The organism is Kitasatospora sp. NPDC097605 (genome assembly GCF_040302725.1).
GTDB lineage: Bacteria > Actinomycetota > Actinomycetes > Streptomycetales > Streptomycetaceae > Kitasatospora.
Genome location: NZ_JBEOSF010000031.1, coordinates 55,514 through 103,327 on the forward strand (window position 1 = coordinate 55,514; position 47,814 = coordinate 103,327).

Sequence of the window (47,814 nt, forward strand, 5' to 3'; positions counted from 1 at the left end):
GAGCTCGCCGCCGGGCTCGACGCGTACGCCGGGCTCGTCACCCGGTACGAGGCGCGCGGCGGCTACCGGGCCGACGCCCGGGTGGACGTCGCCCTGCACGGGCTCGGCCTGCCGGGGCTGGAGCGGAACCGTCCGCTGGGCACGCTCTCCGGCGGCGAGCGCTCCCGGCTGGCGCTGGCCGCGACCCTGGCGGCCGGCCCGGAGCTGCTGCTCCTCGACGAGCCGACCAACGACCTGGACGACCGGGCCGTGGCCTGGCTGGAGACGCACCTGAGGGCGCACCGGGGCACCGTGCTCGCGGTCACCCACGACCGGGTCTTCCTGGAGCGCGTCGCCACCACCGTGCTGGAGGTCGGCGAGGGCCGGGTGACCCGCCACGGCGACGGCTACGACGGCTACCTCGCCGCCAAGGCCGCCGAACGGCGCCGCCGGCTCCAGGAGTACGAGGAGTGGCGGGCGGAGCTGGAGCGCAACCGCCGGCTGGCCGAGACGAACGTGGTGCGGCTGGGGGCGATCCCGCGCAAGCTGCCGTTCGCGGTGTTCGGGCACGGCGGCTTCCGGTCGCGCGGCCGCGGACACGGCGCGATGGGCCGGATCCGCAACGCCAAGGAGCGGGTGGCCCGGCTGACGGGCGATCCGGTGGCGCCGCCGGCCGATCCGCTGGTGTTCACCGCCCGCCTGTCCACCGCCGTCGAAGCGTCCACGACCGCCGACGCGACCACCGCCGACGCGACCACCGCCGGCGCGCCCACCGCCACCGGCCGCACGGCGCCACCGGCGGCCGACCTCGCCGGTGTCCGCGTCGGACGGCGCCTCGCCCTGCCGGAGCTGCGCCTCGGCGGCGACGAGCGCCTGCTCGTCACCGGCCCCAACGGGGCGGGCAAGACGACGCTGATGCGCGTCCTGGCCGGCGAGCTGACGCCCGACGAGGGAACCGTCCGCACCCGGGGCCGGATCGGGTACCTCCGCCAGGAGGAGTCCCCGTGGCCGTCCGGTCTGACCCTGCCGCAGGCCTTCGCCCACGGGCGCGGGGGCGACCCGGAGGAGCACGCCGACCACCTGCTGTCGCTCGGCCTGTTCCGCCCGGCCGACCTGCGGCTGAGGGTGGGCGAGCTGTCCTACGGCCAGCGGCGCCGGCTCGAACTGGCCCGGCTGGTCGCCGAGCCGGTCGACCTGCTGCTGCTCGACGAGCCCACCAACCACCTCTCCCCCGCCCTCGTGGAGGAGGTGGAGGCGGCCCTCGCGGACTTCCGGGGCGCGGTCGTGGTCGTCAGCCACGACCGCCGGCTGCGCGGCCGCTTCACCGGACGGCGCCTGGAGCTGGCGGCGGGCCGCGTCGTCCGGCGGCCGGAGGCGGCCGCCTGAGGAACGGCCGCGGCCCGGCGGGTCCGTCCCCGCCGGGCCGCGGCCGCAGCCGTCGCGGAGAAAGGGCGCGTCAGCCGTTGGCCGGACCGGCGAGCACTCCGTTGACCAGGGTGCGCGCCTCCTCCTGGACCCGGGCCAGGTGCTCGGGGCCGTGGAAGGACTCGGCGTAGATCTTGTAGACGTCCTCGGTGCCGGACGGGCGGGCGGCGAACCAGGCGTTCTCGGTGCACACCTTGATGCCGCCGATGGCCGCGCCGTTGCCCGGGGCCTCGGTGAGCACGGCGGTGACCGGCTCGCCGGCGAGATCGCCGGCCGTGACCTGCTCGGCCGACAGGCGCGACAGCAGCGCCTTCTGCTCGCGGTCCGCCGGGGCGTCCACCCGGGCGTAGGCGGGTGCGCCGAAGCGGTCGGTGAGGTCGCGGTAGTACTCGCTGGGGGTGCGGCCGGTCACGGCGGTGATCTCGGCGGCGAGCAGGGCCAGCAGGATGCCGTCCTTGTCGGTGGTCCACACCCCGCCGTCGCGGCGCAGGAACGACGCGCCGGCCGACTCCTCGCCGCCGAAGGCGATCGAGCCCTCCAGCAGGCCGTCGACGAACCACTTGAAGCCGACCGGCACCTCGACCAGCTCGCGCTTGAGGTCGGCGGCGACCCGGTCGAGCATCGAGGAGGAGACCAGCGTCTTGCCGACCGCCGCGTCGGCGGGCCACTCGGCGCGGTGGCGGTAGAGGTAGTCGACGGCGACCGCGAGGTAGTGGTTGGGGTTCATCAGGCCGCCGTCCGGGGTGACGATGCCGTGCCGGTCGGCGTCGGCGTCGTTGCCGGTGGCGATGGCGTACTCGTCGCGGCGGGCGATCAGCGAGGCCATCGCGGCGGGCGAGGAGCAGTCCATCCGGATCTTGCCGTCCCAGTCCAGCGTCATGAAGCGCCAGGTCGGGTCGGTGACCGGGTTGACCACGGTCAGGTCGAGGCGGTGGGTCTCGGCGATCCGGCCCCAGTAGGCGACGGAGGCGCCGCCCAGCGGGTCGGCGCCGATCCGCAGGCCGGCCGCGCGCACCGCGTCCAGGTCCAGGACGGAGACCAGGTCCTCGGTGTAGGTGGTCAGGTAGTCGTACCGGCCGGTGGTGGCCGCGGCCAGGGCGCGCGCGTACGGGACCCGCTTGACGCCGCGCAGGCCCTCGCGGATCAGGGCGTTGGCGCGGTCCTGGATCCAGCCGGTGGCCTCCGAGCCGGCCGGGCCGCCGCTCGGCGGGTTGTACTTGAAGCCGCCGTCGCGGGGCGGGTTGTGCGACGGGGTGACGACGATGCCGTCCGCCAGTGACTGCGGGCTGCGCCGGTTGTGGGTCAGGATCGCGTGCGAGACGGCCGGGGTCGGGGTGTAGCCGTCGGCGCTGTCCAGCAGGACGGTCACGCCGTTGGCCGCCAGCACCTCGACGGCGGTGGCCCGGGCGGGCTCGGACAGCGCGTGGGTGTCGGCGCCGAGGAACAGCGGACCGGTGATGCCCTGGGCGGCGCGGTACTCGCAGATCGCCTGGGTGGTGGCGGCGATGTGGTCCTCGTTGAACGCGGCGTCCAGCGAGGAGCCGCGGTGGCCCGAGGTGCCGAACGCCACCCGCTGGCCCGGCTCCTCCGGGTCCGGGTGCAGCGTGTAGTACGCCGTCACCAGCCGCGCCACGTCCACCAGGTCGCCCGGCTGCGCCGGCTGCCCGGCCCGTGCGTGTGCCATCGTCTACTCCCACTGGATTTCTCGCCGTGCGCCGGCCCGCGGCCCGACGCGTCCTTGCCCCGTGCTCACCGATCGTAGCCAGTGCACGACCGGTCGCCGAACCGGGGCGGGCGAACGCGCGGCCGAGCCCGTCCGGGGCTTGTCCGGTACCCGTGCGGCAGCCGTGCGGTGCCCGCGCGGTACCGGAGCGATGCCGGCCGGGCCGGTGCGATGCTGCGGGGGGCCGGACGCACGCCGCCCCGGGCCGTGGCACGGCCCGGGGCGGTCTCCGAGGTGGGCGAGGATGGATTCGAACCATCACAGCCGAAGCGGGGGCTTTACAGGCCCTTGGGCTCTCCCAGGCCCAGCTCGCCCTCGGTGTTCTTGCTTGATCCCGACACCTCCACCCTCTCCCGATCACCACCTCCGGACAACCGGATTTCCGGCCACCGCGCCCGCCCGACGGCGCCCGGCCGGCCCGACGTCGGCGCTGGTCAGCGCCTCGGACCGGGGCCCCGGGGCTGTCCGGATCTTGTCCCCGGCCACCCCAGTGGTGTAGACCGCTCACCACCCCGAGGCGGCGGTGACCCGGACGGACCGTCACCGAAGTGTTCAGGTCGGGCCTATTGCGCGTGTACGTGCCGCCTGCGATACAACACTGCTCATATGACGATTGATCGGAGATTTCTGTAATGAGCAACTCAGCGCTGCCCCGCCGCAGTGTGATCGTCGGCGCGGCGGCCACCGTCATCGGGTGGAACACCGTCGGCCGCTCCTGGGCCGTGGAGGCTCCCGCCGGAACGGGCGACGCCACCGCCGGAGCCACCGGTGACGCCGGCGCCGACGCCTCGCTCGCCGCGCTGCCCCGGCTGGACGGGAGCCTGGTGGCCGACGCCGAGACGCTGGCCCGGTTCGGCGGGGACTTCGGGCACCTGGTGACGGCCGCGCCGCGCGCCGTCCTGCACCCGGGCTCGGTGCGCGACATCGCCACCCTGGTCGCCTTCGCCCGCCGCCACCGCATCCCGGTCGCGATGAACGGCCAGAGCGGCACCGGCGGCCCGGCCCAGCTGGAGTCGCACTCCAGCTACGGCCAGGCCGCCGTCCGCGGCGGCGTGGCGATCGACTCCCGCGGCCTGAACCGGATCGTCCGGATCGCCCACGGCCGCGCCGTCGTCGAGGCGGGCGTCACCTGGGCGCAGCTGACCGACGCCGCGCTCGCCCAGGGCTGGATGCCGCCCAGCCTGACCGACTACCTCCACCTGTCGGTCGGCGGCACGCTGAGCGTCGGCGGCATCGGCGGCGGCGTGCAGCGGCACGGCTTCCAGGTGGACACCGTCGAGTCGGTGGACGTGGTCACCGGCACCGGCGAGCTGGTGACCGCCTCGGCGAGCGCCAACCGCGAGCTGTTCGAGGCCGTGCTCGGCGGCGGCGGGCAGGCCGGCCTCATCGTCCGGGCCACCGTGCGCCTGGAGCGGGCCCGCGAGCGGGCGCTGGTGGCCGGCCTGTACTACGACGACCTGGCCGACTACCTCGCGGACCACAAGAAGCTGATGCTGGAACGGCGCTTCGACCTGCACGTCGGCGACGTCTCGCGCAACGCCGCCGGCACCGGCTGGAAGTACAAGGTGGAGGGCGTCGTCCTCTACGACGGCACTGCCGCCCCGGACCGCGCGACGCTGGTACGCGGCCTGCGCTGCCTGCCCGCCGAGACGACGTTCCTGGACCAGACGGCGCGCGAGTACGCGTTCCGGGTGGACGCCTTCGCCGGGTACCTGCAGTCGGCCGGGCTCTGGTCGCAGCCCAAGCCGTGGATGAGCCTGTTCCTGCCGGCCTCGACCACCGAGGCGTTCATGCGCGAGGCCACCGCGCTGCTGACGCCGGAGGACCTGGGCGCCGGCCTGCTGCTCTTCTACCCGTTCCGCACCGACGTGATCACCCGCCCGATGACCGTGATGCCGAAGGAGCCGGTCGGTTTCCACTTCGACCTGCTCTCCTTCCCGTTCCCGGGCGCCGACCACGCCGCCGCGCTGCGCCGCAACCGCCGGCTGTACGACCTGGCGGTGGCGATGGGCGGCAAGCGGTACCTGATCGGCGCGATCCCGGACGTGACGCGCGAGGAGTGGCGCCGCCACTACGGCGCCCAGTGGGGGCGCGCGGTGGCCGCCAAGCACCGCTTCGACCCGGCCGGGATCCTCACCCCGGGCCAGGGCATCCACTCCTGACCCCCGGGCGCCCGCCTGCCGTACCCCCTGGTCCCGGGGGTGCGGCAGGCGGGCGTCACACCGGCCGGTGCATGCCGGCCGAGTCCGGGGCCGTCCCGACGAACCCGTACGTGGCGTGGAGCCGGTGGGCCTCCCCGTCGGCGATCAGCGGGACATGGGCGCCCTCGGGATCGCGCTCCTCCAGCTCGCCGGTCAACCGTGCCATGATCCGCCCGCCCGGGCCGCGTCCCTGCTGGGCGGGGAGCACGCAGACGTCGGCGCTCCGGAACACCACCCCGCCGTCCAGCGGACCGCTCCCGCCAACCCTCGCGTTACGGTGGGGCAATGAGCTACCGCCACCCCGCCCGCGAGCAGATCCGGATCGAGCACGTCCTGACCGCCCTCGGCAACCCGGTCCGCCTCTCCGCCGTCCGCGTCCTCGACGGCGGCGGGTCGCACAACTGCGGAAGCGTGCTCACCGCGATCGGCGTCACCGCCAAGTCCACGATGACGCACCACTGGCGGGTGCTGCGCGACAGCGGCGTCATCCACCAGCAGCCCTCCGGCCGGGAGAACCTGCTGCGGCTGCGCCGCGAGGACCTCGACGCCCGCTACCCGGGCCTGCTCGACGCCGTCCTGTCCGGCGCCCGCGAGGACGAGCGGCAGGACCCCGCCGGCGGGTGACGCCGAACGGGTCCGGGGCCAACGGGTCCGGGGCCAACAGGTCCGGGGCGAACGGCGTGTCCACCGTCCGCTCCGGACCCGTTCCACCCGTGTCAGTACCGGGTGGTGATGGTGACGCCGCTGAAGGCGGTCTTGCCGTAGAGGCTGATGAAGCGGTAGCCCTCGGTGGTGTTGGTGACGGTCAGGGTCTGGGTGGTGCCGCTGCTGGTGGAGGCGGCCGTGTAGGAGGTGTTGGTGGCCCAGCGGTCGGCGTTGTAGTAGAGGTGGGCCGTGCCGGTGCCGCCGGAGGTGGAGACGGTGAGGGTGGTGGTGCCGGCCGGGAGGTAGATGTAGAGCTGGTCGAGGCTGCCGGCCTCGGCGGAGCGGCCGGTGCGGTAGCAGTTGTAGTCCATCGCCCGGGCGTCGGAGTTGGTGCAGGCCGCGGGCGCGGCGGGCGCGGTGACGGTGACGGACTTGCTCGCGGTGGCGGTCTTGCCGTTGCTGTCCGTGACGGTCAGCGTGACCGTGTAGGTGCCGGGGGCGCGGTACGACTTGGACGGGGAGGCCGTCGTGGAGGTGGTGCCGTCGCCGAAGTTCCAGGACCGGGCGGTGATGCTGCCCTTGCCGTCGATCTCGGTGGAACGGTCGGTCAGCTGGACGTTGAGGTCGCGGACCGTGGCGTCGAACGCAGCCTTCGGGGTTCCCGCGCTCAGGCAGAGGTCGGTGGCGCAGGCGTCGAGCCAACTGGTGAAGCCGGCGTCGTAGCGGGTGCCGATGGAATTGTAGTAGGCGTAGCCCTGCGCGTAGTTGCCGGTGCGGAAGTAATAGAGCATGGCCTGGATGACGCTCGGGTACCGCTCGATCATGTAGCGGGTGGCGAGGTAGCCCCAGTGGTAGGTGCGGACGACGTCGCTGTTGAGGTAGGTGCTCTGGAAGAGGGTGCTGAGCGCGTAGGTGTGCTTGGGGGCCTGGGCCACCGCGCCGTTGTCGGTGATGCCGCGGTAGGTGTAGGAGACGTACTCGGCGACGCCCTCCAGCCACCACAGGTTGGGCACGCTGATCTGGTCGTAGAAGTCGCCCTTGAAGTCGTAGCGGGCGTCCAGGGCGTGGGCGTACTCGTGGTTGAGGTTCCAGATCCGGGCGGTGAAGCCGTTCTCCTGCGGGTGCCGGTACATGATCGAGAGGGGCAGGTTGGCGGGGTCCTTCGGGTCGCCGGTGAGGGTGATGCCGCCGTTGCTGGTGTTCGCGCCGTAGATCGGGCCGGCGTACGTCCGGTAGTCGGCCTGGCTCGCGAAGACCACGAGTTGCACGGACGACTGGTACTGGCCGGGGACGGGGCCGTTGTCGCGGACCAGGTTGTGGAAGAACGCGTCCTCGCCCTTGAGATCGGCGCAGACGGCGGCGAGTTCGGCCGCGGTGAGGTCCTGGGCCCGGAGGGTGAGGGTGGGGCCGCAGACGTGGGTGGTCGGCAGGACCGCCTCGGTCAGGCGGCGGGGCAGGTCGCAGACGCCGTAGAAGGAGCACTGGCCCTCGTCGAAGTACGAGGCCGTGTAGGCGGCACCGACCCACAGCGGGGAGGTGGGGCCGGTCATCGACGAACTGTCGAGCAGGCCCTTGACCAGCGGGCGGACCTTGGCCTGGAGGGCCGGGTACTTGACGAAACGGGCCAGTTCGATGCCGGCGCCGGACTCCAGGTAGTAGCTGTCCGTGCCGAGCAGGTCCCGGTGGTCGCGGGCGAACGCGGCGAGGGTGTCGATGATGCCCGGGTCCGCGGCGACGGCGGCGCCGAAGGCCTTGTTCTGGTGGCCGCGGTCCAACGGGACGAAGGCGCTGTTGACGAAGTTGAGCAGCTTCTTGGAGGTGTTGTACGAGCTGTTGTAGCCGGCCAGCACCTGCCGGTAGGTGTTCAGGTAACGGTGCTGCAGGTCGGCGCTGTCGGTGAGGATGAGGACCTCGGCCGCTACCGGGGCGTTCGCGTCGGTGGCGTCCGCGAAGTGCGGGCCGGCCACGAACGTGTCGATGCCGCGCGCCACCGCGTCGGTGAGCGAGGAGTCGTAGGTGCCGACGCGGGTGGGGTCCTTCTCGTGCACGTAGTAGCCCGCGCGCAGGTACAGGACGACCTGCCAGGTACCGGCGGAGTTGTCGCCGGGGTAGGAGGCGGCGGCGCTCTGGAAGGCCTCGGCCATCGTGGTCATCTGGCTCTGGCGGAACACGCCCGAGGCGTACGGGCTTCCGGCGATCAGGAACAGCGAGCCGATGCACTCGGGCGTCGAGGCCTTGACGTAGGAGACCAGGGCGGCCCCGGACCGGCCGGCGAAGTCGGCCGGGGTGCACGACGCGGCGGCGGCCGAATCCGCCGCCGGAGAGCGCTGTGCGGCCAGGGACGCGCCGGTCCCCGACGGCGCCGTCCCGGACGCGCTCGGCGGGGCGATCGGTGACAGCTGCTCGGCCGGGAGCCGGCGGGACTGCGGCACCCCGGGGCTCTCGGGGTCGGTGAACGGACTGCCCGTCACCCCCCGTGAACCGTCGGGCGCCTGGTACGGGCTCGCGGCGACCGGCACCGCAGTGGGGGCGGGAGTGGCGGCCTGGCTCGGTCCGGCGGATATGCCGAGCAGGGCGGTGCCTGCCGCGGCGACTGCGGCCAGCAGCCTGGGCATGCGTGAGAGCGGACGCATCGTCATTCCTTCGTGGGGGAAGTGGAAACGAATGGGATCGGATGTGGGGGCGGGGGAGGCATCCGAAGCGCGAGACGCACCGTCTCACAAGACAGACCGCACATCAATAGCCTGTGACATGTCACAGGCATATCGATTGCGGGCCCCGGACGGCGCGAATGGTCCGGGCCCGGACCGGCCGGACCGGGCCCGGACCGGCCCCGGCAAGACGCGTCGGAAAAAGTTGACGCGTCGGAAATCTCCGACGTACGGTCGTGGCATGCCGACCGACGTGTTCGGCGTGCTGGCGAACCCGGTACGCCGCAGACTGCTGGAGTCCCTGCGCGACGGCCCCCGCCCCACGGGCGAGCTGGCCGGGATGTTCGAGCTGAGCAGACCGGCGGTCTCCGAGCACCTGGCGGTGCTGAAGGCCGCCGGTCTGGTCCGCGAGGAGGCGCGCGGGCGACACCGCTTCTACCACCTCGAACCCGCCCCGCTCGCCGAGGTCGGACGGTGGCTGCACCCGTTCGAGCACTACTGGAACCAGCGACTGAAGGCGCTGGCCGACCACCTGGACCGTCAGGACCATCAGGACCAGCCGGCCGACCCGCACCCCCCGGACCGCCCGGACCGTCCCGACAAGGAGAAGAGCCCATGACCGAGAACGCCGTGATCCGCTGCGAACGGTTCCTGCCCCACCCGCCCGCCGAGGTCTGGACCGCCCTCACCGACCCCGACGCGCTCGCCCGCTGGTGGGCGCCCGGCGACATCGCGCCCGTCGTCGGCCACCGCTTCACCCTCGACATGGGCAACTGGGGCAAGCAGCCGTGCGAGGTCACCGCCATGGAGCCGGGACGCCTGCTGAGCTACCGCTTCGCCGAAGGCTCGCTGGACACCGTGATCACCTGGCGCCTCGCACCCGAGGGCACCGGCACCCGCCTCTTCCTGGAGCACGCCGGCTTCGACCTCGACTCCCCCCTCGGCCGGCAGGCCTACGACGGCATGGGCGAGGGCTGGCCGCACGTCCTGGCGCGCCTCGACGCCGTACTGTCCGGAGAATGACCGCGCCGGGCCCGGGTCAAGCCCCTCCGCGATGATTCGACCTGCCGCCGTCTCCGCCGCCGGCGCCCGGCGATGACCCCCGAAGGAGGAGGCGCGGGGCGTGCGGCGGCTGCGATCGTGGTGCCGACGGCCCGGGCCGCCGGGCCGGAAGGGGCGGGCACCATGACCATCGTTCAGGCTCGGACACCGCACCGGCGCGGCCGGCTGGGCACGCGGCTCGCCGCCGTCGCCCTGGCCGGGGCCACCGTCGTCGCGCTCGCCCCGACGGCGGCGGTGGCCGCGGACACCTCGGCCCTCGGGACCGGGTCCGCGGCCGACCGCCGCCCCCGCGTCGACGGCCGGCAGGAGCTGCGGGACCTCGTGGAGCACGGCGGGATGACCGCCGCACTCGCGGAGATCCGCATCGCCGGCCGCTCCCCCTGGCGGGGCGCCGCCGGGACCGCCGACCTGGCCACCGGGCAGCCGGCCAGGCCGGACGGCCGGTTCCGGATCGGCAGCGTCACCAAGACCTTCGTCTCGACGACCCTCCTGCAGCTGGTCGGCGAGGGGCGGGTACGGCTGGACGACCCCGTCGAGCAGTACCTGCCGGGGGTCGTCCCGAACGGCGCGGCGATCACCGTCCGGCAGCTGCTGAACCACACCAGCGGCCTGTTCAACCACACCGAGGACGAGCGGTTCCTGATCACGGACGAGGCCGACCTCCAGGACTACGCGTACGGGACGTGGCGGTACCGGGACTACCGCCCGCAGCAGTTGGTCGCGGTCTCCGCCGAGCACCCGCCGTACTTCGCCCCCGGGCAGGGCTGGCACTACTCCAACACCAACTACGTGCTCGCCGGGATGATCATCCAGAAGGTCACCGGCCGGACCTGGCAGCGCGAGGTCGAGCGCCGGATCGTCCGGCCCCTGCACCTGGAGGACACGGTGTTCCCGGGCTCGGAGACCGGCCTCGGCGGCCCGCACGCCCACGTGTACCTCGACATGCCGGCGGGCCCCGCCGACGTCACCCGGCTCGACCCCAGCCTCGTGGACGCCGCCGGCAACGGCATCTCCACCACCTCCGACCTCGACCGCTTCCACGCCGCCCTGTTCGGCGGCAAGCTGCTGCGCCCGGCCGAGATGGCCGCGCTCACGGACACGGTGCCGACCACACCGGGCGGCGGCCAGTACGGGCTCGGCGTGCTCCGGCTCGACCTCGGCCAGGGCTGCGAGCCGGCCTGGGGCCACGACGGCAGCCTCGCCGGCTGGGGCACCCTGCTGCTCGGCAGCCGCGACGGACGCCGGCAGTTCGCCCTGTCCTACAACCCGTTCATCGGCAGGGACACCTCGGCGAGCGGCCAGGCGATCGGCTCACTGATCACCAAGACCCTGTGCGACCCGCTGCCGACGGGCACCAACACCTTCGCGGCACCGACCCCTCCGCCCCTCCCCCTCACCGGCCCCGACCTCGCCGTCGGGACCACCCACTGACCCCGGCCGGCCGGCCGGGAATTCGGATGTCCTGAGGGCGATTCCGTGCGAGCATCGGCAGATGCCGGAACCGCAGCCGCTCGGCGCTGTCGCCCTCCACCCGCACGAGGACGTGATCCTCGCCCGGGCGGTGCGGACCTGCGCAGGCAATCCGTCGCAGTGGGACACCTGGACGACCAGCGGCCAGTACCCGTACCTGCGCCACCGGTCCGGCGAGGGAACCGTCGAACAGCATCCGAGCGAGGACGTCGACACCTGGGACGGCGCGGAGTCGAGGCTCCTGACCCACTGGAACGACGGAACCGGCGGCGGTCGGATCGACCTCGCCGGCTTCCTCGTCCTGGCCGGCCTGCGCCTGGCACCGGGCACCGCGGCCGGATGAGGGGTGGCATGTTGTTCGGGTCGCGGGCCGGGTTCGGTTTGGAGTTCCACGTCGAACGGGACCCGGATCTGCTGTGCGTCGACGTCTTCGTGGGCGGGCTCCGGGTGAACACCTGGGACAACGCGTTCTACCCGCCGTTGCTGGTCAAGAAGCTCAAGGACGAGCTCGCTCGGTTCCGTACGCCGACCGCGCGGCCGGTGGAGTTCACCTCGCCCGCCGAATCCTTTCGCCTCGCCGAGAGCTGGATGTACGAGGAGGACACCGGGACCGACCCTGCTGCCGGGGAGGCGCTCGCCCGGTACGAGTTCCTGGAGTGGGGCGAGTGCACCGACCAGGTGACCGCGCTCGCGTTCCCGGACGGGGACCGCTTGCACCTCGTCTGCCGGGTACGCGACGCGGGCGGTCCCGTCCGGGACACCGAGCCGGTGGTGGCGCCGGTGAGCCGGACGGCGCTCGTCGACACCCTGGAGCGCGCTCTCGCCGTCGCCGAACGCGAGTGGTCCGCCCGGCTCGCCGCCATCCAGGGCCGCGGTGACACGCGCGACGGCGGCGACGTGTCCGGCGTGCGATCTCCCTAGGGCGCGGCTCACACTACGCCGCGCCACCCGCACCGGGGCGGCCGCACTGTCACAGGACGGTCCCCGCTCGGTGAACGGAACCCGATCGCCGTTCCCAACTACAGCTCGTAGCAGCATTCTTGGGCTGTCGCCCGGACGTCACGGACCCGTCCGGGCCGGGACGTAGGGGGACGGATGAGATCGGTGACGGTCATCGGCGCCGCCACGGTGCCGGACGAAGCACGACCCGCGTGGATGGGGACGGTGATCCGGGGCGGGCAGCACGTCGCCGACGCGCTCGGCATCCCCGCCCATCTGACCACCATGGACCCGGACACCGCCTTCGGTGTGATCGCCATGCCGGTCCTGCTGGCGCTCATCGTCCTGGGCGTCCAGGCCGGGCCCATCGCGCGCGCCGTCATCTCCCGGGACTTCTGGGACGACACCGGCCGCCTGCTCGGCGTGGCGCAGTTGCTGCTGCTCCTGCTGGCCTACGCGTTCGGGGCGGGAGGGCAGTCCCGTTCGTTCGGCGCCGCCGTCGGGGACATCCTCTCCGGGCAACTGCCGGACCTGCTGCCGATGGCCGTCGCGACCCAGCGGTTGCTGCTCTCGGTGCTCTGGCTGGTGGTGGGCGCGTCCGCCGGGGTCGGCCGCCCGGATCTGGCCGCCCCGTTCGACGCCGTGCGCGGCATGGCCCTGATCGCGGTCTTCGTCGTGGTGTTCACCGCCGCCTGGATGGCGCCGCCCAGCGGCGAGGGGCCCGCCGGCCGGCTGCCCGCCGTGGGAGCGGTCGGCGCCGTCCTCCTCGTCTTCGGCTACCTCAGCGCCGTCAGCCGCGGACACGGGCTGCGGCCGCACGTCCTGCGGCGGCGCCGCGAGGCCCTGGAGCACAGCTTCCGGAGGCGCGGCGAGGGGCCGCGGCAGGGCCAGGAGCCCCGGCCCGAGGACGAGTTGATCGACGCACTGCTCGCTCTGCCGCAGCACCGGTCCGCGCCGGTGGCGGCGAACATCTGGCGCCCCGCTCCGGCCCTGGTCCTGCGGATGTGCCTGCTCTGGGCCGCGCTGTTCGGTGTGCCCGCCGCAGTCGTCACCTGGATCTTCAGCACCGGACACTTCCCCCCGCCCGACCTCCCGGGCGTGCTGCGCGTCGAGCTGGCCGTCCTGTCCGTCATGGTGCTGATGATGGTGTTCTCGTTCCGGCGCAACCTCGACGGCCGGGTCCGGGTCTCCCCGGCGGTGCCCCGGCTGATCGACCTCAGTCTGCTGCTCTCGGTCGGCTGGCTGGGCCTGTCCGGCGCCTTGAGCTCCCCGGTGACCCTCGGCCCGCTGCCGGCCTGGGCGGTGGCACTGGGGCCGCCCCTGCTGATCGCCTCCCTGGTACTCCTCCTCGGCGTCCTCCCCCACCGCCGGCAGACCCCCCGGCTGCCGCTCGCCCTGACCATCGCCGTGCTCGCGGGACCCCTCGTCCTCCCCCTGCGGTCGGTCCTCCACCACCTGCTGGGCGGAATCGTGCACGTCCTCTGGTAGCTGACACCATGGCCCCATGGATGCATTGGACTTCGGCGAGCTTGTCGTGCGTCGCGCCCTGGAGCCGGAGGCGGACGCGCTGGCCGGCATCGACTCGGTCGCGGTTGAAGGTGACGAGGAGCGCGTGGCGAGTATCCGGAGGTGGTGCCGGAAGGGTCGGGCGGTCGTAGCGGAGGATACGTCCGGCCTGCTCGGCTACTGCGTAACGGAATACACGTTCTTCGACCAGGGCTTCGTCACGATGCTGATGGTCGCACCGCCCGCTCGTGGCCGAGGCGTCGGCCGGCGGTTGCTGGACGTCGCCGCGGCCGCCTGCAGAACCGAGAAGTTGTTCACCTCGACCAACGTCTCCAACCAGCCGATGCAGCGGCTCCTGCGACAAGCCGGGTGGAGACCGGTCGGCCTTCTCCATGGACTCGACGAGGGTGACCCCGAACTGTTCTACCTCTGCCGGACACCGACCAGAACGGCGCACCCGTGACCCGCGACATGACGGCGGCCCGGACCCCGGGCCCCAAAGCAGCGGCAGGCCTTGGGGCCCGACGTCGCGGGCGCGGGCTGCGCGGCTACCAGGCGGCCCCGGCGGGCTGGCGGGTGGTGGCGTTGACGCGGTTGAAGAAGTTGGTGAGGCTGATCCAGAGGACCAGGGAGGCGAGCTGCTTCTCGTCGAAGTGGGCGGCGGCCGCGTTCCAGACGTCGTCCGGGACGACGGCCCGGTCCGCGAGCCGGGTCACGTGCTCGGAGAGTTCGAGCGCGGCCCGCTCGGCGTCGGTGAAGAACGGCGCCTCCCGCCACGCCGCCACCGCGTGCAGCCGCTCGTCGCTCTCGCCGCTCCTCTTGGCACTGGTGATGCCGGCGACCACGCAGTAGCTGCACCCGTTGATCTGGCTGGCCCGCAGGTGCACGAGTTCGAGGACACTCTCCGGCACGCCGCCCTTCTTGGCGGCCTTGACGACACCGAGGATCGCCGGCATCGCCTCGGGGATCACGACCGCCGGGTTGGCCATACGCGCGTCGTTCATGGGGGACCTCTTCCGTTCGGGTTCCTGTTCGGTCACTTCACTGACGGAACCCGGCGGGGAAGTGTGACAACTACAGCGCGAGGTGATCGAACTCCCCGGCCTTGAGGGCGAGCAGGAGGGCCCGGAGCCCCGCCGGAGTGGTGGAGAGAATGGTGCCGGGCTCGACCGATGAGCGCACGCGACTTCGCCGGACTGAGCGCGCTGGATTCCAGCCGGTCCAGCACATTCGATACTTCACCAGGTGCGCGCAGGAGTCGAGGAACTCGGATCCGTGCTCCGTGTCGAGCTGGACGCTGTCGAGTTGGGGCACGGCAGCCGAGAAGTAGACGATCGGCTGGGCAGACCCGGGAACGCATCACTCGTAGTCGTTCCATCCCGCCGAGCGGGCGAGCTGTTCCCAGGTCGGCCAGGTCCCACCGGTCGCCTGCCGGACGAGTTCGCCCTGCATCGTGAACGGCGGTGCCTTCCGGGGGTTTTCGAGGGCCTGGCCGACGATGGCGTCGTGCAGGACCGCCGCCGCCTGCAACCTCGGCAGCGTCCGGTGGACGCGGTCCGCGTAGCCGGGCGGGAGCTTCTGCGGACCGCCGCCGAGGTCGAAGCCCGCGCCCAGGGCGACGAGGGCGATCTCCGGGCGTTTGCGCTCGGCGATCTCGCGGTCCATGTGGAGGGCGATCGCGTCCCACACCACCTCCGTGCGGTCCGCCGCCACGCCCTCCCCCGTCAGGAAGCGCACGGCCAGGTCGGCGCCGTCCAGTTCGAACCGCTGGTCGCCGTTGCCCTCCGTGCTCAGCCCGCAGTCGTGCAGGACGCAGCCCAGGAACAGCAGTTCGTCGTCGTAGTCCTGGTCCGGGCGCAGGCCGCGCCGCTCGCCGAGGAGGCGTCCGTAGAGGTACGTCCGCACGCTGTGGTGGAACAGCGCGGCCGGCAGCAGTCCCTGCGCATAGCTCAGCGTCCGCCGCGCGAGATCGGTGGCGGGGAGAGCAAACGGGTCGTCGGTCATGGGGTGGTGCTCCGTTCTCCCGCTGTGAGCAGCAGATGGACAAGGGCAACGAGCGCCAGGGCAGCGGCGGTCGCGAACCCCGGCCGGGCCGTCAGGCCGCCGATCAGCGTACCCGCGCCGATGCCCACGTAGATCGCCGAGGAGTTCAGCGCGACCACCAGCGGCGCCTCCCCCGGCGCCGCCGCGATGAGCCGGTGCTGCTGCGGGGGCGTCTGGCACCAACTTCCCGCTCCCCAGGCCATCGTGAGCAGTCCGACCAGCACCGGTCCCCGCACGCCGGTCGCGGCCAACGCGCCCAGGCCGGCGAGGCCTCCCGCCATCACCGCATAGCCGACCGCCAGCACCCGCACGCCGCCCACGCGGTCCGTCGCCAGGCCGGCCGCGAGGTTGCCGATCACCGCGCCGACGCCGTACAGGGCCAGCGCCCACACCGTGCCCCCGGCCGTCAGGCCGACCGTCGCCAGGGCGGGCACGCTGTACGCGTACACCGTGTATGCCGCCGCCATGCCGAGGACGGTCAGCGGCAGGATCGCCCGCACCGCCGGGTGGCGCAGCACGGCGAGGCGTTCGCGCAGCGCCACCGGCGGGCTGCCCGGCAGGTGCGGCAGCCGGACCGCGACCGCCGCCGCGACCAGCACCGCGAGCCCCGCCACCGCGCCGAGCGCCCAGCGCCACCCCGTCCACTGGCCGGCCAGGCCGCCCAGCGGCACGCCCAGGGCGGTGGCCACGGTCAGCCCGCCCACCACCACCGCCAACGCCCGGGCCCGCTGCTCGGGGCGGACCAGGAAGGCGGCGACGGCGCCCGCGTTGGGGGTGAACGCCGCCGCGGCGGCCGCGGCGGCCACCCGGGTGGCCAGCAGGACGGCGAAGTCCGGCGCGAGCGCGGAGGCGAGGTTGGCCGCGCCGAGGCCGAGCAGCGCGCCGACCAGCAGGCGGCGGCGCGGCAGCCGGGCGGTCAGGGTGGCCAGCACGGGCGAGAGCAGCGCGTACGCGGCGGCGAAGACGGTGACGGCCTGCCCCGCGGTGGCGGTGGAGACGCCGAGGTCGGCGGCGAGTTCGGGCAGGAAGCCGGCCACCACGAAGGCGTCGGTGCCGACGGCGAAGGTGCCCAGCGCCAGCACCGGCACCATCCTTAACGAGACATCAGACATCCCGATTCCCCTCCCGGAAAAGGCCCGGCCGCCCGGCCGGGCCGTGATCATGTGCGCCGTCAGGACCCGAGGCGCTCGTGGTACCGGCGGATCCGGTCGGGAGCACCGGCCGGGCTCGCGGCGAGCAGGTCGGCGATCGTCTGCGCCGCCAACTCCCGCCGCCAGGCGAGTTCGGCGCGCCGCATCGCCCCCGCGACGCCGCACGGCTTGGCGAACTCCCCCGCCCGCGCCTCGACGCCCGCACCCCGCTGCCGGATCTCGGTGCAGCGGAACGCCTCGGTGGTCCCCTCGACGGCCGCGACGACGTCCATCAACGTGATCCGCTCGGGCGCTCGCCCCAGCCGGTACCCGCCCCGCGCACCCGCCACCGAGGCGAGCACCCCGGCCCGGACCAGCGGCTGCAGCCGCTTCTTCAGGTACACCGGAGGCAGCTCGAAGATCTCCGCCAACCGCCCGGCCGGAATCGGCGCCCGCTCCTCGAGCCACGCCAACGCCAGGCAGCAGTGCAGCCCCCACTCCACGCCTTCACCCATCAGCACAATCGGGATACTACATGTCTCGATAGCAGGCCCCGCGCCGGCCCCGGGGACGGCGGTCGTGCGAGCTTCGTCCACGTCGACGAGAGACGCGACCTCCTGATTTTCAATAATCAGCGGTAGAATCGCCGTAAAGCGGCCGGCGCCTGGCGCAACATGGCGTGCCGCACCTTGATCTCCACGCCCGAACAGGCCGTAGCCGGCGGAATACTTCCAGCTAGAGATCTCATCATGACTGACTCGTTCGACGATGGCAGCGAAATTCCGCGCGAGTTCACCACAGCGTACTGGACCGAGCACGCAGCATTACGGCCGAAGCGCATGGGAGCGGTCCCGTCCTCCCCGTGGCTGGCAGTAGGCTCGGTGATTACCCGACCCCTCCAGGAGCGCATGAGGCAGGCCGAATCCGAGCCGATCGGCGTGCTTTTCGAACTCAATCGCAACTATTCGAAGGGCCTGGATCAGGCCCTCGAACTCGCCATGCATTTTGTAGGACAAAACTCTGCCAGTGCGGTTCAGCAGTTCGGCCCCTACCTGGCCGCGGCTCTCACCAAGAAGGATATCAATGAGTTTGCCAGGGTGGACCTGGATCAAATCCACAAATCAGATTGCCCGCACACTTCGACGGGACAGGACCCCTGCGGTCCGGTCAAGGGCATCTGGCCGAATTTCGAAGTGCACGCATTGATCCACAGAACTGCGATCACGACGAAAAGTGCGGCAGCGCAGCGGACTTTCGGGGCCCGTGGAGCAGGAATCACCTGGGCGGTGGTCGACTCGGGAATCGACGCCCGGCATCCCCATTTCGACCTGCACGCGAACGCGAACATCTCCGACACGTCGCACTGGAGCTATTTCGGCCCCGGAGACAGTCCCCTCACCGACGAGGCCGGGCACGGTACCCACGTCGCCGGGATCATTGCCGGAGAGAATTCCAGTGTCGTCGCCTCCCGCTCTCGCGTGACCGGTGCCGAGAGCCCGGATGGATTCCGACTGGACGCCTGGCAGGAAAATATCGACTCGATCAGCGGAATGGCTCCGGAATGCTCGCTCGTTTCCCTGAAGATTCTCGACAGCAACCAGTCGGGCGACCTGATCGCCCTGACGAAAGCTCTGCACCACCTGCGTCAAATCGTCTCGAAGGGCGGCCCCGACCTACCGGTCCACGGCGTGAACGTCTCGGTGGGATTCCCGGTCAACCCGCAGTGGTACGGAACCGGGCAGACACCGGCATGCCGCGAGGTCGACGAACTCGTCCGACTGGGCCTGGTCGTGGTGGCCGCGGCCGGTAACACGGGGTTCGGTTTCGCCCAGAGCTTCAGGCGCGACGAACTGTTCGAGGCCGGTTTCGCGCAGACCATCAATGATCCCGGGAACGCCGCAGGCGCCATCACCGTCGGCTCGACATCCACCAACCCGTATCGCACCGGTGTTTCCTACTTCTCGTCCAAGGGACCGACCGGTGACGGTCGCCTGAAGCCGGACCTCGTCGCGCCGGGAGAGCGTGTCGTGAGTGCCGCTTCCGGAAGGATCCGGGAAGCAGCCGGCGGGGATCACGTCCTCTATGCGGAGGACTCCGGAACCTCCATGGCCGCGCCCCATGTTTCCGGAATCGCCGCCGCCTTCCTGTCGACGCACCGGGAGTTCATCGGAAGGCCGGAAGAAGTCAAACGCATACTTCTCGAATCTGCGGTCGATCTGGGCCGGGCACGCGATTTCCAGGGCCGCGGACTGGTGGACGCCATGAGCGCCATCCAGTCGGTATGACGGGGTGGAGGCATCATGTGCTGGGCATTTCCCACCACGGAGGTGGAGCTCCGGAAGAACGGGGAGGTCCATGACCGGCATCAGTTGGAGGCCGCCGTAGCTCTCGCCAAGGGCGCGCCCGACGTGCTCGTGGTCGTACACGGCTGGCTGAGCGACAAGACGCAGGCGAGGACCAGGACCAGGGAACTCACCGCGAACATCAAGGCGGTGGCCGCAGAGCGCACGCGCGGCCTCGTGGTGGTCAACCTGTTGTGGCCTTCCACGCAGTGGGTGTCCGAAGCCGATTTGGCCGGGGGCGGAGCCTCGACGGAGGCCGCCGCCCGAGAACTGCGGGAGCACATCAAGGAAGATGTCGACGACGAGGACGTCCGGACGGACCTCCTCGAACAGGCCGGGAAACTGGAGGAGGCAGAAGCCAGAGTCGCGTTCGTCGATGCCCTGCGCGGACTTGTGCCCGGGGACGACGATGACGACTCCTGCCTCTTCGAAGCGTCCTTCGGCCGCGACCAGGACGAACTGTTCCAGCGGGCAGCCGCGTTCAGGCCGAACCGGCTGAGGGGAACGCCCAGGGGCGGAGGCGCGGCGAACGACCCGTCAGGAGTCCCCGGGCCGTGGCCCGGGCGAAGCGGTCCGTCGACCGGAGAAGGGGCGGCGATGGGCGTGGCCGGCCTCCGGCGTCCGTTCGCCGAGGGCGCGCTTCACCTGCTGAACCTCACGACGTACTACCGCATGCGGGAGCGCACAACGCACATCGGACGCGTCGGTGCAGCCGAGGTCCTGAGGAGACTGGGAACGCCGAACGGCCGTCGCCTCCATCTGGTCGGCCACTCCATGGGGGCCCGGGTCATTTCGGTGACGGTCACCGAGGCACGTTCTCCGCAAGTGTCTTCCATGGTCCTGCTGCAGGGAGCGTTCAGCCACTTCGGATTCGCCGAGACCTACGACGGCTCGAAGAGGTCCGGACTGTTTCGTCCGGTACTGACCGGCGACCGCCTGATCGGACCGCTGCTGGTCACCCACACCAGGAACGACTCCGCGGTGAAGTGGCCGTATCTCCTCGCGTCCACTCTTGCCCAGCAGGTGGCGGCCGGTGGTGTCCTCGGAACGGGAGGGAGGTACGGCGCCATCGGGAGCAACGGCGCACGGGGGACCCCGGAGAGTCACGACGGGGAATTGCGGAGCGTCGGCCACCCGTACCGCTTCCTGCCGCGTATGGCCCACAATCTCCGCTCCGACGGCTACATCACGTCCCACAGCGACGTCAGCGGTCCAGAAGTGGCCGACGCGATAGCGGCTGCCGCGTTCGGTCCGCCCCACGGTGGGCACCACTGAATCCCGCACCGGCCGAACGGCGGTCAGGTGTCGTCGGCGACGGCCAGGGTGTCGGTGATCGGGCGGGTGGGGCACTCGGCCGCCCCGCCCCGGTCGTCAGCCGACCCCCGGTCCCAGTAGTTGACCCAGAGGTCAAGTACTCACTACGGTGACGCCATGGGCAGGCCGAAGAGCTTTGAACCGGACGTGGTCGTCGCGCGGGCGATGGAGACGTTCTGGACCAAGGGCTACGCCGGCACCTCGCCGGCCGATCTGGCCGAGGCGACCGGGGTGGCCAAGGGGAGCCTCTACCACTCCTTCGGCTCCAAGCGTGAACTGTTCGCCAAGGCGCTGGAGCTCTACGGGCGGACGGGCACGGCGGCGACCGAGGAGTTCCTCTCCCGGCCGGGCACGGCCAGGGAGCGGATCCGCGCGCACTTCGCGCGGCTCGTGGACGCCGACCTCGACGGGCCCGTCCGGCGCGGGTGCCTGGCCCAGAACACGGTCGAGGAGCTCGGCGGACGCGACGAGGAGGCCACCCGCGCGGTGCACCGCATCGAGGAGCGCATGATCGAGCTGTTCGCGGCCCGCATCGAGCAGGGGCAGCGGGACGGCGACGTCGACCGAGGCATCGACGCCAAGGCACAGGCGCTGCTCCTCCAGACCACCCTTGCGGGGCTGCGGGTCATGGCGAGGACCTTCGACCGGCCGGTCCTGCACCGGATCATCGACACCGCCGTGGCGGGCCTCTGAGAGACGGCATCCAGGGCGGTGCCGGTTTTCTGCGCCCTAATTTTTGACCCACAGTTCAAGAATCACCGACCGAGAGGGAGAGACCATGGACCTCGGCATCAGCGGAAGGACCGCACTGGTCACCGGAGCGAGCCGCGGCATCGGCCTCGCGATCGCGCGGACCCTGACCGCGGAGGGCGTCAGGGTGGTGGGGGCCGCCCGGACGATCACCGCCGAGCTGGAACAGGCCACCAGCGCGGCCGTGGCCGTCGACCTGAGCACGCGTGAGGGCGCGCGGTCGGTCGTCGACGAGGCGCTCGCCGCCGTCGGCGGGATCGACTTCCTCGTCAACAACGTCGGGGCGGGCGACCCGGAACAGCTGTCCCTCGACGGGTTCCTGGACGTCGGCGACGAGCAGTGGCAGGGCGTCTTCGACCTCAACCTGTTCAGCGCGGTGTGGACCACCAGGGCGGCGCTGCCGAGCATCCTGGAGCGCCGGGGCGCGATCGTGAACATCTCCTCGATCAACGCCCGTACGCCCACCGGTTCGCCGGTCGGCTACGCGGAGGCCAAGGCCGCGCTGACCCAGTTCGGCAAGCGGCTCAGCGAGGAGCTGGCGCCGCGCGGGGTCCGGGTGAACACCGTCTCCCCCGGCCCCACCGCCACTCCGCAGTGGACCGACCCGGACCGCCTCGCCGGCACCGTGGCCGCCGCGAGCGGGGTGAGCCACGCCGAGCTGCTGGCGGACCTCCCCGGGCGGTTCGCCATCGCCTCGGGGCGGCTCACCGAACCCGGGGAGGTGGCGGACCTGGTCGCCTTCCTGCTGTCCGAGCGCGCCGCCAACATCCACGGCGCGGACCACGTCATCGACGGCGGGACCCTCAAGGCCGCCTGACGGCGGGTTCGGCGGGTTCGGCGGGTTCGGCGGTCAGTTGTCGTCGGTGACGGCCAGGGCGTCGGTGATCAGGCGGGTGGCGAACTCCTGGTCGTCGCCGACCATGCGGTTGATGTGCTCGGCGAGGATGACGGCGGTGGCTTCCAGGGGGTTCATCTCGGCGCGGGTCCAGTCGCCGTACTGGGCCCGCCAGAGGTTGGGGCTCAGCCCGGTGCCGGCGGCGATGAGGAGACCGGCCATGGTGGGGACGACCTCGCGGCGGAAGGTGTTGGGCATCATGCGCATCGTGGACACCAGGGTGGGCACCACGTGTTCGATGACGTCCTTGTCGTGCCGCTCGCACACCGTCCGCATCCAGTCCATGTACATGTAGATCAGCGTGCAGACGCCGTCCAGCAGGGCGTCCGCCTCCGCCGGGCCCATCGAGGCGGCGAACTCCTCGGCCAGCCGCTGCTGTTCGGGATCTGTGCCGGACTTGCCGTCGTAGATGGCCTTCAGCCGGGAGTCCATCACCAGCACGGCGGTGGCCACATCGCCGGCACGGGCGTAGGCGGGGTCACAGGGCGACGACACAGGAGTCCTCCTCAACCGGCCGCACTGGGTAGCGGCGCATGTTCGTAGGGTAGTCCTCCCCGGGGCGGGAGTCCGCCGAATCCTCCGGCTCACCGGGCCGGCGGCCGACGGCCCGCCAGCCGGTGATCAGCCGGTGGTCACCCGGAGGTTGGCGAGCAGGGCGGTGCCGTCGGCGGAGGTGGCGAGGACGCGGCCGGAGCGGTGCCAGTAGGTGACCGCGCCGGCGTGCCGGCGCACGCCGATCCGGGAGTCGGCGGCGCCCGGGACGCGCAGGGTGAGCGCGGGGGCCGAGGAGGGGCCGGTGCCGGCGTGGACCCGCAGATCGGTGCCGTCGGGGACGGTGAGCGCCCAGTGGTCGCCGTCGGCGGCGGGGCCGGAGAGGGGGCGGCCGTCGACCCGCATCTCGACGTCCGGGCGTTCGGACGTCCACCGCAGCAGGGTGTCGTCCTCCGTCTCCGGGACCGTGAGCAGGCCGCCGGCGGCGAGGACGACCGGGTCGCGGTACACGTCGGCCAGGGCGTCGTTCACCCGCAGGCGCCCGCGCAGCTCCCAGCCCGGAAGGTCCCAGCGCCACACCTCGATGAGCGGGGAGCCGTCCGGCAGCGGCGAGTGGACGAGGGCCGCGCAGCCGCCGGGGGTGCGCGAGACGTCACTCAACAGCCGCTGTTCGCCGCCGAGTTCGCGCCACACCACGGTCGGGCGCGCGGTCAGGGTGTCGAGCACGACGAGCGCGCCCCCGTCAGAGGCGAGCAGGTGCCGGCCGTCGAAGGACGGCGCCGACGGCCGGGCCCGCAGGGTGGTCCACGGCCGGACGGTGCGGGTGGCGAGGTCGAGGCGGCTGAACGCGCGCAGCTCCGGGCCGTGGTCCTCGACCAGCAGGGCGCTGCCGCCGTGGTCGGCGAGCACCAGCCGGTCGGTGGGAGTGTCCCAGCGGGCGCGGGTGCGGCCGTCGGGGGCGAGCAGCCGGACGCCCGCCTGGCCGCAGGCGACCAGCAGGGAGCCGGAGGCGAGCAGGGCGGCGTCCAGCACCGGGAGCGCGCCCGGCCGGTCGGCGGCCGTGTACGCGGGGGCGGTGGCGTGCGGGCGGGGCAGCGGACGGGGGCGGGCCAGGTCGGCGGCGGTCAACGGGTCGGCGCGGCGCAGCAGTTTGTCGAACAGGGCGTGCTCCGCCGCCCCGCCCGGGCCGGTCCCGTGGGCGCTGCCGAAGCCGCCGTCGCGGACGGCGGCCCGGGCGGCGGCGGTGGCGAGTTCGCGGTCGGTGGTCGCGTCGGCGGCCGGCAGGGCGGCGAGCGCGGCCGCCAGCGCGGAGCGCCCGGTGGTGTACGGGTCGCCGTCGCCGTCGAGGACGGCCCGGGCGAGGGCGCGGGTGGCGTCACCGGCCCCCAGGGCCAGCAGGTACGGCAGGGCCCGGCCGCGGGCGGGACCGCCGAGGGCGACGGCGTCCCGCAGGTCGGCGACGACCGTCGGACGCAGCGCGGCGTCCGGCCAGGCGGCCTCGACGGCGCCGAGCCGGTCGCCGGCCGCGCGGCAGTGCCCGGCCCAGGCGGTGCGCAGGTCTCGGGCGGCCTGCGGGTCGGTGGCGGCCAGCCGTTCGACGGCCGAGGCGAACGCACCCCGGCGGTGGGCGGTGCGGATCGCGCGCTCGCGCTCGCCGGCCCGCCACCAGAGGCGGACCACCTGGTCGGCGGGCAGCTCGCGGCCCTCGGCGAGTTCGGCGGCCTGGGCGTGGCGGCCATGCCGGTCGAGCAGGGCGACGGCCTCGGCGGGCGCGTCGAGGAGGTCGGCGAGGGCGAAGGCGGCCTCGTCGATCCGGCCCTGCTGCTCCAGTCGCTCGGCGGCGTGCCGGTAGAGCGCGGTCAGGTGCTGGTAGGCCGTGGGGCCGCTGAACGGTGTGACCGAGGCCGGCGCGCCGCTGTGCGGGGTGGGGCGCAGTGCGCCGGTGAAGCGCTTGGGCAGGGAGAGGGAGAGCCAGATCCGCGCGGCCGGGACGTCCCCTCGGCCGGACGAGAGCGGGAGGGCGTCGCGCAGGGCGTCGTCCCAGCGGTGCTGTTCGAAGGCGCGGGTGAGGTCGCGCAGGTAGCGGGCGTGCCGACCGTGCAGGAGGTGGACGGCGGGGGTGCGCAGGGTGAGGCGGGCCAGCAGGTCGCCGAGCCAGGGGGGACCGGCGCGGCGCGGGGCCGCGGCGCCGGCGGCGGAGGTGCTGTCAGCTCCCCCGGTGGAGGCCCCGCTTCCGCCGCCGGCGGAGGCGCCGGTCCCGCCACCGGCCGCGGTCCGGCCGAAGAGCAGCGCGTAGCCGAGGGCCCCGACGGCCGCCGCGAACACCACGCCGCCCGGGTCGATGCCGCTGTCGGCGAGCAGTCCGAGGCCGTAGAGCACCACGAGCGACAGCGGCAGCACGATCATCAGGACGACGATGACCGTCGCGCTGCGCTGGTCGATGGCGATCTCCGGGCCGCGCCGGCGCCGCCGGGCGCGCGCTCCGGTGGCGGCCGGCTCCTCGGCGGTCAGCCGCCGGGCCCGCCCGGAGCTCGGCCGGATGCCGGCCGCCGCCCTCAGGTCGGGCCGTGGGTGCGACGGCAGGGACTCCTCGACGGGCGCCGCCTCGGGCATGGGGGCGACGCCGAGCGGGCGCGGCCGGTGCAGGGTGAGGCCGGTGAGCAGCAGCCAGCCGGACGGGTCCACCTCCGGCAGTTCGTCGATGACATGAATGACAGTCATATTGGCCTCGACCAGGGCGAGTTGACCCGATGCAGCGGCAGCCGAGGCCCCGGGGGCGGCCAGCGCGCCGCGCCCGGGGCGCTCCAGCGGCAGCCCGGGAGCCCGGCCGGCGCGCACCAGGACCGGCTCCGCCAGCGTCAACAACCAGCGGCCGTCCGGCAGTTCACGCAGCCGCGCGCCCTCGCTCCAGAGCGTCAGAACACGGTCGGCGGCCTCAGCCGCACCGATCAGCGGCACATCGAGGACGAAACCCGCGGCGTTCATTCGGCGCTCCCGAGGAACTGGTGGATCCGGCCGGTGGTGGTGCTGCCGACCACGAGCCGTCCGTGCGACAGCTCGGCCGCGATCAGCGGCAGGGTGGGGTGCACGGCGGGCGCGGAGTGGCCGCCGGAGAAGCGGCTCAGGGTGCGGACGCCGTCGGCGCGGATCGCGCGGACCTGCCGGCCGCCGGGCGACCAGGTGATCAGCGCGGGTTCGTGGCCGTCGTGGACCAGGCCGGCCACCTCGGCCTTCTCCCGGAACGAGAGCCGTCGCTCGTCACCGCGCGGGGTCCGCGCCGTCCAGTGCCGGCCGTCCTCCGACCAGGCGACCGTGCCCTCCGCGTGCAGCAGATGCCGCGCCCGGATGGCCTCCAGTGGCAGGTCGCGCCCGAACAGCCGCGGTTCGCGGAACCGGTCGAAGCCGCGCTCGCGTTCCGTGCCGCGGCCGACCGGCCCGTCGTCGGTGACCGCGCCGTCGGGGGCGATCCGCCGCCAGCGGCCGGCGACCGGGGCCAGCAGGTCCTCCCCGGCACGCAGCAGCGGCAGCACGGGACGCGCCGCCAGCCGTGCCACCAGGCCCTCGTCGAGGCCGAGTTCGGCCGGGTCCACGGAGAGTTCCGCGGGCCCGGCGAGGGGACGCCCGATGACATGGCGGAGCACCCGGCCGCGGTGGAGGCACAGGGCGATCAGCCGTCGGCCGGTCCGGCCGGCGGCGATCACCTGGCCGGCCAGCCGGTGCTCCTTGTCCTGCGCGGTGCGCCGGTGCCGCTGTTCGATGTCGCGCACGTCCAGGGCGACGAGCGTTCCGGTGTGCCGGCCCCGGACGAGCAGGAACGGCGCCTCGGTGGTGAACGCGGGCAGCCGCCGGCCGAGCGGACCGGCCTCGGACGGCGCGACGACGACGGCCCTCCCGGTGCGCCGGAACTCCGCGCCACGCAGCGTCCGGACGGCGAGGTCGGCGGCGGGCAGCGGCAGCTCGAACTCCGCGCGGTCGAGGCGGACGGTGACGTGGGTGGCGCCCGCCGGTCCCCACCGGGCCGGTTCGCTCGCCAGGACCCTGGGCCGGCCCGGGAGCCGGTCGGCGAGCCGGGGCGAGGTGAGCAGCCAGGCCCGGTCCTCGGCGTCCAGCGTGGCGGCGGCGAACTCCACGTCCTCGGGCGTCGGTTCGGCGCTGCGGCGGGCCGCGAGCCAGGCGGGCAGCAGATCGGCGGGCTCGCCGCCGAACCAGTGGACGGGCTCGTCGCCCAGCACGCCGACCAGCAGCTCGCCGCCCCGGGCGGCGGCCCGGCGGTGCAGGACGAGCAGCGCGGCCAGCTGGACGAGGCGCCCGGCGCCGGCCTGCGAGGGTCCGGCGTCCACCATCGCGACGGTCCGGCCGCGCGTCGCGACGGTCCGGAACTCGGGTGAGAGGTAGAGCAGTTCGCCGTCGACGAAGCGCCGCAGGAACTCCTCGGGGTGGTCCTCGGCGAGCAGCCACTCGGTGGGCAGCAGCTGGTCGGGCCGCCCGGACCGGCCGAGCCCGCCGACGCCGTCCGGCTCCCCCGGACCGTCGCTCACCGGCTCCCGCTCGCCGACGAGCGCATCGAGGCGGCGCAGCAACGGGCCGAGGGCGGTGGCCAGTTCGGGGGTGAGCGCGGACAGTGCCGCGGCCCAGGGCGCCAGCCCGGCCGGCAGCCGGGTGGCGGTCATCGCCCGGCCTCCCGGGTGCGGGAGGTGAGCGCCTCCGGGTCGGTGGCGGGCGCCGGCGGGGCGGCGACGAGGGCGTGGTCGGGGGTGAGCACGCAGAGTTCGCCGGGTTCGGCGCCGAGCGCGGCGCGCCAGAGGGCGGGGGCGGGCCGGGGGCGGGCGGTGGTCGGCACCAGCAGGCCGCCGTCGTGGCCGAGGTAGCGGGCGCCGTCCGACCAGGGGAGGTCGGGCTCGGCGCCGAGGACGAGCAGCGCGGTGTCGTCGGCGAGCACGCCGAGCCGGGCCCCGTCGGTGAGCCGGTCGCGGGTGGCGGCGGCCAGGGCGGGGACGGCGTCGCCGAGGGCGAGCACGGCGGCGGCGGTCAGCGGCGGCTCACGGCGTTCCCAGCCGAGCGCCACCGCGGGCGGGGGCAGGTGTGTCACGAGGGCGCGACCGCCGCGACGAGTTCGGCCCGTATGCCGGCGAGCGCGGCGGGCAGGTCGGCCGGGGCGAACCCGGCGTCGATCTCGCGCAGCGCGGCCTCCAGGCGGAGCCGGGAGTCGCGTCCCTCGGGCAGGTGGCGGTGCTCGGCGAGCAGGGCGGCGCCGGTGCGGGCGAGCCGTTCGGCGCGGGCGGCGGTGCTGCGGGAGAGCTCCTCGGCGGCGTGCGCGAGGGATTCGTTGGCGGCCTTCTCGATGAGGTCGGCGAGGGTGTCGCGGGCCAGCGCCTGGGTGTCGGCGGTGGGGGCGATCAGCGGCAGCACCCACAGGTCGCGGGCGGTGGCGACGCCTCGCCCGTCCAGGACGGCGGCGGCCGCGACCAGCCGCTGCGAGCGGACGGCCCGCCGGTCGCCGACGGGGACGCCGGCGGCGCGCAGCCGGCGCAGCGCGGTGGCGAGCAGCGGGGTGACGCCGTCGAGGTCGCAGTCGCGGGCGGCGGCGGTGAGCCGGTCGAGCGCGCCGAGCGGATCCCCGCCACCGGCCGGGATGGCGTCGGCGGGCCGCCGTCCGGCCTCCAGCAGTTCCTCCAGCCGGGCGTCGGCGACCGGTTCGACGAAGACCCGGGCGAGGAAGCGGTCGGCGAAGGCGGCGAGCGCCGGGTCCTCGGGCAGGTGGTTGGCCGCGCCGACGCAGACCCGCAGCGGGCTGGCGAGGACGGTGCCGCCGCGCCGGAAGACGCGTTCGTTGAGCAGGCCGAGCAGGGTGTTGAGCACGGCCGTGGAGCCGAGGAAGACCTCGTCGAGGAAGGCGATCTCGGCCTCGGGCAGCATGCCCGCCGTCGCGAACTCGACCCGGCCCTCGCGCAGGCCGCGCAGGTCGACGGGGCCGAACAGCTCGTTGGGCTCGGTGAACCGGCCGAGCAGGTACTCGAAGTAGCGGCCGCCGAGCCGGTCGGCGACCCGGCGCACGGCCTGCGACTTGGCGGTGCCGGGCGGGCCGACGACCAGCAGGTGCTCCCCGGCGACGGCGCAGAGCGCGACCACCTCGGCGACCGTCTCGCGGTCGACCAGGCCGCGCCCGGCCACGCCGACGGCGGCCGCGATCAGCTCGGCGTCCTGCCGGAGCGTGTCCTGCCAGGGGGCGCCTTGACGGGGCGTGCCCTGGCGGAGCGAGGCGGACGGGGCGTCGGACGGGGTGCTGGTGTCGGTCACGAGCACCGGAGTCTATGGTGGGCGGAGCGAGCGCCACCATCGGGTTTCCGTCAGGGGGCGGGGGTGGCGAGCCACACCTCGGTCCCGCGTTCCCCGGGCGTGTCCAACTTCTCGTCCAGCTCGATGGTCGTGACGAGCAGCGCCGCGCTGTTCGGGACGGCGTCGACCCGCGTCACCAGGTAGTCCGGGAAGGTGTGGCGCCAGAGGACACGGCGGCCCTGGACGTCCCAGACCACCACGTCCGCGCCGCTCCCGGCCGCCGCGCGCCGGCCGTCGCCGAAGACGGTGGCCGCCCAGATGCCGGGGGACTCGCCGGCGGCGATGGTCTTGTCGGCCAGGACCCGGCCGGTCGCGGGGTCGATCACGATGGCGTGGCCGTCGGCGGTGCCGAAGGTGGCGACGCTGCCGTCCCCGTTGAGCGACACGCTCCGGGCGTCGCAGCCGCATCCGACGGTCTCACCGACGCGGTCGGGGTCGGCGGGGTCCCAGGTCTCCACGCCCTCCAGGCCGGCGGCGCGGACCAACCCGTCCCCGGTGACCGCCCAGGCCTCGTAGGCCGAGCGGCCGCCGTCCGGGACCGGCTTCTCGGGAAGGGTGCTCCTGCTGCCGTCGGCCACCTTCACCACGGTGGGCCCGAAGCTGCCGAAGACGAACAGGTCACCGCCCGGGGACAGGGCGCCCGGCCCCTCGTTCACGTCGATGTCGAGGTCGGTCGGGGTGCCGCCGGAGAGGTTCAGCAACCGCAGGTCGCCGTTCTCGCCGAGCACCGCGATCGTCCCGCCGTCCGCCGAGACCCGGATCCTCCGTACGGCGCCGAGCTTGGTGGTGGTGACCAGGGTGGCGGCGTCGCCCTTGGCGTGGTCGACGGCGTAGACGCGGCCCTTCGAGGTGCCCAGCAGCACGAGGTCGTCGCCGCGTGCGGCGATCGTGGTGATCCGCCCCGCGTCCGCGCCCGGCGGCGCCATCTTGGCCAGGGTGTACCGGGCGCCGTCCGGCCCGCTGCCGGTCGGCCCGCCGCCGGGCGCGGTCGTGGCGGTCGTGGCGGTCGTGGCGGTCGTGGCCGGCGGTTCCGACGGGGCGTCCGACGGCCACCGGGCGACCCCGATGCCGATGCCGACGGCCGCCACGCAGCAGCAGACGAGGATCAAGGTGAGGACGCGCGTCCTGGCACTGCTCACGGTGTGGCCTCCGCGACCGGCGTGGGGGGAACGAGGCGGTCACCGACCGCACGCGTCTGGCTGGAGGAGCTGTCCACCCAGGTGCTCTTGTAGTCCCAGGACCACAGGGGCGTCCTCGGTACCGGCGCGGTGCGGAAGTTCTTGCCGCCGTTGTCGACCCGCACCGTCGTGTGCTTGCTCCCGGAGACCAGGTCGAGTTCCAGGTACCACTGGCAGAGCGCCCGCCCGGTCGTGGCCGACACCAGGAAGGTCTCGATCTCCCCGGACTCGACCGTGAAGCCGAACGGCGCGCCGTCGTCGGACGTGTAGGTGGCCCGGGGCTGCGGGTTGTCCAGGTCGACGGTCAGGAAGCGGAGATTGGCCTGGCCGGCGGTGGGACAGGTGACGCCGACGGAGGGTGGCGGCTCCTCGCGCGAGACCACGACCACCCGGAGGTTGGCGATCTGCACCTGGCGCTCGGCGTTGCCCTGGACCGTCACCTGGAGCCTGCTCTCGCCGGCGTCGGTCCCGGCGTTCTTCACCAGCCAGTCGTGGAACCCGGTGCAGCCGGTCCCCGGGCCCGTGGTGGGCGCCGCGCCCTCGGGCAGCACGCCCCGGATCTCCAGGTCCCCGAACGCTCCGACCTTCTTCGGATTGGTCTCGACGGACACCGTGGCCGGCGGCGGCGTGTCGCGGGTCAGCGAGTCCGCGCCGTCGGTGAGGCGGGTCACGCCCCAGGACACCACCCCCACCACCGCGGTGGTGACGATCAGGGCGGGCAGCGAGAGGAACAGCTCCCGCCGCCGCCGTCCGCCTCCCGGGTCTTCGGCCGGCGCGGCCGCCCGGCCCTCCCCCGGTTCCTCCGGCCGTCTCTCCCCTTCCACGCCCTCCCCCTTCTCGCGGCGCACCGCCCTGGAATGCGCGCCGGGCGTCGGAAAAGCCCCCTGCCTCCCAGATGCCCTCCGGCATCGCCCTCGAATCCTGACGCTGTGTCAGAGTCTCGACCAGCCCTCATGGTTGGAGCGTCGGCGCAGGACTCTTCGTCGGGGTCCGCGGCCTGCTGGGCCCCGCACTCCTCCCGGTCGAGGCGGTCGAGGGCCTCGGCACGGATCGTGTCACGCCCCACCGGCAATCAGTCGTCGAGCTGCTCCCAGCCGCGCCGCACCGGGGCACCGGCGGGCTGGCGGGGGTCGCGGCTGCGGTAGACGATGTACGGGCGGAAGAGGTACTGCAGGGGTGCGCTGAACATGTGCACCAGGCGGGTGAACGGCAGCAGCGCGAACAGCACCAGGCCGACCACCGCGTGCACCTTGAACGCCACCGGCACGTCCGCCATCCGGCTCACGTCCGGGCTGAGGGTGAACAGGCTGCGGGCCCACGGGGCGATGGTGGAGCGGTAGTCGTAGCCGGAGTCCAGCGAGGAGTGCATCAGCTTGGCGACCAGGCCGAGCACGATCGCCGCGAGCAGCACCACGTACATCAGCTTGTCGTTGCGGGTGGTGGCGCGCAGCACGGCGGGGTTGCGGCGCCGGCGGTAGAGCAGCACCAGGATGCCGCCGACCGCCAGGAACCCCGCCGCGCAGCCGGCGAAGAGCGACAGCAGGTGGTAGGCGTGCTCGTCCAGGCCGACGGCGTCCGTCCAGGAGGCGGGCACGAACAGGCCCATCAGGTGGCCGGCCAGCACGAAGAGGATGCCGTAGTGGAACACCGGTGAGGCGATGTTCAGCAGGCGGGACTCGTAGAGCTCGGAGGAGCGGGTGGTCCAGCCGAACTTGTCGTAGCGGTAGCGCCAGACGAGTCCGGAGACCAGCAGCGCCGCCGCGATGTACGGCAGCGCACCCCAGAGGAAGGTGTCCATCGGCGAAATCTCCGCTCAGGTGGGCAGGACGGGCAGCAGGCCGAGGTGCCCGTACGGCGGGGTGTCCAGGCCGACCTGTTCGCGCGGCGGTCCGCTCCGGGCGAGCGCCAGCGCGGCGGCGCGGTCCCGGGGCGAGGGCCCGGGCAGGGTGGCGCAGACGGCGGCGAGCACGTCCGCGTAGGGCGTGCCGTGCTCGGTGAGGGCGAGCCGCAGGAGTTCCAGGGCGGGGCGGTGCTCGCGCAGCAGCGTCTCGTCGCCGGTGGCGGCGGTGAACTCCAGGACGGCGGGCAGGAAGTCGGGCAGGTCCTCGCCGTCGAACTCCAGGCCGTGCGCCCGGTAGGCGGACTTGAAGCGCAGCAGGGCCTCACCGCGCCGGCGGGTGTCGCCGTCGGTCCACCAGCTGAGGTGCAGGCTGTGCCGCTGGGTGAAGTCGAAGACCTCGACGTAGTGGCGGGCCAGTTCACCGGCGGGGCGGGCCCCGGCCCAGGCGAGGAAGGCGCGCAGCGGTGCGGCGGCGGCGTGGCGGACCGGCCCGGGCAGGCCGGCCGGCGCGGTCGGCGGGCCGTCGGGGTAGCAGAGGCAGTCGGCGGCGATCCGGCGGACGAGCGCGCGCGGGTCGGCCGTCACAGCGTGGGCTCCTCGCGCGAGGAGGCGGCGTCCTCGGGCGGGGCCGGCCGGTCTGCGGTCTGGCGCCGGCGCAGCCCGTGGAAGGTCTCGACGGTGACCAGCGGCAGCGAGCGCCGCCCCGAGCCGGCGCCGAACGGGCCGTCGGCCCCGTCGGGCGCCCCGTCGGCATGGTCGAGGCCGCAGCCGGTGGGCAGCGCGGACTCCTCCAGCCGTTCGGCGTCGGCGCGGGCGGCGGTCGGGATGACGTAGCGGTCCTCGTACTTGGCGACGGCGAGCAGCCGGAAGAGGTCCTCGATCGAGCCGGCGTCGAGTCCGACGGCCTCGGCGAGGGCGTGGTCGGGCGGGTGGCCGAGGTTGACGGCGCGCATGTGGGCGCGCATCGCGGCGAGCCGGTCGAGGGCGGCGCGCACCGGGCCGGGGTCGCCTGCGGTGAAGAGCCCGGCGAGGTACTCGACGGGGATGCGCAGGGCGTCGATGGCGCCGAAGAGGTTCCCGGCGTCCTCGCCGTCATGGCCACTGGCGGCGACTTCCTCCACCACCGGGGAGAGCGGCGGGATGTACCAGACCATCGGCAGGGTGCGGTACTCGGGGTGCAGCGGCAGCGCGACCCGGTAGGTGCTGATCAGCGCGCGCACCGGCGAGCGGCGGGCGGCCCCGATCCAGTCGTGCGGGACGCCGTCACGCTCGGCGGCGCGCCGCACCTCGGGGTCCTCCGGGTCCAGGAAGACGCCCAACTGTGCCTCGTACAGCTCGTGTTCGTCCTCGACGGAGGCGGCGGCGGTGACCCGGTCGGCGTCGTAGAGCAGCACGCCGAGGTAGCGAAGCCGCCCGACACAGGTCTCGGAGCAGACGGTGGGCAGGCCGACCTCGGTGCGCGGGTAGCAGAAGGTGCACTTCTCGGCCTTGCCGGTGCGGTGGTTGAAGTAGATCTTCTTGTACGGGCAGCCGGTGACGCACTGGCGCCAGCCCCGGCAGCCGTCCTGGTCGACCAGGACGATGCCGTCCTCGGCCCGCTTGTAGATCGCGCCGGACGGGCAGGCGGCGGCGCAGGCCGGGTTGAGGCAGTGCTCGCAGATCCGGGGCAGGTAGAACATGAAGCTCTGCTCGTACTGGAAGCGGATCCGCTCGCCGACCTCCCGGCGCATCCGCTCGACGTTGGGGTCGGCGGCGGCGTGCTCGGGGGCGCCGCCGAGGTCGTCGTCCCAGTTGGGCGACCACTCGACGGCCATCGGGCGGCCGGTGATCAGCGAGTGCGGCCGGGCGACGGGGTAGTCCTCGCCGAGCGGGGCGTCGGTGAGGGCGCGGTAGTCGTACGTCCAGGGCTCGTAGTAGTCCTGGAGGGTGGGCATGACGGGGTTGGCGAAGATCGAGGCGAGCTTGTAGAGCCGTCCGCCCTGGCGCAGTTTGAGCCGCCCGCGCCGATCGAGCCGCCAGCCGCCGCGCCACGTGTCCTGGTCCTCGTAGCGGCGCGGGTAGCCGAGGCCGGGGCGGGTCTCGACGTTGTTGAACCAGACGTACTCGGTGCCCTGGCGGTTGGTCCAGGTCTGCTTGCAGGTCACCGAACAGGTGTGGCAGCCGATGCACTTGTCGAGGTTCATCACCATGGCGAGCTGGGCCATCACGCGCATCAGTACTCCACCTCCTGGCGGCGCCGGCGGACGACCGTCACCTCGTCGCGCTGGTTCCCGGTCGGGCCGAGGTAGTTGAACGCCCAGGAGAGCTGGGCGTAGCCGCCGATCAGATGGGTGGGCTTGAGCAGCACCCTGGTCAGCGAGTTGTGGATGCCGCCGCGCCGCCCGCCGGTCTCGGCGCGGGGCACGTTGACGGTGCGCTCCTGCGCGTGGTGCATGTAGACGGTGCCGGGCGGCATCCGGTGCGAGACGACGGCGCGGGCGACGACGACGCCGTTGCGGTTGACGGCCTCGATCCAGTCGTTGTCGGCGGCGCCGATGGCGGCGGCGTCCTCGGCCGACATCCAGATCACCTGCCCGCCGCGGGAGAGGGCGAGCATGAACAGGTTGTCCTGGTACTCCGAGTGGATGGACCACTTGTTGTGCGGGGTGAGGTAGCGGACCGTCACTTCCTTCTGCCCGTCCGGCCCGAGGGCGGGTTCGCCGAACAGGCGGCGGATGTCGAGCGGCGGCCGGTAGACCGGCAGGGCCTCGCCGAGTTCGTGCATCCAGTCGTGGTCGACGAAGAAGTGCTGGCGCCCGCTGAGGGTGTGCCAGGGCTTGAGGTGCTCGGTGTTGAGGGTGAACGGGCTGTAGCGCCGGCCGCCGGCCTCGCTGCCGGACCACTCGGGCGAGGTGATGACCGGGGCGGGGGCGGCCTGGGTGTCGGCGTAGGAGATCCGGCGGCCCTCGTGCTCGGCGGCCAGGTGCGCCAACTCCCGTCCGGTGCGGCGTTCCAGGGTGTGGAAGCCCTGGGTGGCGAGCCGGCCGTTGGTGGTGCCGGAGAGCGCGAGCACGGTGTCGCAGGCCTTGACGGCGGTGTCCAGGGCCGGGCGGCCGTCGGCCGGGCCGCCGCGGACCACGCCGTTGCGGGCCCTGAGCTGCTCGACCTCCTCCTCCGGGTGCAGCACCACGCCCTTGGCGGGCAGGCCGAGTCGCTCGGCCAGCGGGCCGAGCGAGGCCATCTTGGCCGACACCGCCGTGTAGTCGCGTTCGACGACGGCGAGGTTGGGCATCGTGACGCCGGGGACGGGCTCGCAGGCGCCGTCGCGCCAGTCCAGGTCGGTGCCGCCGGGCTGGGCGGTCTCGCCGGGCGTGTCGTGCTGCAGCGCGGTGGCCACCAGGTCGTGGCGGGTGTCCAGGTGTCCGCGGGCGAGTTCGCTGAACCGCGCGGCGATCGCGTGGAAGGCGTCGAAGTCGGTGCGGGCCTGCCACGGCGGATCGACGGCGGGGGCGAAGGAGTGCACGTAGGGGTGCATGTCGGTGGAGGACAGGTCGTGCTTCTCGTACCAGGTGGCGGCGGGCAGCACGACGTCGGAGAGCAGGGTGGAGGAGGTCATCCGGAAGTCCAGCGAGAGCAGCAGGTCGAGCTTGCCCTCGGGGGCCTCGGGGTGCCAGCGGACGTCGCGCGGGCGCACCTCCGCGCCGGCCTCCCGGGCGCGCAGCGAGGAGTGGGTGCCCAGCAGGTGCTTGGTGAAGTACTCGGCGCCCTTGGCGGAGGAGCCGAGCAGGTTGGCCCGCCAGAGCGTGAGCACCCGGGGCCAGTTGGCCGGGTCGTCCGGGTCCTCGCAGGCGAACCTGAGCCGCCCGGCGCGCAGTTCGGCGACGACGTGGTCCTTGGGGTCGCGGCCGAGGGCGCGGGCCTCGTCGGCCAGGTCCAGCGGGTTGCGGTCGAAGGTCGGGTAGGAGGGCATCCAGCCGAGCCGGGCGGAGCGGGCCAGCAGGTCGACGGTGGCCAGGCCCCGGAAGCGGCCGGTGCCCAGGGGGGAGGCGAGCACGTCGGCGGGGTAGGTGTCGTAGCGCCACTGGTCGGTGTGCAGGAAGAACCAGCCGGTGCCGATCGCCTGCCGGGGCGGGCGGGACCAGTCGGTGGCGCCGGCGAGGGTGGCCCAGCCGGTGATCGGCCGGCACTTCTCCTGGCCGACGTAGTGCGCCCAGCCGCCGCCGTTGCGGCCCTGGCAGCCGGTCAGCGCGAGCAGGGCGAGGAAGGCGCGGTAGATGGTCTCGGAGTGGAACCAGTGGTTGGTGCCGGCGCCCATCAGGATCATGCAGCGGCCCCGGGACTCCTCGGCGGTGCGCGCGAACTCGCGGGCCACCCGGACGGCCTGGGCGGCGGGTACCGAGGTGTGCCGCTCCTGCCAGGCGGGGGAACCGGGGGTGTCCGGGTCCTCGTAGGAGGCGGGCCAGCGGCCGGGCAGGCCCTCGCGGCCGACACCGTACTGGGCGAGCAGCAGGTCGTAAACGGTGGTGACCAGCGCGCCGCCGTCCAGGCGCAGCGCGGGCACGCCGCGGCGGACGGTGTCACCACGGCCCTGGCCGTGCGCGCCGCCGTCGGTGTCGAAGCGCGGCAGCAGCACCTCGACGGGTGTGGCGGCGGCCTCGCCGTGCAGGGTCAGGCGCGGGCGCAGGCCCTGGAGGTCGAGGTTCCAGCGGCCCTCGCCGGAGGCGGTCCAGCGGAAGCCCAGCGAGCCGTTGGGCACGACCGGCCGGCCGGTCGCCTCGTCCAGCACGGCGAGCTTCCACTCGGCGCCCTCGCCGTCGTCGCCGAGGTCGCTCGCGCGCAGGAACTTGGCGGGGGTGAGGGCGCCGTCCCGTTCGGTCAGGGTGACCAGGAACGGCAGGTCGGTGAAGCGGCGGACGTAGTCGTCGAAGAACGGGGTGGTGCGCTCGACGAAGAACTCCCGCAGGATCACGTGGCCCATGGCGAGGGCGAGGGCGCCGTCGGTGCCCGGGTGGGGGTGCAGCCACTCGTCGGCGAACTTGGTGTTGTCCGCGTAGTCCGGCGAGACCGCCACCACCTTCTGCCCCCGGTAGCGCGCCTCGGCCATCCAGTGCGCGTCCGGGGTGCGGGTGACGGGCACGTTGGAGCCCCACATGATCAGGTAGGCGGCGTCCCACCAGTCCCCCGACTCGGGCACGTCGGTCTGGTCGCCGAACACCTGCGGGGAGGCCACCGGCAGGTCCGCGTACCAGTCGTAGAAGGAGAGCATGGCGGCGCCGATGAGCGAGTGGAAGCGGGCGCCGGCCGCGTGCGAGACCATCGACATCGCCGGGATCGGCGAGAACCCGGCGATCCGGTCCGGGCCGTGGGCCTTCACGGTGTGCACGTGCGCGGCGGCGACGATCTCCACCGCCTCGTCCCAACTCGCCCGCACCAGGCCGCCCTTGCCGCGCGCCCGCTGGTAGGCGCGGCGGCGCCCGGGGTCGTTCTGGAGGTCGGCCCAGGCCGCCACCGGGTCCCCCAGCCGGGCCCGCGCCTCCCGGTACAGCTCCAGCAGCACGCCGCGCACGTACGGGTAGCGCACCCGGGTGGGCGAGTAGGTGTACCAGGAGAAGGCGGCGCCGCGCGGGCAGCCGCGCGGCTCGTACTCGGGGCGGTCGGGGCCGACGGACGGGTAGTCGGTGGCCTGGGTCTCCCAGGTGATGATGCCGTCCTTGACGAAGACCTTCCAGCGGCAGGAGCCGGTGCAGTTGACGCCGTGGGTGGAGTACACCACCTTGTCGTGGCTCCAGCGGTCCCGGTAGAAGGCGTCCGCCGCGCGTCCGCCGGTGAGCCGGACGCTGTGCAGGTCGGACGCGGGCGTCCCAGGGCGGAAGAACCGGCCCGCCTTGAGGAACGCGGCACCGGGCTCGCCGGTCGACGTGCCGTCGCTCCCGCTCGTCGGCTCCCGCACGTGGCACCCTCCGCTTCCGGGCCGGACTGTGCGCCCATCGAAACCGCGTGGGCGCGCCGCCGCACCCGGGAGGGGTCCCGCCGGGTGACGCGTCGCCGGTGGGCGCCCCGGTCCGGCGGCGTCCGGTGGCCGGGTGGCCGTCCGGGCGCTGCGATGGAGCCATGAACGTACGGAGCCGCCCGCGGTGGGACGCGGTCCCGCCGGCGACCGGCGCGGCGGTGATGGCGACCGGCATCATCTCGGTCGGCTTCCACCTCGCCGGCTTCGACGCCCTGTCGCTCGCGGACCTCTGGATCGCCGGGGTGCTCTGGCTGCTGCTGGCGCTCGCCTTCACCGCCCTGCTGCTCGGCGACCCCGGCGGCTGGACGGCCCGGTCGCAGACCCCGCCCGCGCTCACCGCGGTCGCCGCCACGACCGTGCTCGGCGTGCGCCTGGACCAGCTGGGATGGACGGTGGTCGCCGAGGCGCTGCTCGTCGTCGCGGCCCTCGCCTGGCCGGTGCTGCTGACCTCCGTGCTGCGCCACCTCGGCCGGCGGATGCCGGGCGCGGCCTTCCTGATCTGCGTCGCCACCCAGGGCCTGGCCGTGCTCGCCGCCACCCTCGCCGCGCACACCGCCGACTGGCTCGCCTGGGCGGCGCTGCCGGGCTTCGTCCTGGGCCTGCTGCTGTACGGGGACGCGCTGTTCCGCTTCGACCTTCGCCAGGTGACGGCCGGGGCGGGCGACCACTGGGTGGCCGGCGGGGCCATGGCGATCTCCGCGCTGGCCGCGTCCAAGCTGCTCGCCTGCGGGGTGTGGAGCGGTGGCGCGCACACCGTGCTGCGGGTGGTGACGCTGGTGCTGCTCGGCGTCGCGCTGGCCTGGTACGCGGTGCTGGCCGTCGCCGAGGTGCTGCGACCCCGGCTCGGCTACGACCTGCGGCGCTGGTCGACGGTCTTCCCGCTGGGCATGACGGCGGTGGCGGCGCTGTCGACCGCCACCGCCGCCCGGGTGGGCTGGCTGGAGCCGCTCGGCCGGGCGCTGCTCTGGGTGGCGGCGGCGGGCTGGCTCGTCGTCGCCGTCGGGGCACTGCGCCGGCTGCGCGGCGGACCGGGCGCGGGCGGCCCGGGTGCCCGCGCAGCGTCCTCGGAGGCCGGGCCGGTGTCATCGTCGTCGGAGATGACTGACATCTCGAATGATCGTCGGAAATGAGGAAGCGGAGGGAGCGGCCGAGCGCTGATCATCGCGTGGCCGGTGGCGAGGAAGCCGCCGTCCGCCGCCCAGCGCATCGGTCCGGGCCGGCCCGTCCGGCTCCCCTCGTCAAGAAGGTGCCCCATGTCCGCCGCCTCCTCCGGCCCCCGTCCTCCCCGCCGCACGGCCGACCCCGCAGAACCCGCCGGCCCCGCCGAGCCCGCCGGCCCCGCAGAACCCGCCGAGCCCGCGCACGGTGTGCCCGGCTGGCTGATCCTCCTGCTGGCCGTCGCCTCCGGCACCACCGTCGCCAACCTCTACTACGCCCAGCCACTGCTGTCCGCGCTGGCCGACGCCTTCCGCACCGACACCGCGACCGCCGGGACGCTGATCACCCTCACCCAGATCGGCTATGTGCTCGGCATGCTGTTCCTGGTCCCGCTCGGCGACCGGCTGGAGAAGCGCAACCTGATCACGGCCCTGCTGACCGTCACCACCCTCGCCCTGGTGACGGCCGGCCTCGCGACCAGCTTCCCGATGCTGCTGATCGCCTCGCTGGTGGCGGGCGCGACCTCGGTGGTCGCGCAGGTGCTGGTGCCGTTCGCGGCGAGCCTCGCCCCCGACCACGCCCGGGGCCGGGTGGTGGGCCGGGTGATGACCGGTCTGCTCACCGGCATCCTGCTCTCCCGCACCCTCAGCAGCCTGGTCTCCGACCTCGCCGGGTGGCGCACCGTCTTCCTCGGCTCGGCGGTGCTGATGGTCGTCCTCGGCGTGGCGCTGCGGGCCGCGCTGCCGGCGCACGCGCCGACCACCGCGATCCCCTACCACCAGGTGCTGCGCTCCACCGCCCGGCTGGTGCGCACCCACCCGGCGCTGGTGCGGCGCGGGCTCTACCAGGCGGCGATGTTCGGCGCGTTCAGCGCCTTCTGGACGACCGTGTCGTTCGTGCTGACCGGTCCGTCCTTCCACTACTCGGCGACCGGGGTCGGGCTGTTCGCCCTGGTCGGCGCGGCCGGCGCGGCGGTGGCCCCGTTCGCCGGGCAGTGGGCGGACCGCGGCCTTTCCCGGCCGATGACCGGTGTCGCGCTCGCCGTCGCCGTGCTGGCGTTCGCGGTGGCGGGCCTCGGCGGGCGGAGCGTGGTGGCGCTCGCGGTGGCCGCCGTGCTGGTCGACACGGCGGTGCAGACCACGCTGATCCTCGGCCAGCACACCGTCTACCAGCTCGACCCGGCCGCCCGGGCGCGGCTGAACAGCGCCTTCATCGCGATCTTCTTCGTGGGCGGCGCGGCCGGCTCGCAGCTCGGCTCGGTGGTCTACCGGGCCGGGGGCTGGACGGCGGTGACGGTGCTGGGCGCCGCCCTGCCGCTGGCGGCCCTGCTGTACTGGGCCACCGAGCGGGGCGGCGGGCGGGTCTCGGCGGTGTCGGCGGTGTCGGCGGTGTCGCCGGGAGAGTGACGCCCGGCGGGCGGGGGCCGGGTCAGGCCCCCGTCGCCGGCGTCAAGGGCCCCGCCACCGGCGTCAGCGGCCCCGCCGAGACGTCGAAGGCGTGCGTCACCCCGGGCCCGGTCCCGGGGCGCAGCAGCGCCCGGGCCGCCTCCTCGTCCCGGCGGTCGGCCGCGGTCAGCCGGCCGCCGTGCTGGGCCAGGTGCTCCGCCCAGGAGGAGACCAGATAGGTCTCGACGAACCGCTCGGGCTCGCCGCCGTCCTGGTAGAGGCCCCAGCTGAGGGCACCGGTGCGGCGGCGCGAGGCGGCGACCCGGCGCATCCGCCCGGTGAAGGCGGCCCGGTGCTCCGGCTCCACCCGGTACTCCACGGTGACCAGCACCGGCCCGTCCGCGTGGCCCGGTTCGACCACCAGCGGCGGCTGCGGCCAGTGGCCGGACGGCGTCGGGTCGACCCCGTCGCCGTCGTACAGCGGCAGCCGGCGGGCGCCCACCGCGCCCGCGAGCAGCACCGCACCGGCGGTCAGCAGCGCGACGCCCGGCCCGTGACGCTCGGCCAGCACGCCCCACAGCGGGGCCGCCAGGGCCTGGCCGCCCTGGAAGACCAGCAGCTGGACGGCCAGGCCGCGGGCCCGCACCCAGCCGGGCAGCCGGGTCTGGACCGCCGCGTTGAGGGTGGACAGCACCCCGATCCAGGCCACGCCCGCGGGCAGCAGGGCGAGGCCGACCAGCCAGGGCTGACGCACGGTCGCCAGCACCGCCAGCACCCCGGTGAGCGCGACCGTCCCCGCCACCAGGGTCCCGTTGGCCCCGAGCCGGCGCCGCAGCAGCGGCAGCGCGAACGCCCCGCCGACCGCGCCGACGCCGACCGCCCCGAGCAGCAGGCCGTAGCCGCCCGGGCCGAGGCCCAGCGACCGGCGCGCGACCAGCGGGAGCAGCGCCCAGAGCGCGCCCGCGCCGGGCACGAACAGCGCGGTGCGCAGCAGCACCCGCCGCACGCCCGGCGCGTGCCGGATGTAGCGGCGTCCGGCGTGCACGGCCGCCAGCAGCCCCTCGTCCCCGCCGGCCGGCCCGTCCTGCGGGGCGGTCCGGTGCCAGCGCAGCAGCACCACCAGGACACCGAGGTAGGAGGCGGCGTTGAAGGCGAACACCCAGCCCGCGCCGGCCGCCGCGACCACCGCGCCGCCGACCGCCGGGCCGACCGCCCGCGCCAGGTTCATGTTGACGGCGCCGAGCGCCGCCGCCTGCCCCAGCTGCCGGCGCTCCACCAGCTCGGGCTGGACGGCCTGCCAGGCCGGGCCCATCACGGCGGTGCCGCAGCCGAGCAGGAAGGTGAGGCCGAGCAGCGGGCCGGGGGTCAGCGCGCCGGCGAAGGCCAGCACCGCGAGGACGGTGGCGACGGCGAGCATGGCGACCTGCGCGGCGACCAGCACCGAGCGCCGGTCGCGGCAGTCGGCGAGCACGCCGGAGGGCAGCGCCAGCAGGACCACCGGCAGGCTCGCGGCGGTCTGCACCAGGGCCAGCAGGGCGGCGTCGTGGCCGACCAGCAGCCACTGGGCGCCGACGGTCTGCATCCAGCTGCCGACGTTGGAGACGAGTTGGGCGATCCACAGGGCGCGGAAGACCCGGGACGCGAGCGGGGCCCACGCCGAGTCGTCCGCCGGGCGCCGGGCGGGGGTTGTCGAGGTGCTCATACCGGTCCGTTGCGGGTGGGGATCGGGGGGTTCGACGACCGTAGGACGGGCCGGGCGGGCGGGTGTGCCCGAGGGCGCACGGCTGATGCCCCGGGAGCGCACAGCGGGCGCGCGCCCCCGGGGGCGCCGGGTGACGCCGCGTACGATGCGGCCGAGGAAGCGATGGGCTCGGCCGACCGGGAGTGCTGATGGACCTGCGGCAGATGGAGGTCGTCGTCGCCGTCGCGGAGGAAGGCGGCTTCACGGCGGCCGCGCGGCGGCTGAACGTGGTGCAGTCGTCGGTGTCCGGCACCGTCCGCGCCCTCGAACGCGAGCTGGGCGCCGCGCTGTTCGAGCGCACCACCCACCGCGTCGCGCTGACGGCCGCGGGCGAGGCGTTCGTCCCGGTGGCGCGGGCGACCCTGCGCAGCGCCGAGTCGGCCCGGTCCGCCGTCGACGCGGTGCGCGGGCAGCTGCGCGGCCGGATCACCGTCGGCACCATGCAGGGCGTCTGGGCCGATCTCCACCTCGCGCTCGCCGCGCTGCGCGCCGAGCACCCCGGGGTGACCGTCCGGCTGCGCCAGGCGGCGGTGGCCGACATCCGGCAGGCGCTGCGGGAGGGCACCGTCGACCTGGCGGTGGTGGCGCTGGACCGTCAGCAGCAGCGCGGGCTGACCACCCGGCTGCTGTCGCGGGAGGACATGGTCCTGGTGGCGGCGCCCGGACGGCTGCCCGCCGGGCCGGTCTCCCCGGAGGAGGTGGCCGGGCTGCCGCTGGTGGACTTCACCCCGGGGTGGGCGATCCGCTACGCCGTCGACCGGGCCTTCCGGGCCGCCGGCGTGGAGCGGGAGACCACCTTCGAGGTGAACGACATCGTCGCGGCGTCCGAGCTGGTCCGCAACGACCTGGGGGTCTGCGTCATGCCCCGCTCGATCGCGGACCGCTTCCCCGACCTCGCCCGGCACCCGTTCGACCGGCACGCGCCGACCTGGCGGGTCATGGTGGTCCGCCCGCCCGGCGAGGCGCCGCCGGCGGTGGCGGCGCTGCTGCGGCACCTCGTCTGACCCGCTCGGACGCCACGGCGCTCAGACGTCCCGGCGGTGCACGGCGGCCGCCGCGACCAGCACCGAGCCCACCGCCCAGCCCGCGAAGGCCAGCCACGACCCGGCCACCGTCGCCGGGTACGGCGGCAGCAGCAGGTGCGTCAGGTCGGGCTCGGCGAGCCGCCGCCAGGCGGTGAACGGCATGACGTGCGCGAGCGCCGCCGACCAGCGGTGGTCCTCGTTGAACGCGGCGGGCAGCAGGAACAGCACCAGCACGGTGGCCACCACGCTCGCGGCGGCGTGCCGCACCAGCGTCCCCAGCCCGAGGCCGATCAGCGCGCACACCGGGGCCAGAGCCGCCGCGCCGGCGACGGCGTGCAGCACCCCGGGATCGGTGATCGACACCCCGGCGTGCCGCCGGCCCAGCAGCGCCTGGGCGAGCCAGAAGGAGACCCCCGAGACCAGCGCGCCGAAGCCGAGCATGACCGCCGCCAGCACCACCGCCTTGGCCAGCAGCACCGACCGGCGGGCCGGGACGGCGGCGAAGGTGGTGCGGATCATCCCGGTCGCGTACTCGGCGACGATCATCGCGGCGCCGACCCCGCTCGCGAGCAGCATCAGCAGGTTGGCGGCCATCCCGGTGAACGAGGCGTTCACCGCCACGCCGAGCTGTCCCGAGCCCGGCGGCGGGCCGCCGGGCTCGGTGTGGGCGTAGGTGTAGTGCGCGGCGTCGAGGTTGACGCCGACCAGGACGAGCGCGCCGACCCCCAGTACCCAGGGCATCGAGCGCAGGGACCGGAAGCGGATCCACTCGGCGGCGAGCAGGTCGCGCAAGCGCGGCCGGGGCTCCGTGGCGGTGCCGGTCATCGCGGTCCTCCGGCGGGGTGGTCGACGCGGTCGGCGGTGAGCGCCATGAACGCCTCCTCCAGGGAGGCCGTGCGGGCGGTCAGTTCGAGCAGCGGGACGCGGTGGTCGAGGGCGAGCGCACCGATCCGGGCCGCGTCCAGACCGGTCACGAGGAGCACGCCGTCCCCGTCGCCGCGCGAGACCGTGCCACCGGCCGCCGCCAGGACGCCCGCCAGCACGTCGGCCGCGGGCGTCCGGACGGTCACCCCGGGCCGGGCGCCGTGCGGCCCCGTGCCACGGGCGGCGAACTCGGCCACCGTCTCGGCGGCGATCAGCCGGCCGCGCCCGATGACCACCAACCGGTCCGCGGTGTGCTCCATCTCGCTCATCAGGTGGCTGGAGACGAACACCGTCCGTCCCTCCGCCGCCAACTCCCGGAACAGACCGCGCACCCAGCGCACCCCCTCCGGGTCCAGACCGTTCAGCGGCTCGTCGAACAGCAGCACCGGCGGATCGCCGAGCAGCGCCGCCGCGATCCCGAGCCGCTGCTTCATCCCCAGCGAGTACCCGGCGATCCGCCGCCCGGCCGCCCCGGCGAGCCCGACCTGCTCCAGCACCGTGTCCACCCGGCCGCGCGGCACGGCGTTGGCCCGGGCGAGCGCCCGCAGATGGTCCCGGCCGCCGCGCCCGCCGTGCACATCGCCCGCGTCCAGCAGCGCGCCGACGTGCCGCAGGCCGCGCGGGCGCTCCCGGAACGGCCGGCCGCCGACGGTCGCGGTGCCGCCGGTCGGCGCGCTCAGGCCCAGGATCATCCGCAGCGCGGTGCTCTTCCCGGCGCCGTTCGGCCCCAGGAACCCGGTGACCCGACCCGGGGGGACGGTGAAGGTGAGGTCGTCGACGGCGGTGGTCCGGCCGTAACGCTTCGTCAGTCGATGCACTTCGATCATGGCGTCCACGGTGCCGCCGAACGCCCCGGCGGCACATCCGCCCCGGGCCGGCACCCGTACGGCCCCGCTGTCACCCCCGGTCGTACAGCCGTGGTCCGATGCCGCGCCACGGGACGCCTCGTTACGATCACCGCATGTCCGCGACGCCCCAGCCACCGCTGCTCCTCCCGCCCCGGCTCCGGCGGGTCCCGCCCGGCGCCTGGACGGCGCTCGCCTGGTGCGTCTCGCTGCTCTACCCCTCCCTGGTGCTCGGCACCCGCCCGGCCGACGGGGCCTTCGCCGAACCCGCCCCCGGCGACCTCGCCCCGCCCGCCCCGCAGGACTGGGCGACCGCCGCGTTCACCACCCCCGTCGCCTTCCTCGCCGCCGCCCTGCTGCGCCGGCGGCCCCGCACCGCCGTCGCGCTGCTGCTGGCCGCCACCGTGGCGCAGACCAAGGCCTGGCGCTGGGAGCTCGAACTCCCGCCGACCGCGCTGCTCGCCGTCGCCGCCGCCCTCTGCCTGGTCACGGCCGCCGAGCCGCGACGGACCTCGCGCGCCGCGCTGGCCATGGTGCTGGGCGTGCTGACGCTCCATCTGATCCTCGCCCCCGCCCTCGGCGGCGGCCTGCTGCTCACCGGCACCCGGATCGGCGCCAACGACGCCGGCGTGCTGATCGCCGTGATCGCCTGGCTGGTGGGCCGCTCGGTGCACCAGTCCCGGGAGCACGCCGAGGCATTGAGCACCCGGGCGGCGGCCGAGGCGGTCACCGCCGAACGCCTGCGGATCGCCCGCGAGATGCACGACACCGTCGCCCACAGCATCGGCATCGTCGCCCTCCAGGCCGGTGCGGCCCGCCGGGTCATCGACACCCGGCCGGACCGGGCGCGCGAGGCCCTCGGCGAGATCGAGTCCGCCGGCCGGGAGACCCTGGCCGGCCTGCGCCGGATGCTCGGCGCGCTGCGCCGGGCCGACGACTCCGCCGAGCCGGCGGCCGCCGCCCTGCGCCCGCCCGGCCTGGCCGACCTCGACGGGCTCGCCGCCGCCACCACCGCGGCGGGCGTGCGGGTCGACGTCCGGTGGCACGGCGAACGGCAGCCGCTGCCGGCGGAGGTCGAGCTGGCGGCGTTCCGGATCGTCCAGGAGTCCGTCGCCAACGTCGTCCGCCACGCCGCCGCCCCGTCCTGCCGGGTCATCCTCGACCACGGGCCGGAGGCGCTGGCCATCGAGGTCACCGACCGCGGTCGCGGCCACGGCTCGGCCCCCGGTGCCGGGTACGGCCTGGCGGGCCTGCGCGAGCGGGTCGCCCTGCTGCACGGCGAGTTCGACGCCGCGCCGCGCCCCGGCGGCGGCTTCCGGGTCGCCGCCCGGCTGCCGGTCGCGGAAGGGGCCGGCCGATGACGTCCCCCCTCCCCGTCGTCCGTGTCCTCCTGGCCGACGACCAGCCGCTGGTCCGCGCCGCCCTGGAGATGGTCATCACCGAGGCGCCCGACCTGGAGGTCGTCGGCGAGGCCGCCACCGGTGCCGAGGCCGTCCGCCTCGCCGGGGAACTGCGGCCCGACGTCGTGGTGATGGACCTGCGGATGCCCGTCCTCGACGGCATCGAGGCCACCCGGCAGGTGACCGCCGCCCCGGGCGCGGCCAGGGTCGTCGTGCTCACCACCTTCGACGAGGACGAGAACGTGCACGCCGCCCTGCGCGCCGGGGCCTCCGGCTTCCTGGTCAAGGACATGGCCCTGGACGACATCCTCGGCGCCATCCGCGTGGTGGCCGCCGGCGACGCCCTGATCGCCCCGAGCGTCACCCGCCGGCTGATCGCCGAGTTCGCGGCCCGCCCCGTCACCGCTCCCCCGCCCCCGGCCGACCGCCTCACCGGCATCACCGACCGCGAACGCGAGATCCTCACCCTGGTCGGCCGAGGGCTGTCCAACACCGAGATCGCCGCCGAACTCGTCCTCAGCACCGCCACGGTGAAGACCTACATGACCCGCCTGCTCACCAAGCTCGCCGCCCGGGACCGCGTCCACCTCGTGATCCTCGCCTACGAATCCGGCCTGGTCGGCGGCCGGGGGTAGATCGGTCGACAGGGCGCCGGCCGGCCGAGGAGGGCCCGCTGGGCATGGTCCTGCACTGCCCGTCCCACCGACCGCGGGATCCGCCGGGGGCGGCTCAGCTGAGGTATCCGGGGAGCGTCTCGCCCTCCCGCAGGTCCGTGACCTCGATGGAGCAGCTCACCGCCGTGGCGGTGACCCGGCCCGCCGAGGCCGAGGCGCTGACGTCCAGGCCGCCGTCGGCCGGGAGTCCGGACAGCCCGACGTAGTAGGTGAGCCCGTCGAGGGGGCCGGGGCGGAGCAGCTTCCCCTTCGCCAGACGCATCCGCAGTCGCGTGGTGGGCGTGCCCTTGGGGATCTCGACCCAGCCGTCGGAGCCGTCGGGGTTGCCCCAGAACCAGTTGGTGCGGGCGTCGTGTTCCACGAACTGCGCACCCGGCGGCCCCTTGATCTCCAGGAAGACCATGACGTCCTCGAACTCGACGTTCTCGTATCCGGAGGCGGCGAGCACGTCGATGTTCAAGGCCGCCGTGGCGTGGGGAGGCGGGAGCTTGGTGTCGGGGTCCTCGGTGTACGGCAGCAGGCGGAGGTTGCCGACGAACACGATGTCCGCGTGACAGCCCGGGTCGTCCTTCTTCACGGTGGCCATGCCGGATCGCCTCTCCTTCGTCCCCGCGTCTCCTTCGTTCCCGCGCCGGCCGGGAGGCCGGTGACCGCCCCCGGCGCAGGCTTCGGACTCCCCTGCCCTCCATCGTCCTGCCGCCCCGCCGGGCGCGCACGCCGAGCGGTGGTCCCGCGCATCCGGGCCGGCCCCG

General features: G+C 74.2%; 41 protein-coding genes and 1 tRNA gene (1 of these 42 running past the window's edge). 19 read left to right on the forward strand and 23 right to left on the reverse strand.

Annotated features, from left to right (window positions below):
- Positions 1 to 1,365, forward strand: partial view of a ribosomal protection-like ABC-F family protein gene (gene abc-f, locus ABTX81_RS28445; RefSeq protein ID WP_350551180.1) — the 3' portion only. Its footprint begins 408 nt before the window's first position; only the last 1,365 of its 1,773 coding nucleotides appear in the window; the start codon falls outside the window, past its left edge; it ends in the stop codon at positions 1,363 to 1,365.
- Positions 1,366 to 1,435: 70 nt separating this feature from the next.
- Here the strand turns inward: abc-f and pgm are convergent, their stop codons facing one another.
- Both pgm and ABTX81_RS28455 read right to left on the reverse strand, forming a co-directional pair.
- The gene (gene pgm, locus ABTX81_RS28450) at positions 1,436 to 3,088 is read right to left on the reverse strand and encodes a phosphoglucomutase (alpha-D-glucose-1,6-bisphosphate-dependent) (RefSeq protein ID WP_350551182.1); all 1,653 of its coding nucleotides are present in this window, start codon (positions 3,086 to 3,088) and stop codon (positions 1,436 to 1,438) included.
- 274 nt (positions 3,089 to 3,362) lie between these two features.
- Positions 3,363 to 3,442, reverse strand: a tRNA-Tyr gene (locus tag ABTX81_RS28455).
- A 317-nt stretch (positions 3,443 to 3,759) separates the two neighbouring features.
- Here ABTX81_RS28455 and ABTX81_RS28460 point away from each other — a divergent pair.
- Positions 3,760 to 5,289: an FAD-binding protein gene (locus ABTX81_RS28460; protein WP_350551185.1), complete on the forward strand. Its 1,530-nt coding sequence runs from the start codon at positions 3,760 to 3,762 to the stop codon at positions 5,287 to 5,289.
- 55 nt (positions 5,290 to 5,344) lie between these two features.
- Here ABTX81_RS28460 and ABTX81_RS28465 read toward each other — a convergent pair whose 3' ends face one another.
- Positions 5,345 to 5,563, reverse strand: a complete 219-nt coding sequence (locus ABTX81_RS28465) for a GNAT family N-acetyltransferase (RefSeq protein ID WP_350551188.1) — start codon at positions 5,561 to 5,563, stop codon at positions 5,345 to 5,347.
- A gap of 50 nt (positions 5,564 to 5,613) precedes the next feature.
- On the opposite strand from ABTX81_RS28465, the gene ABTX81_RS28470 reads away from it, so the two are divergent.
- Entirely contained in the window at positions 5,614 to 5,952 is a 339-nt protein-coding gene (locus tag ABTX81_RS28470) for an ArsR/SmtB family transcription factor (protein WP_350551190.1), read from the forward strand.
- Positions 5,953 to 6,044: 92 nt separating this feature from the next.
- Here the strand turns inward: ABTX81_RS28470 and ABTX81_RS28475 are convergent, their stop codons facing one another.
- Positions 6,045 to 8,588, reverse strand: coding sequence for a collagenase (locus ABTX81_RS28475; RefSeq protein WP_350551193.1), 2,544 nt, complete (start codon positions 8,586 to 8,588; stop codon positions 6,045 to 6,047).
- Positions 8,589 to 8,865: 277 nt separating this feature from the next.
- Between ABTX81_RS28475 and ABTX81_RS28480 the strand changes: the two genes are divergently transcribed.
- From ABTX81_RS28480 to ABTX81_RS28510, 7 genes are all read left to right on the forward strand, one after another.
- Positions 8,866 to 9,243 (forward strand): ArsR/SmtB family transcription factor, encoded by a 378-nt coding sequence (locus ABTX81_RS28480; RefSeq protein ID WP_350551196.1) that lies wholly within the window; start codon positions 8,866 to 8,868, stop codon positions 9,241 to 9,243.
- Positions 9,240 to 9,647: an SRPBCC family protein gene (locus ABTX81_RS28485; RefSeq protein WP_350551199.1), complete on the forward strand. Its 408-nt coding sequence runs from the start codon at positions 9,240 to 9,242 to the stop codon at positions 9,645 to 9,647. The genes ABTX81_RS28480 and ABTX81_RS28485 overlap by 4 nt, the downstream gene beginning before the upstream one ends.
- Before the next feature lie 162 nt (positions 9,648 to 9,809).
- Positions 9,810 to 11,117: a serine hydrolase domain-containing protein gene (locus tag ABTX81_RS28490; protein ID WP_350551201.1), complete on the forward strand. Its 1,308-nt coding sequence runs from the start codon at positions 9,810 to 9,812 to the stop codon at positions 11,115 to 11,117.
- 61 nt (positions 11,118 to 11,178) lie between these two features.
- Complete coding sequence (locus ABTX81_RS28495) at positions 11,179 to 11,499, forward strand: hypothetical protein (protein WP_350551203.1); 321 nt, start codon at positions 11,179 to 11,181, stop codon at positions 11,497 to 11,499.
- Between the two features lie 8 nt (positions 11,500 to 11,507).
- Positions 11,508 to 12,077 carry a hypothetical protein gene (locus ABTX81_RS28500; RefSeq protein WP_350551206.1) on the forward strand — a complete coding sequence of 190 codons (570 nt, stop codon included), beginning with the start codon at positions 11,508 to 11,510 and terminating at the stop codon, positions 12,075 to 12,077.
- A gap of 174 nt (positions 12,078 to 12,251) precedes the next feature.
- A complete protein-coding gene (locus ABTX81_RS28505) occupies positions 12,252 to 13,583 on the forward strand; it encodes a hypothetical protein (RefSeq protein ID WP_350551209.1) in 1,332 nt (443 codons plus the stop codon).
- Between the two features lie 16 nt (positions 13,584 to 13,599).
- A complete protein-coding gene (locus ABTX81_RS28510) occupies positions 13,600 to 14,064 on the forward strand; it encodes a GNAT family N-acetyltransferase (protein ID WP_350551212.1) in 465 nt (154 codons plus the stop codon).
- Positions 14,065 to 14,149: 85 nt separating this feature from the next.
- Here the strand turns inward: ABTX81_RS28510 and ABTX81_RS28515 are convergent, their stop codons facing one another.
- The 4 genes from ABTX81_RS28515 to ABTX81_RS28530 form a co-directional block, all read right to left on the reverse strand.
- Positions 14,150 to 14,605: a carboxymuconolactone decarboxylase family protein gene (locus ABTX81_RS28515; protein WP_350551215.1), complete on the reverse strand. Its 456-nt coding sequence runs from the start codon at positions 14,603 to 14,605 to the stop codon at positions 14,150 to 14,152.
- Between the two features lie 355 nt (positions 14,606 to 14,960).
- Entirely contained in the window at positions 14,961 to 15,605 is a 645-nt protein-coding gene (locus tag ABTX81_RS28520) for an HD domain-containing protein (RefSeq protein ID WP_350551218.1), read from the reverse strand.
- Positions 15,602 to 16,756 (reverse strand): MFS transporter, encoded by a 1,155-nt coding sequence (locus ABTX81_RS28525; RefSeq protein ID WP_350551222.1) that lies wholly within the window; start codon positions 16,754 to 16,756, stop codon positions 15,602 to 15,604. The genes ABTX81_RS28520 and ABTX81_RS28525 overlap by 4 nt, the downstream gene beginning before the upstream one ends.
- Positions 16,757 to 16,815: 59 nt before the next feature.
- Positions 16,816 to 17,295 (reverse strand): RrF2 family transcriptional regulator, encoded by a 480-nt coding sequence (locus ABTX81_RS28530; RefSeq protein WP_502892877.1) that lies wholly within the window; start codon positions 17,293 to 17,295, stop codon positions 16,816 to 16,818.
- A 228-nt stretch (positions 17,296 to 17,523) separates the two neighbouring features.
- On the opposite strand from ABTX81_RS28530, the gene ABTX81_RS28535 reads away from it, so the two are divergent.
- From ABTX81_RS28535 to ABTX81_RS28550, 4 genes are all read left to right on the forward strand, one after another.
- On the forward strand, positions 17,524 to 19,059 hold the full coding sequence (locus ABTX81_RS28535) for a S8 family peptidase (RefSeq protein WP_350551228.1): 1,536 nt from the start codon (positions 17,524 to 17,526) through the stop codon (positions 19,057 to 19,059).
- A gap of 42 nt (positions 19,060 to 19,101) precedes the next feature.
- Entirely contained in the window at positions 19,102 to 20,391 is a 1,290-nt protein-coding gene (locus ABTX81_RS28540) for an alpha/beta fold hydrolase (RefSeq protein WP_350551231.1), read from the forward strand.
- Between the two features lie 156 nt (positions 20,392 to 20,547).
- Positions 20,548 to 21,123 (forward strand): TetR/AcrR family transcriptional regulator, encoded by a 576-nt coding sequence (locus ABTX81_RS28545; RefSeq protein WP_350551232.1) that lies wholly within the window; start codon positions 20,548 to 20,550, stop codon positions 21,121 to 21,123.
- An 85-nt stretch (positions 21,124 to 21,208) separates the two neighbouring features.
- Positions 21,209 to 21,997 carry an SDR family oxidoreductase gene (locus tag ABTX81_RS28550; protein WP_350551235.1) on the forward strand — a complete coding sequence of 263 codons (789 nt, stop codon included), beginning with the start codon at positions 21,209 to 21,211 and terminating at the stop codon, positions 21,995 to 21,997.
- 33 nt (positions 21,998 to 22,030) lie between these two features.
- On the opposite strand, the gene ABTX81_RS28555 is transcribed toward ABTX81_RS28550, so the two are convergent.
- From ABTX81_RS28555 to ABTX81_RS28605, 11 genes are all read right to left on the reverse strand, one after another.
- Positions 22,031 to 22,570, reverse strand: a complete 540-nt coding sequence (locus ABTX81_RS28555) for a hypothetical protein (protein WP_350551237.1) — start codon at positions 22,568 to 22,570, stop codon at positions 22,031 to 22,033.
- 126 nt (positions 22,571 to 22,696) lie between these two features.
- Positions 22,697 to 25,552 (reverse strand): bpX6 domain-containing protein, encoded by a 2,856-nt coding sequence (locus ABTX81_RS28560; RefSeq protein WP_350551239.1) that lies wholly within the window; start codon positions 25,550 to 25,552, stop codon positions 22,697 to 22,699.
- On the reverse strand, positions 25,549 to 27,237 hold the full coding sequence (locus tag ABTX81_RS28565; protein ID WP_350551241.1) for a hypothetical protein: 1,689 nt from the start codon (positions 27,235 to 27,237) through the stop codon (positions 25,549 to 25,551). The genes ABTX81_RS28560 and ABTX81_RS28565 overlap by 4 nt, the downstream gene beginning before the upstream one ends.
- Positions 27,234 to 27,656: a bpX5 domain-containing protein gene (locus ABTX81_RS28570; protein ID WP_350551243.1), complete on the reverse strand. Its 423-nt coding sequence runs from the start codon at positions 27,654 to 27,656 to the stop codon at positions 27,234 to 27,236. The genes ABTX81_RS28565 and ABTX81_RS28570 overlap by 4 nt, the downstream gene beginning before the upstream one ends.
- On the reverse strand, positions 27,653 to 28,864 hold the full coding sequence (locus ABTX81_RS28575; RefSeq protein ID WP_350551245.1) for an AAA family ATPase: 1,212 nt from the start codon (positions 28,862 to 28,864) through the stop codon (positions 27,653 to 27,655). Before ABTX81_RS28575 ends, ABTX81_RS28570 begins: the two co-directional genes overlap by 4 nt.
- A gap of 50 nt (positions 28,865 to 28,914) precedes the next feature.
- Positions 28,915 to 30,042: a WD40 repeat domain-containing protein gene (locus ABTX81_RS28580; RefSeq protein ID WP_350551247.1), complete on the reverse strand. Its 1,128-nt coding sequence runs from the start codon at positions 30,040 to 30,042 to the stop codon at positions 28,915 to 28,917.
- A complete protein-coding gene (locus ABTX81_RS28585) occupies positions 30,039 to 30,905 on the reverse strand; it encodes a hypothetical protein (RefSeq protein ID WP_350551249.1) in 867 nt (288 codons plus the stop codon). The genes ABTX81_RS28580 and ABTX81_RS28585 overlap by 4 nt, the downstream gene beginning before the upstream one ends.
- A gap of 248 nt (positions 30,906 to 31,153) precedes the next feature.
- A complete protein-coding gene (narI, locus tag ABTX81_RS28590) occupies positions 31,154 to 31,879 on the reverse strand; it encodes a respiratory nitrate reductase subunit gamma (protein WP_350551252.1) in 726 nt (241 codons plus the stop codon).
- Positions 31,880 to 31,894: 15 nt separating this feature from the next.
- A complete protein-coding gene (narJ, locus tag ABTX81_RS28595) occupies positions 31,895 to 32,506 on the reverse strand; it encodes a nitrate reductase molybdenum cofactor assembly chaperone (RefSeq protein ID WP_350551254.1) in 612 nt (203 codons plus the stop codon).
- On the reverse strand, positions 32,503 to 34,134 hold the full coding sequence (gene narH, locus ABTX81_RS28600) for a nitrate reductase subunit beta (RefSeq protein WP_350551257.1): 1,632 nt from the start codon (positions 34,132 to 34,134) through the stop codon (positions 32,503 to 32,505). Before narH ends, narJ begins: the two co-directional genes overlap by 4 nt.
- The gene (locus ABTX81_RS28605; protein ID WP_350551259.1) at positions 34,134 to 37,850 is read right to left on the reverse strand and encodes a nitrate reductase subunit alpha; all 3,717 of its coding nucleotides are present in this window, start codon (positions 37,848 to 37,850) and stop codon (positions 34,134 to 34,136) included. Before ABTX81_RS28605 ends, narH begins: the two co-directional genes overlap by 1 nt.
- 161 nt (positions 37,851 to 38,011) lie before the next feature.
- On the opposite strand from ABTX81_RS28605, the gene ABTX81_RS28610 reads away from it, so the two are divergent.
- On the forward strand, positions 38,012 to 39,040 hold the full coding sequence (locus ABTX81_RS28610; protein ID WP_350551262.1) for a tellurite resistance/C4-dicarboxylate transporter family protein: 1,029 nt from the start codon (positions 38,012 to 38,014) through the stop codon (positions 39,038 to 39,040).
- A gap of 237 nt (positions 39,041 to 39,277) precedes the next feature.
- Positions 39,278 to 40,474 carry an MFS transporter gene (locus ABTX81_RS28615; RefSeq protein WP_502892878.1) on the forward strand — a complete coding sequence of 399 codons (1,197 nt, stop codon included), beginning with the start codon at positions 39,278 to 39,280 and terminating at the stop codon, positions 40,472 to 40,474.
- 22 nt (positions 40,475 to 40,496) lie between these two features.
- On the opposite strand, the gene ABTX81_RS28620 is transcribed toward ABTX81_RS28615, so the two are convergent.
- Positions 40,497 to 42,155, reverse strand: a complete 1,659-nt coding sequence (locus tag ABTX81_RS28620; RefSeq protein ID WP_350551268.1) for an MFS transporter — start codon at positions 42,153 to 42,155, stop codon at positions 40,497 to 40,499.
- 188 nt (positions 42,156 to 42,343) lie between these two features.
- Between ABTX81_RS28620 and ABTX81_RS28625 the strand changes: the two genes are divergently transcribed.
- Entirely contained in the window at positions 42,344 to 43,198 is an 855-nt protein-coding gene (locus tag ABTX81_RS28625) for a LysR family transcriptional regulator (RefSeq protein WP_350551270.1), read from the forward strand.
- Between the two features lie 21 nt (positions 43,199 to 43,219).
- Here ABTX81_RS28625 and ABTX81_RS28630 read toward each other — a convergent pair whose 3' ends face one another.
- A complete protein-coding gene (locus ABTX81_RS28630) occupies positions 43,220 to 44,044 on the reverse strand; it encodes an ABC transporter permease subunit (protein WP_350551273.1) in 825 nt (274 codons plus the stop codon).
- Positions 44,041 to 44,970 carry an ABC transporter ATP-binding protein gene (locus tag ABTX81_RS28635; RefSeq protein ID WP_350551276.1) on the reverse strand — a complete coding sequence of 310 codons (930 nt, stop codon included), beginning with the start codon at positions 44,968 to 44,970 and terminating at the stop codon, positions 44,041 to 44,043. The genes ABTX81_RS28630 and ABTX81_RS28635 overlap by 4 nt, the downstream gene beginning before the upstream one ends.
- 134 nt (positions 44,971 to 45,104) lie before the next feature.
- On the opposite strand from ABTX81_RS28635, the gene ABTX81_RS28640 reads away from it, so the two are divergent.
- Together ABTX81_RS28640 and ABTX81_RS28645 are read left to right on the forward strand one after the other, a co-directional pair.
- Positions 45,105 to 46,349, forward strand: coding sequence for a sensor histidine kinase (locus tag ABTX81_RS28640; protein WP_350551278.1), 1,245 nt, complete (start codon positions 45,105 to 45,107; stop codon positions 46,347 to 46,349).
- Positions 46,346 to 47,023 carry a response regulator gene (locus ABTX81_RS28645; RefSeq protein WP_350551281.1) on the forward strand — a complete coding sequence of 226 codons (678 nt, stop codon included), beginning with the start codon at positions 46,346 to 46,348 and terminating at the stop codon, positions 47,021 to 47,023. The genes ABTX81_RS28640 and ABTX81_RS28645 overlap by 4 nt, the downstream gene beginning before the upstream one ends.
- Positions 47,024 to 47,117: 94 nt before the next feature.
- Here ABTX81_RS28645 and ABTX81_RS28650 read toward each other — a convergent pair whose 3' ends face one another.
- Positions 47,118 to 47,648, reverse strand: a complete 531-nt coding sequence (locus ABTX81_RS28650) for a hypothetical protein (protein WP_350551284.1) — start codon at positions 47,646 to 47,648, stop codon at positions 47,118 to 47,120.
- Between the last annotated feature and the right edge of the window lie 166 nt (positions 47,649 to 47,814).

What these genes read in the sequence shown, in the direction of transcription:
- pgm (WP_350551182.1), bottom strand. Translation starts at nt 3,088, where the DNA reads ATGGCACACGCACGGGCCGGGCAGCCGGCGCAGCCGGGCGACCTGGTG.
- ABTX81_RS28460 (WP_350551185.1), top strand. Translation starts at nt 3,760, where the DNA reads ATGAGCAACTCAGCGCTGCCCCGCCGCAGTGTGATCGTCGGCGCGGCG.
- ABTX81_RS28470 (WP_350551190.1), top strand. Translation starts at nt 5,614, where the DNA reads ATGAGCTACCGCCACCCCGCCCGCGAGCAGATCCGGATCGAGCACGTC.
- ABTX81_RS28475 (WP_350551193.1), bottom strand. Translation starts at nt 8,588, where the DNA reads ATGCCCAGGCTGCTGGCCGCAGTCGCCGCGGCAGGCACCGCCCTGCTC.
- ABTX81_RS28480 (WP_350551196.1), top strand. Translation starts at nt 8,866, where the DNA reads ATGCCGACCGACGTGTTCGGCGTGCTGGCGAACCCGGTACGCCGCAGA.
- ABTX81_RS28485 (WP_350551199.1), top strand. Translation starts at nt 9,240, where the DNA reads ATGACCGAGAACGCCGTGATCCGCTGCGAACGGTTCCTGCCCCACCCG.
- ABTX81_RS28490 (WP_350551201.1), top strand. Translation starts at nt 9,810, where the DNA reads ATGACCATCGTTCAGGCTCGGACACCGCACCGGCGCGGCCGGCTGGGC.
- ABTX81_RS28495 (WP_350551203.1), top strand. Translation starts at nt 11,179, where the DNA reads ATGCCGGAACCGCAGCCGCTCGGCGCTGTCGCCCTCCACCCGCACGAG.
- ABTX81_RS28500 (WP_350551206.1), top strand. Translation starts at nt 11,508, where the DNA reads ATGTTGTTCGGGTCGCGGGCCGGGTTCGGTTTGGAGTTCCACGTCGAA.
- ABTX81_RS28505 (WP_350551209.1), top strand. Translation starts at nt 12,252, where the DNA reads ATGAGATCGGTGACGGTCATCGGCGCCGCCACGGTGCCGGACGAAGCA.
- ABTX81_RS28510 (WP_350551212.1), top strand. Translation starts at nt 13,600, where the DNA reads ATGGATGCATTGGACTTCGGCGAGCTTGTCGTGCGTCGCGCCCTGGAG.
- ABTX81_RS28515 (WP_350551215.1), bottom strand. Translation starts at nt 14,605, where the DNA reads ATGAACGACGCGCGTATGGCCAACCCGGCGGTCGTGATCCCCGAGGCG.
- ABTX81_RS28520 (WP_350551218.1), bottom strand. Translation starts at nt 15,605, where the DNA reads ATGACCGACGACCCGTTTGCTCTCCCCGCCACCGATCTCGCGCGGCGG.
- ABTX81_RS28525 (WP_350551222.1), bottom strand. Translation starts at nt 16,756, where the DNA reads ATGTCTGATGTCTCGTTAAGGATGGTGCCGGTGCTGGCGCTGGGCACC.
- ABTX81_RS28535 (WP_350551228.1), top strand. Translation starts at nt 17,524, where the DNA reads ATGACTGACTCGTTCGACGATGGCAGCGAAATTCCGCGCGAGTTCACC.
- ABTX81_RS28545 (WP_350551232.1), top strand. Translation starts at nt 20,548, where the DNA reads ATGGGCAGGCCGAAGAGCTTTGAACCGGACGTGGTCGTCGCGCGGGCG.
- ABTX81_RS28550 (WP_350551235.1), top strand. Translation starts at nt 21,209, where the DNA reads ATGGACCTCGGCATCAGCGGAAGGACCGCACTGGTCACCGGAGCGAGC.
- ABTX81_RS28560 (WP_350551239.1), bottom strand. Translation starts at nt 25,552, where the DNA reads ATGAACGCCGCGGGTTTCGTCCTCGATGTGCCGCTGATCGGTGCGGCT.
- ABTX81_RS28565 (WP_350551241.1), bottom strand. Translation starts at nt 27,237, where the DNA reads ATGACCGCCACCCGGCTGCCGGCCGGGCTGGCGCCCTGGGCCGCGGCA.
- narI (WP_350551252.1), bottom strand. Translation starts at nt 31,879, where the DNA reads ATGGACACCTTCCTCTGGGGTGCGCTGCCGTACATCGCGGCGGCGCTG.
- narH (WP_350551257.1), bottom strand. Translation starts at nt 34,134, where the DNA reads ATGCGCGTGATGGCCCAGCTCGCCATGGTGATGAACCTCGACAAGTGC.
- ABTX81_RS28610 (WP_350551262.1), top strand. Translation starts at nt 38,012, where the DNA reads ATGAACGTACGGAGCCGCCCGCGGTGGGACGCGGTCCCGCCGGCGACC.
- ABTX81_RS28620 (WP_350551268.1), bottom strand. Translation starts at nt 42,155, where the DNA reads ATGAGCACCTCGACAACCCCCGCCCGGCGCCCGGCGGACGACTCGGCG.
- ABTX81_RS28625 (WP_350551270.1), top strand. Translation starts at nt 42,344, where the DNA reads ATGGACCTGCGGCAGATGGAGGTCGTCGTCGCCGTCGCGGAGGAAGGC.
- ABTX81_RS28630 (WP_350551273.1), bottom strand. Translation starts at nt 44,044, where the DNA reads ATGACCGGCACCGCCACGGAGCCCCGGCCGCGCTTGCGCGACCTGCTC.
- ABTX81_RS28635 (WP_350551276.1), bottom strand. Translation starts at nt 44,970, where the DNA reads ATGATCGAAGTGCATCGACTGACGAAGCGTTACGGCCGGACCACCGCC.
- ABTX81_RS28640 (WP_350551278.1), top strand. Translation starts at nt 45,105, where the DNA reads ATGTCCGCGACGCCCCAGCCACCGCTGCTCCTCCCGCCCCGGCTCCGG.
- ABTX81_RS28645 (WP_350551281.1), top strand. Translation starts at nt 46,346, where the DNA reads ATGACGTCCCCCCTCCCCGTCGTCCGTGTCCTCCTGGCCGACGACCAG.
- ABTX81_RS28650 (WP_350551284.1), bottom strand. Translation starts at nt 47,648, where the DNA reads ATGGCCACCGTGAAGAAGGACGACCCGGGCTGTCACGCGGACATCGTG.